This is a genomic window from Endozoicomonas sp. 2B-B (assembly GCF_053470045.1).
Genome location: NZ_JBLZMU010000001.1, coordinates 5873015 through 5930685 on the forward strand (window position 1 = coordinate 5873015; position 57671 = coordinate 5930685).

Genomic DNA, 57671 nt, shown 5'->3' on the forward strand with positions numbered 1-57671 from the left:
AGGGGTTCCTACATTTCTTGTTTGACGGAACGATAGTAATCGGATCAATGCTAAAGAACCAGCTAAAAACATTTGAGTTATCAAGACTCCGGATTCTCAAAAACGGATCAGGAATCCAGGGCTGGCAGCCAGCCGGAAACAATACCTGCCTGGGCAAGAATCACGGCCAGCCCGATCAAACACATGATGACCAGCAACGGATTGCCTCCGGCAACCTGATAGGGCTCTTCAAGATGCTCCTTTCGCACTTCCCAGACCAGCATGACGGGAAGAAAGACCGCCAGAATCACCAAAGCTACTGCAGCATAACCCAAAGTCGTCACAAAGCCTCCCGGAAAAAAAACCGCCACCAGCAACGGCAGCCCCAGAGTCAGGCAGACAGTTTGAATACGACCGATGATGGTATCAGGTCTCTTACTGACTTCAGCCAGATAATCAAAGAGACCAATGGCTACCCCCAGAAACGAAGTGCCCAGCGCACAGGCTGTAAAAGCACTGATAAGATGGTTAAAGCCGGAATAATGGCTGGCTTCTCCAATGCTGTTGATAAGCTGGTCGACAGCATCCGGACTGCCCTGAAGGTTGTTGATCAGATTGGATGACAAAGTGCCGTTGGTGGCAAACTGCCAGAGTGAATAGACCAGAAGGGGCACGATACTGCCCAACACCAGTGCCATACGAAAATCTCCAGGCTTGCCTTTTACATACCGCACGACTGTGGGTACTGCACAATGATATCCGAATGAGGTGTAAAGTACTGGCAAAGCAGCAAAGAGCATACCGGGTTGACCGACCCCAAGGGTGAGATTTTTGGCTTCAGCTTCTGGCAATAAAAGCACCATGATGAACATCATTAACATCATCATCAGAAAGAACATTGCTCGATTGGCGTAGTCCACCACGACCGTCCCGACAACCACCATTACAGCAATAATCACTGCCACTAACGTAGCTGACTGAGAAAAACTGAGAGCCAGCCCCATTTTTTGAGTGATGGCGACCGCTTGCCCTGCGCCGGCTGTGATATAGGCTGAACAGAGTGAGTAATACAGAAACAGCATGGCCAGAATAGCGACTGCCTGACCGGGTTTCCCCAGCAGCCGTCCCACCACACCATGAAGATTATCAGCCTCTGGCACGGCACGGCAGGCCTCGGCGATCAGCAAACCTCCATAGCAGGCAAGTGAGGCCATTAACATCATCAGCAGAATTCCTGACCAGATACCCGTAGCAGCAGAAACCAGAGGCAAGGCCAGCATACCTGCTCCAATTGATGTACCTGCTACCAGCAGAGTGCTTCCCAGTGTTTGACTGTTCATGTGTTAATTCATCGTTTCCTTTCCAAACACCAAGGATAGACAAGAATTAACAAGAATTTATAGAGTGATCTTTCTCTCTTTTTCTGTTAGGAGCCTTTGATAAGCTTCTTCGACTCATTTTCCCAAAAAAAACAATTTAACATGCCTCACTGCATTATCGAGTACTCTTGAAACGTTGAGCAGAAATATCCAAAACGGATAATTCAGAACCACCCGGCATGAACGTCAAACCTGCGGCTTAATCGGTTTTACAGCGCGCGACTACATCCATAAACGCCAGCGAACCACCAAAAATATCCAGGGCGCTACCTATGGTAATGTGTACCTGACCGTTACCGGCTTTTCTGACTGCTTCAATGTCTTCCAGAGTGGCAATGCCTCCCGCATAGGTCACAGGAACAGGTGAATATTGAGCCAGCAGGGAAACCAGTTCCAGGTCAGGCCCTGCCATCAAACCTTCAACCGATGCCGCATGAACAAGAAACTCATCACAATAATGAGCCAGCCTATTCAATGTCTCAGCATTGATCCGGGTATCGGTAAACCTCTGCCAGCGATCCGTCACAATAAAATAGTCATCATCTTTTTTCTTACAGGAAAGATCCAGCACCAGACGCTCACGGCCTATTGCAGCGAGTAATTTGTCCAGATTATCAAAATCTATCTGACCATCTTTGAAAACGTAGGAGGTCACGATGACATGTGAGGCCCCCATATCCAGATACCGAACAGCATTGTCTGCTGTAATACCGCCGCCAATCTGAAGACCTCCGGGCCATGCTGACAGGGCAGAAGCGGCGGCATCCTCATTGCCGGGCCCGAGTTTTATGACATGACCACCCGTTAATTGTTTCTGCCGATAAAGATCCGCAAAATCAGCCGCAGAGCGGTCACTTTCAAAATTCACCAGAGCCGAATTATCACCATCACGCAGAGAGCTTCCCACTATCTGTTTTACCTTGCCTTCGTGCAGGTCAATACAGGGACGAAACTGCATAATGGAACCTCCTTGATGTGCTTTAACAGTGAAATGAAAGCGCTAAACCTATCACATTTAAGGTCAATTAAGAGAGCGTTTCCTGCTTTGCTCTGTCATGTGAAAAGAAAGACTCTTCTGGTTGGCAAGCCTGTTTTCAGCCAGACCCGGACCAGAGGATCAGCAGCAGGATAGCTTTAATGTTGCTTTGCAACTCGTTCCCACGCAGGGACCCAGAGGACCTAAAAGCATGGGAACCAGAGTTTCGCGACAGGCTCCTAAGGAGCGAGCAGTGACTTCATAAAATCATATTTGCAGTCCCCTTCAGCAAAGTGAATTTGCTGAAGGGGATAGAGGGTTGCAAAAGAAAGGAGGGCGAGTTCAGGTTATTGTCTGGCTGAAATTCTGAACCTGACTTTCAGCCCGTGATCACTGACCTTTGAATTCCAGAGGTCTGGAGAAATCAATTATTTTGTTAGAAGTAGTGTGGGAAACCAGTTTTCCATTTTGTCTGACTTCTACAGAGACAGAATACGTACGGTTTGGCTGAATCAGTGAAGGCGCATAAGGAACATCAAATTTTAAGGGTCCATCAACACGCTGATTCAGCTTGATTTTTTTCTCACCAATCAGATTCGAATGCTTATCCTTATTGCTGATATCTTTCATCAAAATCAGAACATCTGCGCCAGCCGGGAAACTGCCTGTGGATGATTTGATGATCCCTCTCACTTTGGCACTCTCTGCAAAAAACGTCATCGTCTCATCATTGTGACGCCCCTTCAGAGTCATTACCAGGCCGTTGGACATCATGGTGTCAACCTGCTGAAGCCCTTTGAAATAAGCCATTTCCTGTTTCATGTAAGGTTCCGGGCAGGCCATCATAGTGGAACCTACTCTGCCAAACTGCAACTCATCCTGTTGCATCGTATAGCTGCCAAAGTAACCGTTACAAGGGCCACGACCACTGATTTGACCATCCTTGCCAGAAGCAGATTGAAACTCAAGAGTGACTCTTTTGCCATTAACCGGTGGCACGCCATTCAGGGAACGCAGCACCCAGGTCTTACCCTCAACGTCGGTGGGTGTTACCACCACACTCTTGTCCGGTGTACTACAGGCAACAAGAAAACCTCCTGCTGCCAGCACCAGAACATAACGGCCCATGCTTCTCATGATTCTACCTTATACCTCACGTGAGACGGTTCTTGATTTCTGCCCCGGCATAAAAGCCTGAACATAAACCCTGAAGCTGCTCATTGAAAACCGCCAGAAACCTTTATTACCAAGGCCTGACACAAAATACGGAGCTATATACGGAATACGGATCGATACAAAGATACAGCATCCTAATGAAACCCACGAATGAAGTGACATCATTAACCCGGATAGAAGCGCCACCTATACACGACAAAGAAGTAGCAAACAGTAGAACATCGACCGATACTCGTCTGGCTGACCACCTCAAGGTAAAACATCACTAAGTGTAGCAGCCAAATGATTCACGACATAAATCAATCACGCTAACTGACGACACCTGAATTCAGGTGTCTAGGAGCCTGACCGAGAATAGACTGCCCTACTGCGGCGACAGCAAATTGGTCTGAAAATCCGCTTTTGTTCGTCAAATAGCTCGCTATTCTCCTCACAAAACCGAATTTTCATCCTCAATTTTCTGCCGTCCTCGCTACGGGCGCTATTCTCGGTCTAATGGGATGGTCCGCCCCTCCTAAACGGCTTCAAATGAGCCAAAATGGAGTTAACCATTTAAACAGGATTAACCGGAGCGAACCACCCATGACTATTTCAGTACTTGGTATCGATATTGGCAAGAACAACTTTCACCTGTTTGGTGTTGATGAGCAGGGTAGCAAAGTCATCAGAAAGAAGTCGTCCAGGAAGAACCTTCTAGAGTACGTGGCAAATCTGGAGCCATGCATTATCGCTATGGAAGCTTGTGGTGGTGCTCACTATTTGGCTCGGTTATTCAAGAACTATGAGCATACTGTCAAGCTGATTTCACCTCAATTTGTCAAGCCTTATGTCAAGACCAACAAAAATGACTACAACGATGCTGAAGCGATTGCAGAAGCAGCTTCACGGCCCAGCATGCGTTTTGTACCTGTTAAAACGTCAGAGCAGCAGGCCTGGCAACTTCTGCACCGCTATCGTCAACAAGCGGTTGATCAGAGAACTGCCCTGGTTAACCAGATCCGGGGGTCACTATTGGAAGAAGGTATTGTAGTTGCCCAGGGTATTGGTAAAGTTCGTGCACAGCTTCCACGAATTCTGGAAGATGCTGAAAATGGACTCCATTCGCTGACTCGTGAGCTGCTACATGGTTTATCAGAAGAGTTGGCCAGTCTTGACAAGCGTATTCAACAGTATGACCAGAAAATTCAGGAGCTAGCAAAAAACGACGACGAATGTCGTCGAATGATGACTATGCCGGGTATCGGAGCCATCACTGCCACAGCATTGAAGGCAGCCATTGGTGATGCGACGTATTTTAAATCTGGTCGACACCTTGCCGCATGGATGGGATTAGTTCCAAGACAGCATTCCACAGGCGGTAAGTCAGTCCTGCTGGGCATCAGTAAACGGGGTGATAAATACCTGCGCACATTATTGATACACGGCGCACGTTCGGTACTCCACTGCCTCAAAAATAAGGATGACCGCTGTAAAAAATGGGTTAGCCAACTTAATGAGCGCAGCAATCACAACGTTGCCGCCGTTGGTCTGGCTAATAAAATGGCTCGGATTGTCTGGGTCATCATGACCCGAAATGAAGTTTACAAGGCTGCATAATGAAGTAAAGGCGGCAGCGGCAAAGTAAAGCATAAGCTTAATCAAAGGGGACCCCCCCGCAGATTGCGATGAGCATGTACAGTTGATGGCAAACAGGTAAAAACCGGCAACCTGAAACCTGATAGGAGCCTTGACCCTTGAGGCCGTCGGACTGATAAGGCCAGGTTGCGCGGATACCCATCAGGGCCAGAGGGTTAGACCTCATGAATAGGCCGTATATATGATTGCAGTTATCTTTGTTTGCTAATTAACAAAACAGGCTCTTGCAAAACGGGGCGGACCATATAAGGCTCCTAGCAGCCTGTCGGACTTAAGACTGTCCTACTCGGCAACTGCTCCTGCGTTTCTCTAGCTCCTGCATCCATGCAGTCGTGCGGTTGCAATAAATTGGTCTAAAAATCCCTGTTTCTTGCAATCCCCACTACGGACGCTTAAGTCCGACAGGCTGCTGGGTTTTCAGGGCTCCCATTGAATTCCTTGCCAAAGAGGTGATTGATCGTTCGGTGAGCCGTTGTAATTAATTGTTATCTCTTCATTGGGTCGAATTTTTTTAATGGCAATGAATTCAATCACCCGATCTTCCATATCATATCGGTAGAGTGCATTGGGTGTATAAGAGTGGTTGTAAATTGAACCCAGCCCCAAAGCAATAGCGGCTGAATCCATTGCCTCACCCCAGGAAAAGTAGTAGTTGTATATCGTCGTTTGATCAATGTGTTCAAGATCTTCAGGAGGCAATTCAAGAACAGGGCAACGCTCGATGACTGTATCTCGCTCAATCTTTTTACGTGTAAAGACTCCTCGCCCTTTCGAACCAGAAAATGCTACGTACAGCATAAGCGAGACCTCTTTAATTTTTGTTTCCTGACAGTCTACCTGCCCTTTAGTGGTCTGTTAATTGTCTTTTTGCAGTGCTCCACCCAAAAAAAAGCAGAAGTACCAGACTTCTGCTTTTTCATAATCAATGAAAGATGATTGACTTATGCTTCACGGCGAGGCCTGCGAGAACCCTGACGCCGGTCCCCACCACGATTGTCACGATCTCTTCTGAAACCTTCGCCATCACGACCACGGCCACGTCGGGGACGATTGTGATCACGACGACCGTCATCAGCCCAGATTTTCAGATCCAGAGCCTTGTTGCGGACCTTGACGTTTTTCAGAGCATCCAGAATGGAAGCATCCACACCTTCTGGCAGGTAGACGGAAGAGCAGGTGTCAAACAGGCGAATGTGACCGATATTCTTGCCTGAAATATTACTTTCGTTGGCAATCGCACCGACCAGGTCTCCGGGGGTAATGCCCTGATCGCGACCTACATCAACACGGTAACGAACCATACCTTCATTGTCTTCTTTACGATCACGACGTGGACGCGCACCGCGCTCACCACGATCGCCTCTGTCTCCACGATCACGTCGCTCACGCTGTGGACGCTCAGGCTCTTTACCATCCGGGAACGGACGATCTTTCTGGGCCATAAAGCAGAGAACAGCGGCCATATCTTCGTGGCTCAGAGCATGTTCGGTTTCCAGCTCAGCAATGATTTCACGAAATACATCCAGCTCTTCGCCCATTTCCAGAGATTTCACCACTTCTTCCTTGAAGGCACGAATGCGCATATCACGAACATCACGCATAGACGGCAGACGCATAGTTTCAATGCGCTGGCGAGTGGCGTGTTCAATAGCTCGCAACATACGACGCTCACGGTGCGTAGCAAAAAGAATAGCAACACCCTGACGACCTGCACGGCCAGTACGACCAATACGGTGAACATAAGCTTCTGTATCATAAGGAATGTCGTAGTTTACAACGTGAGACATTCGCTCAACGTCAAGACCACGGGCCGCAACATCTGTAGCGATCAGAATATCGAGAGAGCCTTTCTTCAGTCGATCTACTACTTTTTCACGCAGCCCCTGGCTCATGTCACCATTCAATGCAGCAGCAGCGAAGCCTCTGGCCTCGAGCTTTTCAGCCAGCTCTACGGTTGCAGTTTTGGTGCGCACGAAGATTATCATGGCATCAAAAGGTTCGACTTCAAGGATTCGTGTCAGTGCGTCCAGCTTGTGGAAGCCGCTGACCATGCAGACTTTCTGGGTGATGGTATCAACAGTGGCGGTTTTCGCCTTAATCTCAACAGTGGCAGGATTCTTCAGGTGCGTATCCGCTATCTTGCGAATCTGTCTGGGCATAGTGGCAGAGAACAGGGCCACCTGACGCTCTTCCGGTGTCTGTTCCATGATCCATTCAATGTCATCGACAAAGCCCATGCGCAGCATTTCATCGGCTTCATCCAGAACAACTGCTTTCAAAGCATCCAGCTTGAGGCTCTCTCTGCGAATATGGTCCATGACACGACCCGGCGTGCCTACAATAACATGAGCACCACGCTTGAGGCCTCTCAGCTGACCACGCATATCCTGCCCACCGTAAACCGGCAGCACGTGAAAGCCCTTCATGTGACGCGCGTAACGCTGAAAAGCTTCAGCCACCTGAATGGCCAGTTCGCGCGTAGGTGTCAGCACCAGAACCTGAGGATCATTGGCCTTCATATCCAGGCTGGAAAGCATAGGCAGGGCAAACGCGGCAGTTTTGCCAGTACCGGTCTGAGCCAGACCCAGCAGGTCTCTGCCCTCAAGAATCCGGGGAATACTCTGAGCCTGGATAGGAGAAGGTGTTTCATAACCGACATCCTGTACCGCCTTGATTACTGCCGGGGAAAGAGGCAGTTCAGCGAAGGTAATTATTGACTCAGCAGGGGTTGTGTCGTCAGACATCAAGTACTCCAAAAAATTAGGCATTGATACAATCAGTGTTCTCCCTTTAGATACTCTGACAGGCAGCCGACGGGGTAGTGCCGGTCTTAAGCCGTGAGAATCACCCATGGGCCAGTCGCGGGTAGAAAGTCGGTCACCATGTTCTGTGGAACAGGACAGATTTCAGAGAGTCAGACAAGTGATTGCTTAGCTTGAATAATTCAATGAAAACGTTGATCGTTCTTTTCGGACCTTGCGACCTGAGCCTGCAAACAGGCTCCCATGCACACTGATCCACCGCACGGTCCTTTTCGTAACGCGCAGTGATTATTAACCATGTTCCGGCCACCGGGTTCACAAACAGGCGGTGGCCTTCTCACTCATGGCAGTTGGGTGTCCATGACTTCGTTGAAGATCTCGAAAGAACTGACAGGATCGGCATCCGATGAGAGTTCAATATGCAAACCGATCACAGAGGTAAACGGAGTACCAGGACATCTGGGAGGCAGCCCGGGAACGCCTGCAGAGCATTCTCGGCCAGTCTCCCTGGAAGGTCTTGTTAACAGCCCTTCCACAAAAGGTCGATTATTCTATCGCTATTCGCTCAACATAGATAGCTGTATTTCAAGCAACCTCCCTGTATTTAGCCGATAGGACAGGAGGATTTACAACTACTCGTTACTATTTGCAGCCATTGACCTCAGCTACGCAAAACGCGCGAAGAACACTGCGGGCTCCTTTCAGAACCTGTGAGGCCTTTTGCCCGTCATCCCCTGGTAGAAGTGCTGAATTTTTTTCAGGTCACTCTCATAGTGATCCGAAGGGAAGAACATGGGGCCGAAACCTCCCACTCTGGTTTTAAAATCCAGAAATCCCAGAGCAATGGGGACACCGGCTCCAACCGCAACATGGTAAAAACCACTTTTCCATTGGCCCACCTTGCTGCGCGTTCCCTCGGGAGGAATGGTAACGATAAGATCCTCGGAAGCATTAAACCGGTTGACAACTTGCTGCACCAGTCCGGTATTACGGCTTCGCTCCACAGGTATGCCGCCCATCCAGCGCATTATGGGGCCCATGGGGCCTTTAAAAAGATTGCTCTTGCCCATCCAGGAAATCTTGAGACCGAATTTAAAGGCAATGGCAATCACCAGAATAAAGTCCCAGTTACTGGTATGGGGAGCAGCAATAAGGACGTACTTTCGAGCATCCGGCTTTTTACCCGACAACTTCCAGCCCGCAAGCTTCAAACCCAGAGTAGAGATTAAACGAAAGAGAGTATTAATAATGGGAGTATCAAAGATCGTATGAGTCATCAAGAAGGTTACCACAGGCAGTCGAGATCAAGACTGACTCAGTGTCCATAACAAATAAATGTCTTTAAAAATTATATTCGCCCGACCAGCCTTGGAACGTGATTATACCTGCCTTAAACAGAATGTACACGCCAGTAAACATTTTTATGTTTAGCCAATTTCGCGAAAAATATTGCCAAGCCGGGCCAGGCCCTGCAGGCATTGATGTAAGAGGACTGTTCATTCAGTGGATATTCGCAGGTGCAGCGTGCTGGATTGTTTGTTGCGCAACCTTCCGTAATCTACCATGACCGAGTACTCCGTGAAATTACCACACAATTAATATGCTTTATTTATACAAATCAGTAATATTTATCATGTTCATATCTTATGGTGCTTCTTATGGGTCTCAAGATAATACTTATAATGATGAACATGTAAATTCCAACCAAACTATTTCATATAAAGATTACGAAGGGAGTTTTTCGAGTAACCTGTTAAATTTATTAAGCACTCTCTCTTTATATTATGATGGGTTCAGGCTGCCTCTACGTGCGGCTGAAATAGCAGCTGTTGTTTTTTTTGATTTATATCTATTTAAAATGCGTAGAGTAACTCCTAAAACATGTCGTATGATTTTTTCATATAGCCTTGCATCAAGCCATCTTGCTAATGGTATATACGACACGAGAATGAATGTTAAAAATCATGGAATCTCATTATTATCCTTAGCCAAATTCATTGCACAAAGAATAGAGCACATAATGTCTTTAGCAATTGTCGAACATTTGTTAGTAATACTTTTCACAGAACCATGTCCTATTTGTTTAGAGTCCTTAAGATTTCCTGTCCAATTTGCAACTTGTGCAAGACATTTGTTTTGTGCGGCCTGCATTGGTCAATGGCGGGCGCATTCACCTTTTTGCCCTGTATGTCGTCAGTAACCCGCCAATGAACTAAAGAGAATACGGGTCAGCCTGTTCAATAAATGCCTATTTCGGAAACGGAACGACTTTTGGCTGGAGCATCTTTTGATCCAGCCATATTCAGCCGTTGCTCGCAGGTGCAGCGTGCTGGATTTTTGTAATATGACTTTTCGTAATCTACCATGACCAAGTGTTCCCTAAAATTCCCAGACAATAGATATGCTTTATTTATGTAAGTCAGTGATGTTTTTCTTACTGATATCTTATGGTGCTTCTTACGGGTCTCAAGATAATACTTATAATGATGAATATCTAAATCCCAACCAAACTATTTCATACGAAGACCATGAACAGAGTGCTTCGAGTAACCTGTTAAATTTCTTAAGCGGTCTCTTAATATATTATTATGATGGAGTCAGGCTACCGCTGCGTGCTGTTGAAATCGTATGTCTTTTATTTAGTATCCATCTATTTGAAATAGGTAGAGAGCCTCCTCGTAATATATATACTGAAATTTTATCATTTAGTTTTGGATCAAGTTTTTTGTTTCATGCTATATACGACATAAGCATGAATATTAAAAATCATGGAAGATCATTATTATTCTTACCTAGATTCATTGCACAAACAACGGAGCACATAACATTTGTAGTAATTGTTACAGGAGCATGTTCTTTTTGTTTAAAGCCCTTAATATTTTTAGTAAAAATTTACACAGAATCATGTCCTATTTGTTTAGAGCCCTTAAGATTACCTTTCCGATATGCACGTTGTAGAAGACATTTGTTTTGTGCAGACTGCCTTAATCAATGGCTGGCACATTCACCTTTTTGCCCTGTATGTCGGCAGTAACCCACTGATGATAAAGAATAATAGCGGTCATCCTGTTCAATGAATGCCCATTTCGGAAACGGAACGGCTTTTGGCTGGAGCATCTTTTGACCCAGCTATATTAAGCGGTTGCTAGCAGGTGCAGTGCGTTGATTTTTTGTGATATAGCTTTTCATAATCTAACATGACCGAGTGTCCCCTAAAACTCCTACACAATAAATATGTTATATTTTCGCAATTTAGTGATATTCATCTTAATGCTATCTTATGGTGTTTCTTATGGCTCTCAAGATAATATGTATGATGATAAATCTATAAATTCCAACTACACCACTTCATATGAAGATTACGAACAGAGCATTTCGACTGAACTATTAAATTTATTAACCTTTCTCTCGTCATATTATGATAATTTCAGGCTACCTTTACGTGCAACTGAGATAGCAACTCTGTGGTTGTCAAATTTCTATCTACTTAAGCCGGGCAATAGTTTTCATGATGAATATCTTGTTATTATTTCATTTGGTCTTTTATTAAGTTTTATCGCTAACACTTCATATGACATAAGAATTTATCATCGTAATGACGAACACCCATCATTATTATTATTTAGATTAACCGCGCAAAGAATAGAGCACATATCGTCTTTATTTGTTTCCGATTACTTGTCAACAAAACTTTTTTCAGGAATATGTCCTATTTGTCTGGATCTCACGAGATACCCTATCGTCTCTGCAGGCTGTAGAAGGCACTGGTTTTGCGATGCCTGCCTTAGTATATGGCAGGCACAATCACGTCTGTGCCCTGTATGCCGACAGTAACCTCCCGATGAAATAAATAGAATAAGTACCTAACCAGTTGGTTTCGCATATTCTGGACGGCGGCTTTTTCCATCCTTCTGCGTTCCAACTCTGGTTGCGTAGCTAAGGCTACGCGCCCGTCGTTGCGCCTTGAAGGATGAAAAAATCCACTCGCCAGAATATGCGAAACCAACTGGCCAGGTACTTAGCGATCAGCCCGTTCAATAAATGCCCTTTTCAGAAACTGAATGTTTTTTGGCTGAGGCATATTTTGGTCCAGCCATTTTCAGCGGGTGCTCGCAGGTGCTGCCTGCTCGATATTTGTGACATGACCTTTGGTAATCTATCTTGACTGCTTGTTCCCTAAAATTCATAAACATTAGATATGCTCTACTTAGGTAAATTAGTGATATTTATCTTACTAATATCATGTGGCACTTCTTACGGGTCTCAAGATAATACTTATGATGATGAATATAAAAATCCCAACCACACTATTTCATATGAAGATTACAAACAGAGCCTTTCGACTGGCCTATTAAATTTATTAACCTTTCTCTCGTGGCATTATGATGAATTCAGGCTACCTTTACGTTTAACTGAGATGACAGCTCATTGTTTGTTGAATTTCTGTCTACTTAAGCTGGGCAGTACTTTTCATCATGAGTATTTTTTTGTTTATTTATTAAGCGGCATCGCTAACTTTTCATATGACCTAAGAACTAATCAGCATAATTACGAAGATCTATCATTATTCATATTTACACTCATCGCACAAAGGATGGAGCACGCATTGTCTCTATTTATTGCTGATTATTTGTCAGTAAAACTTTTTTCAGGAATATGTCCTATTTGTCTGGAACAAATGAGTAACTTTATCAACTGTGCAGGCTGCAGAAGGCACTGGTATTGCAGTGCATGCCTTCGCACATGGGAGGCGCAATCACTTTTGTGCCCTGTATGCCGACAGTAACCTCCCGATAAAATAAATAGAATAGCGATCAACCCGTTCAATAAATATCCATTTCGAAAACTGAATGGATTTTGGCTGAAGCACCTTTTGCTCCAGCCATTTTCAGCGGGTGCTCGCAGGTAAAACCTGCTCGATATTTGTAACATGACCCTTCGTAATCTATCTTGACTGAGTGTTCCCTAAAATCCATACACAACAGATATGCTCTATTTATGCAAATTAGTGATATTTGTCTTGCTAATATCTTGTGGCACTTCTTACGGATCTGAAGATAATACTTATAATGATGAATATGTAAATTCCGACCTGACTATTTCACATAAAGATTACGAACAGAGCTTTCTCAGGGACCTGTTAAATTTATTAACTTCTCTCTCGTTATATTATGATGAAATCAGGCTACCTTTACGCTTAGTTGAATCAACAAGTGCTTCTTTTTTAATTTACCATCTACTTAAATCGGGTAATGTTTTTCGTCAAGAGTTAGCTTTTGCTTTTTCAATAAGCTTAATATCATGCTTTTATTTTAACTTCATCTACGACCTGATAGCATTTTTCAGTAGTGATGAAAGCTTACCACTAGCCTTTTGCAGTCTCGTTGCCCGAGTAACAGAGCACGCATTGTCAGCAAGAATTACTGACTATCTGGCAGTAAAACTCTTTGGCGGATTATGCTCTATTTGTATGGACCCCATAAGATACCCTATCGCCGCTGGGGAGTGTTTAAAGCACTTCTACTGTGCAGCATGCATTCACGCATGGACGACACAATCTCCTTTGTGCCCTGTGTGCCGACAATAACCCCCAGTCACCTAAAGCGAAGGCCGAGCTATATCAGCCACCAATCTGGGCAAGATTGCGAGTACCTCCGGTATACCCCTGTTCCAGAAAATGACCGTCTACTTTCAACCTCAGTGCTGATCGAATTTCCTGAATCAATTCATCCTGCTGGCTGTCGTCCTGTAAGAAATGTCGAAGGTCATGGCCTGATTCCGAGAACAGGCAAAGTTGCAGATGCCCCTGACTGCTAACCCTCAGACGATTGCAGTCTTTACAGAAATCTCTTGAGTAGGGGGTAATCAGTCCAATGCGCCCCTGATACTCAGGATGACAATATTCGTAAGCCGGACCCGCATCTTTATTTCTGGCCATTCTGACCCAGCCCTGCTCCAGAAGCTGATCCCTTATTTGTTTTCCGGGGACATGGTATTGATTGAAAAAGCGACTATTATCACCCGTCTGCATCAACTCAATGAAACGCATGGTAACAGGCTGGTGCTTAATCCATTCCAGAAACGCCTCCAGCTGGATGTCGTTGACCCCTTTCATCAAAACCGCATTGACCTTGATAGAAGGAAGACCTTTTGCGAAGGCCTTGTCAATACCCACCAGTATTTCCTGAAGGCGGTCGTGCCCGGTTATTGCTGCAAAGGCTCGGGGGTCCAGACTGTCGATACTGACATTAATCTGATCAACACCAGCAGCCAGCCAGGACTCAATTCTCTGGTCCATTTTGTAACCATTTGTGGTCATAGCCACTTTCTGAATCCCCGGAATGGACTTAAGAGTACTGACAATATCCCTGAAGTCAGAGCGCAGGGTAGGCTCACCGCCAGTGAGGCGAACCTTCTCAACACCCACCGCCGAAAAAGCGGTCACCAGACGTTTAATTTCGGCAACATCCAGCGACTGCTTGTGACGATGCTCATCACAGCCATCAGGCAGGCAATAGTTGCAAGTGAAGTTGCACAGATCAGTCAGAGACAGTCTGAGATAGGGAAACGTTCGTCCCTGTTGGTCTTGTAATGGTCGCATTTCACACCTTTCCAAACACGGGAGGCCCAGACATTTCTGTGTGAACCCTGGCAACCCTGCGTGTAACACGCATCAGGTCACGGCCAGACAACCGTACCTTCATGGTGAGGGTTAGGTTGCGAAGCTCGGCGCTTTATTAAAATTAATTAGGGGCTCATCCTAACCCTAACCCGACAAAATAGCCATGCCTTAAAGGACAATATCGAGTGATACAAATAACAAGAAACAGATTGCTGAATTCATTTATAGCTTTTACTTTAAGAGCAGTTTCAAAAACTGTATCGAGGAGACCTTTCAATGACTGACTGCTGTTCTGCCCCGGGGCTCATGCCCCTGCACGAAGGGCTTGAGAAACTGATGACAGAAACACCGGTCGTCACTGAAACTGAAACAGTGGCTCTGGCTGACTCCCTGGACAGGGTTATCTCTGAGGCAATTATTTCGCCGGTTAACGTTCCGTCCCATGATAATTCAGCCATGGACGGGTATGCAGTCCGTTTCAGTGACCTGGCACCACATTCAATACTGCCGCTGGCCGGAAAATCTCTGGCCGGGCACCCCTATCAGGGTTCTATGCCCCCTGGCCACTGTATAAGAATCATGACAGGTGCTTCCATTCCTGTAGGTGCCGATACGGTCATCATGCAGGAGCAGGCCGAGATAACCGAACAGGGTATTGCTTTCAGCAAGCTACCCTCTCAGTCAAGCAATAATGTTCGCCGTGCCGGTGAAGATATTCCTCAAGGTTGTCAGGTTTTTGAAAAGGGACACATCATCAAAGCCCAGGATATAGGTCTGCTGGCTTCATTGGGAATCCCTGAAGTTCCAGTCATTCGCAGAATAAAAGTAGCGCTCTTTTCCACGGGTGATGAACTGAAGCTGCCCGGCGAGACTCTCGGACAAGGTAATATATACGACAGCAATAGGTTTGCAGTATCAGCGATGCTCAAGCGACTGGGTGCAGAAGTGATTGACCTTGGAAAACTCCATGATGACCGCGACGAGATCCGGAAAGCTTTTCTGAAAGCTGATCAGCAGGCTGATGCAGTTGTCACCTCTGGTGGGGTATCCGTAGGTGACGTCGACTTTGTCAAAGATATTCTCAGTGAAATAGGCCATACTTCGTTCTGGAGGCTGGCCATTAAACCCGGCAAACCCTTTGCCTTTGGTAAACTTCCCAACAGTGTTTTCTTTGGGCTACCCGGCAATCCGGTTTCCGCTACGGTAACTTTCCAACAATTGGCAGCGCCCGCATTGCAACATATGATGGGAGCAGAACCAACTCCTGCTGCTGAACTACCAGCAACGTGCCTCACTCCCCTAAAGAAACAACCCGGTCGCCTGGAATTCCAGAGGGGCATTCTCTCAACCAACGAGAGAGGAGAAGCCGAGGTAGTCACATCGGGCAGTCAGGGGTCGGGGATTCTCCGATCCATGAGTATGGCTAATTGTTACATCATTTTGCCCGCTTCCCAGGGAAATATTGAGGCAGGAGAAACGGTTAGAGTGCAGTTGTTCGATAAACTTCTCAGGTAACTACTCCCTGTTCTGCAGGTTGTCGCATCACTCTGGCTCCCATGCTTTTGGGACCTCCGGGTTCCGGCATGGAAAAGGGTTGCCCCGAAAACGAGCACTGTCATATTTCTGCAGTCTTTGCCCTGGTCCTGGAGGGTTTTTAAATATTTCAAAAAAATGTCATAACTGTAATATTTCTGAAACAAAACACCTATATTTTCGCCATCATCTCTATCCACACAGCACCAAGGTGCAGAAAATGTCTGAAGCAACTAGTCAAGCCAGCACCAAAGCTGACTATAAATACACCAGCAGGCACTATGGCCGTATCTGGCTGAGAGTTATCCTCTGGATCTATGCTCTCCTGGTTGCCGTCAGTGTAGTGGGCTCTGGTTTTAAAATGGCCGTAGGTGGCGCAGAAGCAGCTGCAGAGCTGTTCAGCTTTGCCAACAACACTATGCTGGCACTGATAGCCGGTACCCTCGCCACGGCTCTGGTTCAGTCTTCCAGTACAGTAACCTCTGTTATCGTTGGCCTCGTGGCTGGCGGCCTGCCGGTAGAGATGGCGATCCCCATGATAATGGGAGCCAATATTGGTACCACCATCACAAATACTCTGGTCAGTCTGGGTCACATGGGTTGCGACAAATCCTTTAAGCGAGCTTTTGCTGCTTCGACAGTTCACGACTTCTTTAACTATCTGGCGGTTCTGATTCTGTTGCCTCTGGAATTGATGACCGGCTTCCTGAGCGATATTTCACAGCACGTAGCCGCACTGTTGGTAGGTGGCTCTGCTATTGATATGGGCAGCCTGAATTTCGTCAAACCCCTGACCAAGCCGGCCGTGAATATTGTCAAGGATTTTGCAGGCCTCCTGCCCGACAGCACACTGGCTGGCCTGACCATGATCGCCTTCGGTATCTTCCTTATCTTCAGCTCGGTCGTAAGACTGGGCAAGCTGCTGAAAAAAGTTATGGTGGGACGTGCCAGGGACATTCTGCACAAGTCTATTGGTCGTGGTCCGATTTCCGGTATTGCCTCCGGTACTGTTATGACCGTAATGGTGCAATCCTCTTCTACTACCACCAGTCTTATGGTTCCTCTGGTAGGCAGTGGCGTCTTCACCGTTCGTCAGATGTACCCTGTTACTCTGGGTGCCAACATCGGTACAACCATCACAGCGCTGCTTTCAGCAACGGCCATCGTCGGTGCAGACGCAGAGCACGCAATGACCATTGCTCTGGTACACTTGTTCTTCAACGTGTTTGCCGTAGCCCTTATCTATGGCATCAGGTGGCTCCGTGAGATTCCTCTCTACGCTGCAGAAAAATTGTCTGATCTGGCTATAAAAAACCGCGCTTATGCATTCCTGTATCTTTTGCTGGCCTTCTTTGTCATACCGGGCCTCGGGATTTTGGTAGCCCGGTAAAGCCTTCCTGATATTCTTAAGAAGCCCTGACCATGTCGGGGTTTCCTCTACAGACCTGTTTCTTTAATTCCTGTTTAAACTGCTATGCTCTTTGGGTTGCCAATCATGGAACAGGAAACCACCATCAGGCATCTGGTCATCCCCCTGACGTTGTCAGTTGTCTTTCACACCTTACTTTTGGGCTATAGCGGGAGTAGTTGGTTGACTGCTGCAAAATCACCCGGCATTCAAATCAAACTGGTGTCTCATCAACCCGACATAACACCTGCCATTGAAAAAAACCTGACCGCTACAGAAGCAATGACCGACTCGGAATTGACAAAGCCAGATTCTCAGATTGAAAACACTGAACACATTCAAAGCACTGAAAAAACAGAACAGGCTGAAAAAGCAGAGAACAAGAAAGTCATAACGACCAGAGCCGAAAAGAAAAAGATTCAGCAAGAGTCGGCCAATCAGGAAGAAAACAAACACAGGCACGCAAAACCGGGTGAGCCTCCGGTATCTGCTCTCAACCAGCAGACATCGGGAGAGCCCGTCGAAGAACTCATCACTTCAAAAGCCGGGCATTTGGAGCCTGATGAATTTCAGAAATGGGTGGCTCAACTTCAATACCGGATCAATCGCTACAAAGTGTATCCCTACCAGGCTAAAAGAAGGCGACTGGAAGGAGAAGTAAAAATCAAAATTGAAATCAACTCTGACGGAACACTGGAAAAGGCGACTGTACTGGCCGGTAAAAAGGCATTCGAAGCCAGTAGTCTGAAAGCCATTGAGCGCTCCCTGCCCTTACCGACACCTCACAAGAAATCGGTTACGGTGATTCTCTCCATTAAATATCAGCTGCTGTGACCGGCCAGCTCCTTAAGTTCATTACTCAATCTCACAATTTCGCTGTAGCTGCCGACGCATCAGAGGTTCCCGGAGATTTACCTGGCGTATCAGGGCCTCACTGCCATCACATCACCACCCGGCCATCACTAATTACACTATAGTTATCGCGTAATTCTGCCAATTCTATCCCGAGGCTTCACCTCTCTTCCCGACGTGCTTTGCCCGCGTGGTGAAGCAGGGGTTAACTGGCAGAACATGAGCAAAAATGCAAACCGAAAAGAAGTTGAAACACCTATGCAAACTTTTACCACAGTTTTTATTTCGGTTATATTGATCGTTTCATCTCCCTTTGTCTTTGCGATTAGAATAAGCGAAGAACACTTAAAGCAAGGACGACAGCTTATAGATGACATGGACAGGAGAGGAAGTGAGTTTCTGGAACTGGCTGAAAGAGTTCAAACTATCATAACAACCTTTGGGTCTCAGTCCATTTTCACCATCATTCCTCACTTAATATCTATGAACGAATCTTTAGAGAGAGTTTTTTCATCGTTATCAATGCGCAAAGCTTATTTAGCCACACTCACAAAAACAGTCACGAATGATTCTGAATTGCTAGCAAAAAAGGCTTTTGAGCGGATGAAAGTTTCAGCTGGCAATCCAGGGCAATCAGTAGCAATGGTTAGGCTGTTTAGTGTTGCTGGCGTCTCTGGGGACGCAAGTTTTTCAGGCACTTTTCAAGAGCACAAGTGTGGCACCCTAACGGAATTAGCTGATAAGGCGGATAAAGATAGTTCTGAATTTTCACAGAAAGCCTTGTCATACCAGATTTTAAACAACAAGCTAAAAGAATATCTTGACCAGAATGACACAATTGACGTATCCGAGACTTGGAGTTATCTGGAAGAAATAAATAAGCTATTAAATGAATTAACGACTCTTACAAAGTCTTTTCCAAACAGCTTTAAATTATTTTTAGAGCAGGCTTTGACTTATTTTGATTGTAACTGAATCGAATAAGCCGGTAGATAAACCTGGTGACACTCCCCGCCTTGTCAGGCGAGGCTTCTGACTTCACAGGCTACAGCCAGCCTATAGCGACTGGACTTACACAGAAGCCTCCATCGGCAGTAACCGGGTGCCCCTCGGTTATTTATTGGTCTTTTGTTTGATTTGCCGCAGCCTTAACGGGTCACTCAGGTATGGGCTCGTCTGGTTCTTCAAGGGCGGTTGGGCAGTTGTCTCTGCCTTAATTTTTTGTTAACAGTGCTTGGTTTTCGTCACCGTGAGTCTCTGCATAGAGACAGACCGATAGAAAATATAACCAACTACGTACAAATACTCAACCGGAACGCTCTGCGTTCCCGTCTTATATCCCCGCCCGATTGGGCGAGGGTTTACGACGATTTTGCTAAAACCGAGAGCTTTGTGATCGATGGCTCACTTGCCCAAGCAACCCAATCAAACCCTGACTATCAGACTTTCAGGTACTCCCTTCCCGTCTCTGGTGCTTTAGAAGCGACTTCAGTCAAAAATACACCTGCAATGAAAAATTATGGCTATCTTTATGGGGTTGTTTCATTTCAGGTGTTTTTATCAATGATGAAAAGAAGAAGTGCCCTGGTTGGCTTAACGCTTTGCTTGACTCTTTCGACTCCCGGATGGTCAGCAGAATCCCCAGGGAAATTAGCCCCTCATAAAAGCGTCAGGTATCTGGGAAGTCACCTGTTGCGCCCGGACGACCAGAAAAGGGTCACTCATATTACTGGTGCTCACTTCGCTCATGTCGGAAATGGTTCAACAGGGACACTCTACCTGCTTTCTGGAGATGCCGGAGCAGGCTTCACCGGTCGTCATGGCTGGGGGGTCTTTTCCAAGCCCCACTACTACGAGCTGGATATGAGCAAGGTGGTTTTGGATCGTCAGAATCCTAATCACGGCGGACCTTTACCCAGTGAAGTGTTCGAATACCCTATCACCGAAGGCAAGAATGCCAAAACCCATCCCCTCTGGCTGAACGATGGTCATATTGCCCCCAGCGCCATCACTCTGACCAAAGACGGTGAGCTGATGATTTCCTCCAGTCAGAGTGATAGAGGCGTTACCGGCGTTATTGACTACAGGGCAATCGACATCCCCGCCTATGCAGGCTACGGCTACAGGCACGCGAATCGTGACGAAACCAGTCTGGCCACCCGAAACAATGGTTTTCTGAAAGCCTGGTATGATGCCCATGAGTTCTTCCCTGTACCTGTGCTTGATCTGATTCCGGCAGCCTTCCTGCATACCTTCAGGGAAATTCCCCTGCAACTCTCCAAAGGTGTTCACCACGTCGATATCGGACTGTCATCAAAATTCCTGCTCACAGAAAATGATCACAGACCCGGTCAGGTAGATAGCGCATTCAAACTGCCTAAACATTTTGAAAACAACAACTGGATTCCTTTCCACATGGGATTGAAGGGTATTCAACAGGGATTAGGTGTGAAAAGTCTTGACCGTATTCCCAAGAGCAACCATTACGTTGCAGCAACCGCCGGAGCTCTGGTTCAGGATGCCAAACAATGGAATATCAATGAACATGTCCCACCTGTCAGGGTGGTGACCTTTACTACAGAACAACTGTCTAACAATGGCGAACCGCTGCCAGGAAAATACCTGAACAGCCAACAGCTTCCTGCCAAGGGTGAAGTAACAATTCTGTCAGAGAAGCTCTATAACTTTTCTCTTCTGGGTTTAAGCCCTTCTGCAATGAAACAGCTGAAGAGCAGCCCGATTCGTACAGTCAGCGATATTGCGGTTCTCAATAAGAAAGAGGCTCTGTTCCTTGAGAAAACAGTGCTCCCTTATCGAAGTTCTGAATCCAATTTTATTACCCGGGTTTATCTGGTCGACCTGAGCAGTGGCAAGAATGTCAAAGGCAGTGAAATGTTTGCTGACAACGAGCTGAACAAGGCATTCATGGATGCACCAGACTACTTTATGTCCAAGACCCTTATCTTTGACAGCCTTCAAGAGGACTCCCTGAAATTATTCGAAGATGGAATAGGCTTTGATATTCACGAAACCTCTTTTGAGGCGATTGCTCGGGGTCCCGAAACGGTACAAGGGGGCAAAACATTTATGCTGGTCAGTTACTATGACGGTGAAGATAGTAAACGGGGCACCCCAACCCGCCTCATGTATTTTACCTTGCCAGCCAGTAAATAAAATCCGACACCTGGCATCTGGAAAAGCATGTAAAAAATGTACAAGAGTGCCGCAAAAGCCATTATCCCCCTGGTAATGGCTTTGTTCATTGTCAGACTCCGACATTATAAAATTCAGCTTCCTTCTACCAGACCGTATACTCTGTGAACGCCACACCTTCTTCAACACTTTATGAAATATCCTGTTTATGCTCTCGTCTCAGTGCTGATATAGTAGAAATCAGAGAACAGACCCAAGAACAATAAACGGATAGACAAGGCATGGTCGATAAACCTTTGACAGGACTGGCTGCTCGACTGGTTGTCGACCAGCTGATCGATGAAAAGACACTCCGCTCCGCACTTTCACAGGCAGAAAAAACAAAGCAGCCCCTTGCCAGCTACCTGGTCCAGGAGAATTTACTCAGCGCCAAAGACATATCCCTGGCTACCGCAGAAGAATTTGGCATGCCAGTTATGGATCTTGATGCCTTTGACCCTGAAAACATCCCGAAAGAACTGATTCAGGAAAAGCTGATTCGCAAGCATAAACTGATCCCGTTAATAAAGAGGGGGACCAGACTGTTTGTCGGGGTAATTGATCCCAGTGATCATACAGCCATTGATGAAATCCGATTCAGCAGCGGTCTTATGGTGGATTCGGTACTGGTTGAAGAAGACAAGCTGGACAGATTCATTGATCAACTGCTGGATAGCAATGTTGATGCCCTGTCGAATTTCGATGATGAGGAATTTGATAACCTTGAAGAGCTGGAAGTGGGTGCCGTCGAAGACAACGATGAGGAAGTAGCAGGGGAAGATGACGATGCCCCTGTCGTAAAATTCGTGAATAAAATGCTGCTCATTGCCATCAAATCAGGCGCATCGGATCTTCACTTTGAACCTTATGAAAAAACCTATCGGGTTCGATTTCGCACCGACGGCGTTCTTCATGAAACCGCCAAACCACCTGCTGGCCTGGCACCCAGAATTGCATCCCGTCTGAAGATAATGTCTGCCATGGATATTTCAGAACGACGTAAGCCCCAGGATGGTCGTATTAAAATGCGCCTGTCCAAAAGCAAATCCATCGACTTCCGGGTCAATACCCTGCCTACCCTTTGGGGTGAAAAAATCGTACTTCGGATTCTCGACCCTTCCAGTGCCAAAATGGGCATTGATGCCCTGGGTTATGAAAAAACCCAAAAAGAAATGTACATGGAAGCCTTGCACCAACCCCAGGGTATGATTCTGGTCACAGGACCCACCGGTTCCGGTAAGACCGTCTCTCTCTATACGGGGCTGAATATTCTGAATACTCCGGAAAGAAACATTTCCACCGCCGAGGACCCTGTAGAAATCAACCTGGAAGGTATCAACCAGGTGAACGTTAATCCGAAGCAGGGGATGGATTTCTCTCAAGCTCTGAGAGCCTTCCTTCGTCAGGATCCTGACATCATTATGGTGGGGGAGATTCGAGATCTTGAAACGGCCAACATCGCCATCAAAGCGGCCCAGACAGGCCACATGGTCATGTCCACGCTACACACCAACAGCGCTCCGGAAACACTGACACGTCTGCAAAACATGGGGGTTCCTTCCTTCAACATTGCCACCTCTGTCAGCCTGATCATTGCCCAGCGTCTGGCCAGACGCTTATGCAACCACTGTAAGGAAATAAAAGACATCCCAAAAGAAACACTGCTGGAAGAAGGTTTTACCGAAGAGCAGATCAAGTATGCCAAAATTTATGGCCCCAAGGGATGTGATCAATGCAGCAAGGGCTACAAAGGCCGTGTGGGTATCTATGAAGTCGTAAAGATCACACCGGCTCTGCAGCAAATCATTATGGAAGAGGGCAACTCCCTCCAGATTGCCGAAATTGCACAGAAAGAAGGATTTAATAACCTTCGCCAGTCTGGACTGTTAAAGGTTTTGGAGGGTGTGACCAGTCTCGAAGAAGCTAACCGGGTAACGCTTGAGTAATTGATTTCCCAACCTCCTGTCAACTCGTTCCCACGCTCTGAGAGGATGTCGCAAAACTCTCTCCGGCGTGGGAACGCGTTGACTCCCATCATTGCCGGCTTCATTCTCGTCATTCCCGCGAAGGCGGGAATCCACACTGACTCTCCACCAGAACCATACTGCCCGGTGTCCCCCTGGCCTTGTCATCCCCGAGAAGGCAGAGATCCACCGTTGGCGCTGGATTCCCGCCTTCGCGGGAATGACGACTTCAGAGCGTGAGAACGAGCTGTTGGAGTTTTGCGACACCCTCGCTCTGCATGGGAACCAGAGTTAAAGAGCAGGCAATGACGATCAGTGACCAGCCCCAAGGGACAACAGTGTGGCGTTACCTCCGACAGCCGTCGTATTGATGGTGCGGGTACGTTCAGTAGCAAAGCGATACAGGTAGTGAGGCCCACCGGCTTTTGGACCGGTACCGGAGAGTCCCTGTCCACCAAATGGCTGAACACCGACCACCGCACCGATCTGATTACGGTTTATGTAGGCATTACCCACTTTAAGGCTTTGCTCAATGTAGGAGGAGGTCGCTTCGTTGCGGCTATGCACTCCCAGAGTCAGACCGTAACCTGTGCCGTTGATTTCCTGAATCACTTTATCCAGCTCAGAAGCCTTGTAGCGAATCAGGTGAAGAATCGGGCCAAAGTGTTCTTTTTCCAGTTGGCTGATGCTCTCAATCTCAAAGGCAACCGGCGCAATAAAGTAACCTTCATTGCATTCAGCCCCCAAATCCACTTCGGCAATCAGGCGAGCTTCCTGCTTCATGCGATCAATATGAGCCTGGAGTCCTTTAAGGGCGATTTCACTGATAACAGGGCCAAGGTCTGTTTCCTGCAGGGCTGGGTGACCCACCTTCAGTTCTGCCATCGCACCGACCAGCAAGTCTTCAATACGATCAGCAATATCTTCCTGAACATAGAGCACTCGCAACGCTGAACAACGTTGCCCGGCACTGGCGAAAGCAGACTGAACAACGTCATTAACGACCTGCTCAGGGAGAGCAGTAGAGTCTGCAATCATGGCATTCTGACCACCGGTCTCGGCAATCAGAGGGATAATAGCGCCCTCTCGCGCAGCCAGAGTCTGGTTTATTAATCTTGCAGTCTGGGTTGAACCTGTGAAAGCAACACCGGCAATACGAGGATCAGCGGTCAACTGATGACCAATATCCTTACCTTCACCCGGTACCAGTTGAATCACATCGGCAGGCACGCCGGCTTCCAGCATCATCTCAACAGCTCGTGCAGCAATCAGAGTGGTTTGCTCTGCGGGCTTGGCTACAACCGTGTTACCACAGGCCAGCGCGGCAACCACCTGACCCAGGAAAATAGCCAGAGGGAAGTTCCAGGGACTGATGCACAGAAAGACGCCTCGACCGGTCAGGTAAAGCTCATTGGATTCACCGGTAGGTCCTGGCATAACCTGAGGTGCTGAGAATTTTTCACGCGCCTGGTTGGCATAATAACGACAGAAATCTACCGCTTCACGCACTTCATCGATACTGTCGTGAATCGTTTTACCCGCTTCTTTATGACAGAGTGCCACCAGCTCTTCAAGGTTGGCCTCCAGCAGGTCGGCCAACTTCTCCAGACTCTGGGCACGGGTTTCTACTGGTATCTTGTGCCAACGGTCAAACGCTTTGTGAGCCACTGAAATAGCCTGGTCCACTTCCTTTTCTCCGGCGAAGTGCAGACGACCTGCGAGCTCGCTGAGCTGGTAAGGACACTGCAGATCAACCACTTTTTCAGTTTCAACCTTTTGGCCGGAAATCACGGGACCTTTGTGCCACGTTTGGCCCATAAACTTCTGTACAGATTCAGAAAACGGCTGCCACTGTGACTCAATATCGATATTGACACCTATGGAATTAACTCTGTCTTTTCCAAAAATAGCTACCGGTAAAGGAATTCTGTCATTGGCCAGAGAACTATGCTTCTCGAGCACAGTGACAGGATGATGAACCAGGTCCTTTACGGGTGTCCTGGCATCCACCAGACGATGAACAAAAGAGGAGTTAGCACCATTTTCCAAAAGTCGACGCACCAGATAGGGCAGCAAATCTTTGTGACTACCCACAGGTGCATAAATGCGAACGTCCGGTTTTTCCTGATCCAGTACCGTGTTATAGAGCGCATCACCCATTCCGTGCAGACGCTGGAATTCATAATGTTTATGTTCTGCGATGCTCAGAATGCTGGCAACAGTATGAGCATTGTGGGTAGCAAACTGAGGATAAATAGCCCCTTTAACAGGATCACTCAGCAGAAAACGGGCACACACCAGATAAGCAACGTCTGTTGCTTCTTTGCGCGTGTATACCGGGTAGCCGGAATAGCCGGATTGCTGACACAGTTTTATTTCACTGTCCCAGTAGGCACCTTTTACCAGACGCACAGGAATTTCATCACCCTGCTCTTTTGCCAGAGCTGCCAGCCAGGCAAGAACGGGGAGTGCTCTTTTACCGTAAGCCTGTACAACCAGTCCGAAAGCACCCCATCCCTGACAATCAGGATGACGGTAGAGTTTCTCGAACAGTTTCAGAGACAACTCAAGGCGGTCCTGCTCTTCGGCATCAATGGTGATTCCCACATTCAGGCTTCTGGCAGTGCGAATCAGTTCCAGCACGCTGTCGAACAGTTCTTTCAAGACACGGGTTTCATTGGCCACTTCATAACGGGGATGCAGGGCAGAAAGTTTGATCGAAACGCTGGGACGAGGGCCCTTGTAGCCACCCTTCTGCTCCTGACCAACGGACCTGACAGCAGTCAGGTAGGAAGCGAGATATTTCTGAGCATCGCTTTCGGTCAGTGCTGCTTCACCCAGCATATCGAAAGAATAGGTGTAACCTTTCTCTCTTGGCTTTCGACCATTCCTGAGTGCTTCTGCAATAGTGCGACCCAGTACAAAATGCTCACCCATAATTTTCATCGCCTGGTTCACAGCCTGACGAATCAAGGGTTCACCCATTTTTTTAACCAGTCGACCAATCACGCTAGCCGGGCGACCGTCTTCCGATTTGCCTAATGTCACCACTTTACCGGTCAACATCAGACCCCAGGTGGAGGCATTCACCAATAGCGAATCGCTCTGTTTGAGATGCCTTTCCCACTCAGCGACACTGAGTTTGTCACGAATCAGGGCATCGGCGGTTTCAGAGTCAGGAATTCTCATCAGGGCTTCTGCCAGACACATCAGCAGAATACCTTCACGGGTATCCAGGCTGTATTGCAACAACATAGAGTCAATCATATGAATGGAATCTTCCCGGGCTCGAACCTGCTCGACCAGATCGGTAGCTCGTCGGGTTACCACAGCCAGCTGCTGCGGACTGGGTCTGGCCAAATCGGCCAGCTGTGCCAGTAAGGCTGACTCATCCACACTGTATTGTGGAGAGATAGTCTTCCAGAGCCTGGTTGGGCTCTGCTGGATGAATTCAGGCTCAAATAAGGCCTTAGCCTCAAACATGCGGTGTCTCCCCCAATGACGGCAAACCTGATCCTGTGCCGTATGATCAATCTAATCGGGAAATGCCTATGACGATGACATCTCCAATTAAGGCAAATGAGCAGCCTCCAGTGGCTTTTGGCCAGCCCGCAATCATGCACAAAATCAAACAGAATTCCCAGATACAGAAGACAGATTTTTGTACAATCCCTGTACACTTCCCGCTGCTGATCTGATTTATTTGCCCATGGACTGTCGCATAACCGCTAACCCAATAAAAGGGCGGCAGTCAGATCATTATTTATTCACTATACCTTTTTGATGACTGAAGTCATCGTTCTTGTCCACCTCAGCAGGCTTACGTTTTCGGTGCATTCTTTTGTGCCTGGTCAGGGCTATAGCATTTTTGCAGAGCTTCCCACATCGCTGCTGCAGACCATTCTCCCCGAACTCGATCACATCACAGGTTTTTTGCCCGCTGTGGTTTCTTCTTTTGTGATCCGCCAGGCTTTTGGCACTGTTGCAAACCTCCCCACATGGCCGCTGCAGGCCATCCTTGCCCATCACGCTCAGGTTACAGGTTTTCTGCCCGCTGTGGTGTCTTTGTTTGTGCCCCTTCAAGGCTGTTTGACTCCTGCAGACAAACCCACATCGCCGCCGCTGGCCATCGTCTCCGACCAGGGTTACAGCACAGGTTTTCTGTTCAGTATGGGAGTTTCTTTTGTGATCTAACAGTGTTTTGGCATTCTTGCAGACCTTTCCGCATGGCCGAGGCAGGCCATCTTCCCCTGCCACTTTTACATCACAGGTTTGGTCAAGGATATGGTTTATTTTTATATGGTCGCTCAGGGCTTCAGTACCCCTGCAGACTTTCCCACATGGCCGCTTCTGACCAGTGTTACCGACTATTGTTACATCACAGGTTTTTTGCCCGGTGTGATATCGGCTTTTGTGAGATGAAAAGGCTTGAGCACTATTGCAGACCATCCCGCATGGCCGCCGCTGACCATCGTCTCCGACCAGGATCAGTTCACAGGTTTTTTGTCCACTGTGCTCTCTTCTTTTGTGATCCGAAAAGGCTTTAGCATTCTTGCAGACTTTCCCACATGATCGCTGCTGGCCATCCTCACCGACCACGGTTAGCTCACAGTTTATTTGCTCACTATGGTATTGGCTTCTGTGCTCCAACAAGGCTTTTATATTCCTGCAGACCATCCCGCATGAGCGCAGCTGGCCATCCTCCCCTGACACGGAATAACCACAGATTTGTTGTCCGCTGTGGTGTATTCTTTTGTGAACCGCCAGGCTCATGGAATTCTTGCAGATTTTTCCACATGGCCGCTTCTGACCTCCTTTATCGACCATGGTTAAGTCACAGGTTTTTTGCCCGGTGTGATATCGTCTTTTGTGAATTGAAAGGGCTTTAGTATTATCGCAGACCTTCCCACATGGCTGCGGCTGGCCATACTCATCCAACATTGTCAGTTTACAGGTTTTTTGCTTGCTTTTGTTTCTGGCCGGTATTGCGCCGGTTTGCGAAAGATGAGACTGTCTCTGACCCAACTTGGGTGATCCAGTGATTGTTTGCTGTGCTTCAGAATGATTTAGCGTTGAGGAAATTCCCATTTCTTCTAAAAGACTTACTGGATCGAGTGGCCCGTTAATAGCTTCAAAATCATTGACAGTACAAGGCAAACTCCCGGACATTGGCAAATCATCACCCATTGACCCGATAAAGTCAGTTGTCTCGGCGACCCCGTCTAAGGCGACCCCGTCTGAGGCGACCCCGCCTAAAAAGATGCAGCCATTGGCTGTATTGCCATCAATACTATTTCCCTGTGTCTGTAAAAGTGGATCAAGATCGAATCGGCTTTGAATCGGAGGAAGACCGATCGACGTGTCAAAAAGCGGGTTTTGTTGGCAATCTTCAGTGTTTAAAGGAGCAAAATCATATGAGCAAATAAAGCAATGTCCACTGACCAAATGGGGGCATAAGCCCTTTAGGGAGTCCAGCGTCCATTCAGAAGATCCACTGCTATCAAATAATGTTCGGAATCGACAAACGCCGTGACAGGGATAGACAAGACAATTTAAACCCAGACTATGCCGATGTTGTTGAGGATCTCTGTTATCACCGCCAGAGCCAGAATTCAGAAGGCTGGTTATAGACCCTGTACTTTGGAGGGTGGCTTGGGAGGCTCGCTGGCCTGATGATTTTGATGGTGAGTATTGTGGGGAATTTTCTCCAGAACCAAACATCGCAGTGATGATAGCAAACGGATGGCAATGATTCAGTTCCTGTTGTGCAATCGATTTAAATAGCGGTGAATCAAGGTTCCAATAGTTTTTTAAAAACCAACCGACAGCGACGACCCGATCCAAAGGTTGCCGTGAATAAAGGCTGGTGCCTGAAGAGAAATCTTTGCTGCTCAGGATCAGTTTATAAACAACCAGCAACTGTGTGGCATAAAACAACCGCCATGAAATCGACTCAATAAGGGTCGTTTTTAACCGATAACTGCCAAGCCTGTGTCGTTTTTTATCAGAAAATAAATCTGATCCTGCATAGCCGCTTATATCGGCAATGTCTGACGGATTGCCCGGCAAGGTATGCTGGTCAGATTTTATAGAAAAGTTCTTATTTGGAAGTCTGGAATTCTGTTCAAGCTCGACAATAAAACTTTGTGTGAACGCTTTAGTTTGAAAGGCAACAGACAACGACATTAGCAAGAGCAGTGCCGTAAAGACTGAGTGTTTAATAATTCTGTCCTTGCTCTCTGATTCAGTCATTACCCTGATCCACCTCAGCGAGCTTGCGTTTTTGGTGTTTTCTCTTATGCTGCGTCAGGCATTTAGTATTCTTATAGACCTTCCCGCATGGCCGTCGCTGGCCATCCTCCCCTGTCACCATCACATCACAGACTTGTTTCCCGGTATGATCTATGATTTTGTGATCCCTCAGGTCTCGATTATTCTTGCAGACTTTCTCGCATGGGCGCTGCTGGCCATGCTCACCGATAATGACCAAGTCACAGGTTCTTTGTCCGCTGTGGTAGCTGCCTTTGTGAGTTGATAGAGCTGAAGCATTTTTGCAGACCCTACCGCATGGGCGCTGCTGGCCATCTTCCCCGACCTGGGTAAGGTTACAAATTTGTTGCCCGCTGTGGTCTTTTCTTTTGTGATCCGCCAAGGCTTGAGCGTTATCGCAAACCTTCCCGCATGGTCGCTGTTGACCATCCTCACCGGCGACATCCTGTTCACAGGATCGTTGTCCACTGTGGTATTTGCTTTTGTGAAATAATAGCGCTAAAACATTTTTGCAGACCTTGCCGCATGGGCGCGGCTGACCATTTGCCCCGACCACTGTCATGTTACAGGTTTGTTGTCCGGTGTGGTCTCTTCTTTTGTGACTTAACAGGGCATTTTTATTCTTGAAGACTCTCCCGCATGGCCGCTGCTGACCTTCTTCCCCGGCAACCACCAGGTCACAGTTTTGTTGCCCTCTGTGGAATTTGCTTTTGTGAGATGACAGAGCCAGAACATTTCTGAAGGCAATGCTGCATGGTCGCCGCTGGCCATCTTCTCCAACCACGACCACTTTACAGACTTGTTGCCCGGTGTGGTCTCTTGCTCTGTGAACCGACAGGTCTTGAGCGTTCTTGCAGACCTTCTCGCATGGCCACTGTTGGCCATCTTCCCCGACGAGTAACACATCACAGATTCGTTGCCCGCTATGGAATCTGGATTTGTGCGATGACAGGGCTATAGCATTGTTGCAGACCTTGCCACATGGGCGCTGCTGACCATCCTCACCAACCAGGTTCAGACTACAGATTAATTGTCCGGAGTGGTCTCTTCTTCTGTGACGCCACAGAACATTTTCATTCTTGCAGGCCATCCCGCATGGCCGCTGCTGGCCATCTTCCCCGACCACGGTCAGGTTACAGATTTGTTGCCCGGAGTGGTCTCTTCTTTTGTGATGCCACAGAGTATTTTCACTGCTGCAGGCGACCCCGCATGGCTCTAGCTGACCATCTCGACCGACCACCATCGTGGCACACGATTGTGGCCCGAGGTGACACTTTTTTTTGTGATCCAACAGGCCTTGAGCACTCTTGAAAACTTTCCTGCATAGCCGCTGCTGGCCATTATGTCTGACCACTGTCAGGTGACAGCTTTCTTGTCCGCTGATATCTGTGACTTTTATTTCGCCTGACTGTGAAAGTTGAGGTTGGCTCTGACCCAATTGAGATGATTCAGTGGCTTTTTCTTGTCTTTCTGAAGAGGTAAGCATTGTGGAAATTCGAATTTCTTCGGAAAGAGTCTGTGGTGGTTGATCAAAATTGCACAATTGACAAACACCACGACAGGGAAAGACAAAACAGTTTAGATTCAAAGTATGCAAATGCTGTTGAGGGCCTCTGTTACCGTCACCATTGTCATTAGTATTCGGGGGGCTGCTGAAAGAGCCTGCAAAATTGGTGTTTGCTGCTGAGGGTAGCTGACCAAGCGACTCAGGTAACTGGCCTTTTGGAGGGTTATGCCCGGAACCCGGCATCACAGTGATGGTGGCAAACGTGAGGTTCTGAGTCACCTCATAATGTTCGATTGAGCTAAACGAAGGTAAAACAGGGTTCCAATAGCTTTTTAAAAGCCAACTGACAGCCACAATCACTTCTCCAGGTACCCATAAATAGAGATTGGAGCTTAAATGGGCATCTTTGGTGGTCAGAATCAGTTCGTTAACAACCAGCAGTTGAGTAGCGTAAAGTAACGGCCATGAAATCGAATCAACAAGGGTTGTTTTGATCCCGTAACTGTCATGTCTGTGTCGTTTTTTATCAGGGAGTAAACAGGATCCTGCACGGTCGTTTGTTTCAGAAATTTCTGACGAGCTACCCGTAAACATATGCGGGTCAGGCTTTATGGAGAAGCTCTGTTTTAGAGAGCCTGCATTCTGTTCAAGCTCAACAATAAAACGTCTTGTTAACAATTCGGCCTGGCAGACGACAGAAAACGACAGTAGCAATAGCAGTACCGCATTGAGTGAGTGTTTAATAATTTTATCCTTGCTTCCTGATATACAGAGAGGAAGAATAGTTCAAGAAAACAAGCGTGCTTTTATTTCAGAGAGCCTCTGTTAAACACCCTCTTTTAAAGACCAGAAGCCAGACCAGGCAGAACCTCATGAAAAGGCTTTCAGATCAGGGACGGAGGTTCTGACCCACATCATCAGGCTTGCGTTTGTGATGCCTTCTTTTGTGATCACAGAGGGTTCCGCTATTCTTGCAGATTTTTCCGCATGGTCGCCGCTGGCCATCCTCACCAACCAGAATCACGTCACAAATTTGTTGTCCGCTGTGGCGTTTGCTTTTATGGATCCCCAAGACTTTATAATTCTTGCAGACCGTCCCGCATGGTCGCTGCTGACCATCCTCCCCCATCACATATACGTCACAGGTTTGTTGCACGCTGTGGTCTTTCTTTTTGTGATTCACCAAGGCTTGATTGTTATCGCTGACCGTCCCACATTGTCGCGGCTGGCCATCCTTCCCGACTATGGTCAAAACACAGGTTTGTTGCCCGGAGTGAACTCTGCATTTGTGATTCGACAGGGTATGAGCATTCTTACAGATCTTCCCGCATGGCCGCCGCTGGCCATCCTTCTCAATCACGACCAGGTTACAGATTTGTTGTCCGGTGTGGACTGTTCTTTTGTGCTGCGACAAGGCTTGAGCATTCTTGCAGACCGTCCAGCACGGCTGCTGCTGGCCATATTTCCCGATCACTGACACTTTACAGACTCGTTTCCCGGTGTGGTATCTTCTTTCATGAGATAACAGAGATTTAGCATTATTGCAGACCTTCCCGCATGGTCGCTGCTGTCCACCCTCTTCAGAAACTGTCGCTTTACAGGTTATTTGCCCGGCTTTATCTTCTGAATGAGTTTGTTGGCAATGTCTGGCTCCGAATATGACATTCTCAGCTGCTACTAAAGCCTGTATCGTGCCTGTCTGGGAAAGATGGGATTGGCTCTGATCTAACCGGGATGATTCAGTGGTTGTTTGTTGTGTTCCTGAATGGGAAAGCGTAAAGAAAGCTTCGTCTACTTTGAAAGAATTCTGCAAACCGATTGGCTCATTAATGTCCACAAAATCACCAGCGATGAAAGACAAATGCCTGTGCATTGCTACATCATCACTGAGTGGCCAGGTAGCATTAGTTTTATTGACGATTGAGTCTATAGCGACCCCGTCTGAGGCGACCCCATCTGCAAAGAAACTATCAATAACACCAGATAGTTGTTCAGAATCAGAATAACTAACGCAACTATTGCAATGCCGATTAGCCAGATGGAGGCATGAGACGTCTAATGATTCCAGCAACCATTCAGCGGGTTCTCTGCTTTCGGATGATGATCGAAATCGACAAATGCCATAACAGGGATAGACGAAACAATTTAAACCCAAAGTATGCATGTCCTGTTGAGGGCCTTCGTCACCGCCACCAGGGCCAGAATTCAGAGGGCTGATTAAAGCGCCTGAACTTTGGCTGGTGGCTTGTGGCGTTTGCTGGCCCGATGATTGTGATGGCTGGTACATTTGCTGGTTATGTCCCGAGCCAAACACCGCAGTGATGGTCGCAAAGGGTAGTTTCTGCCCCCCCTGTTGTTTGATCAGGCTAAACAGCGGAGAATCGGGGTTCCAATAGCTGCCTAAAAGCCAGGCGACTGCAACAAACCAATCTTCGGGCAACCATAAATCAGGGTCGTAGCTCAAAGGAACGTCTCTGGTGGTCAGGGTCAGTTGGTTAGCAACCAGCAGGTGAGAGGCATAAAGCAACTGCCATGAAATCGACTCAATAAGGGGCCTTTTGAACCCGCAACCGGAAGATTTTTGTCGTTTATTATCAGAGGACGAATCTGATCCTGCATTCCCTTTCGTGTCGGTTATGAATAGCGGGTTGACCGGCGATGTATTCAGGTTAGGTTTCATAGAAAGGCTCTGGCTTGGAGAAACTGCATCCTGTCCAGATTGAACAACAAAACGCCTGTTCAACGCTACAGCCTGACAAGTAACGGACAACGATAATAGCAGCAACAGCGATGCCGCAGATAGTAAGCGTTTAATAATTCTATCCTTGCGTTCTGGAATACAGAGATGAAGAATAGATCAAGATAATAAGTGTGTTTTTTGTCAAAAAGCTGCTGTTAAAAATAAAGATTGTACAGGCAAAACCTCGTGAAATGAGGTTAGATCAGTTCGCTACTTCTTCACTTTAACTTCTTGGAGACTGATTCATCACCCTGACCCACATCAACAGGCTTGCGTTTTCGATAGACTCTTTGTTTGCTGTGGTATCTTTTTTTGTGACCCAACAGGGCAATGGCATTCTTGCAGACGGTCTCGCATGGTTGCTGCTGCCCATTCTGATCGACCACTGCCAATTCACAGTTTTTTTTTCCTGTATGGTATTTTCTTTTGTGATCCGACAAGGCTCTGATATTCTTGCAGACCTTTCCGCATGGTCGCTGCTGCCCATCCTGCCCGACCACGACAAAGTCACAGTTCTGTTTCCTTGAGTGGCGTCTGCTTTTGTGCCCCGAGAGGGATTGAAGATTTCTGAAGACTTCCCCACATGGCCGCTGCTGGCCATCTTCTCCTACCACGGTCACGACACAGGTTTTTTGCTCTGAGTGATAGTTGCTTTTGTGAAGTAAAAAAGCTCGAGCATTTTTGCAGACCTCCCCGCATGGCCGCTGCTGTCCATCCTTCCCTACTACTGCTCGCTCACAGATTTTTTGCCCTGTGTGGTATTTGCTTTTGTGATCCGCCAGGGATCGAATATTTTTGAAGACCTTTCCACATGGCTGCTGCTGGCCGCCCTGCCCAACCACACTGATGTCACAGGTTTGTTGCCCGCTATGGCATTTGTTTTTGTGATATGACAGGGCTTGAGCATTCTTGCAGACCACCCTGCATGGTTGCTGCTGACCATCCTGCCCGAGTGATGTCAGGTCACAATTTTTTTCCCCTGAGTGGTCCTTTTTTTTGTGATTCCTCAGGGCCATGATATTGTCAAAAACCTTCCCGCATGGCTGCTGCCCATCCTGCCCCAATACTGCCAGTTCACAGATTTTTTTCCCTGTGTAGTATTCACATATTAATTGCCCTCTGCTGTCTGTGGCTGGTGTTGCCTCTGCCCGGGATAGATAAGGTTGGCTCTGATCCAATCGGGATGATTCAGTGGTTCTTTGTGGTGTTTCTGAATGGGAAAGCGTTAGGCAAAAACCGTTTTCTTCGAGCAGATCATTTAAATTGATTGACCCATTAATGATCTCAAAACCATTAGCGATGTCCAAATCCCCGGGCATTTGGACATCGTCATTGAGAGGCCCGGCAGGATAGGTTGTATTGGCGCTTCCTGAACTCAATAAGTCCAGGATTAACTCTTCCTGAGTGGTCCCGTCTTCTGAGTTGTCATCAAAGAATAGGGCAGAATCGAATGAAAGTTGAATGGCAGAAGGATCATTCACTGTTTTGTAAAAAAAGTCTTTCCGGGAATCAGAGGCGTTTTCAGGATCAAAACGACCTATGCAACCCAGACAGTGTCCATTAGCCAAATGAGGGCAAAAGATTTCTTCGAAATTCAGCGGCCAATCAACGGGCTCTCTTTTCTCGATCAATGGTCGGAATTGACAAACACCGTGACAGGGATAGACGAAACAATTTAAACCCCACGTATGTTGGTGTTGTTGGGAACCTCCGTTACCGTCGCCAGAGCCAGAATCCAGTGGACTGGTTAAACTGCCTTTATGTTGGATACCGGTTTGTGAAGCCTGCTGGCCAGATGATTCCGGGGCCGGGTATTGTGATAAGTCATCTCCAGAACCAAACATTGCAGTGAAGGTTGCAAATGGGAAATACTTCTGTATCAACATAGATGCCGACTGTTGTTTAATCGGATTAAACAGAAGTGAATCGCGTTTCCAGTAGTTTTTTAAAAGTACGCCGACAGCGACAACCGCTTCTACAGATAGCCATGAATAGGGGGCTGGGCCCGGAGGTGCGTCTCTGGTGGTCAGGATCAGTTGGTAAACAGCCAGCAGCTGATAGGCATAAAGCAACTGCCATGAAATCGACTCAATAAGAGGCATTTTTAATCCGTAACTGACAGCTCTTTGTCGTTTTTCATCAGGCGGTAAACCAGATACTGCATAGTCGTTAGTTTCAGGAATAACTGTTGGGTCGACCGGAAATGAATGCCGGGCTGGTTTTATCGAAAAGCTCTGTTTTTGAGAACCAGCACCCTGTTCAAACTCGACAATAAAACATCTTGTCAGCGCTTTGGTCTGACTGATAAAAGAAAACGACACTAGCAGCGACAGCGATGCAGCAAAGAGTGATTGTCTAATCATTCTATCCCTGCTTTCTCGTTTACAGGGAGGGAGGGTAGATTAGCTTATAAACAAGCGTGTCGTAAAAACCTGATCCCCATACAACCAGATTGTTACTTATTCATTTACCTTCTTGAGGGCTGAGGTCATTGTCCTGGTCCAGGGCAGCAGACTTGCGTTTTCGATGACTTCTTTTGTGATTATAAAGAACGCCTGTATTCATACAGACCTTCCCACATGGCCGCTGCTGGCCAAAATCACCGACCACGATCACGTCACAGCTTTTTTCATTGGTATGGGATCTGATTTTGTGTTGTGACAGATTTTGAGTATTCTTACAGACTCGCCCGCATAGCCGTTGCCGACCATCTTTCCCAACCATGACTGCGTCACAGATTTTTTGCCCGGTGTGGTCCTTTCTTTTATGTTCAGACAGGCTTCGGGCATTACTGCAGACTTTCCCGCATGGCTGCAACTGACCATCATTTCCGAGCACGGGCAAGCCGCAGGTCTTTTGTCCGGTATGGTAGTTGCTTTTGTGAATCGTCAGGGCCAAAGCACCGTTGCAGACCCTACCACATGGATACTGTTGGCCATCCTTTGTTATCACCATTCTGTCACAGGTTTGTTGGCCTGTGTGGGCATTTCTTTTGTGACTTTTCAGAGCGACAATACTCTGACAGACTTTTCCGCATGGTCCCCACTGACCACCCTCCCGGATCACACTTACGTTACAGGTTTGTTGTCCGCTATGGTTGTTTCTTTTGTGCTCCATCAGGGCTTGGAGATTCTTGGAGACCTTCCCGCATGGTCGCTGCAAGCCATCGTCTGTGACCACCGTTTCGTCACAGCTTTGTTGCCCGGTGTGTTTTCTTCTTTTGTGATCCGATAGGGCACGAGGATTCTTGCAGACCGTCCCGCATGGCAGCGGCCGGCCATCCACCCCAATCATGATTTCGTCACAGGCTTGATGCTTTCCGTGGTTTCTTCCTTTGTGATCCGACAGGGCTTTTACATTCTTGCAGACCACTCCACATGGCCGCAGTTGACCATTCTCCCCGAACACGTTTACTTCACAGGTTTGTTGCTCACTGTGGCTTCTTCTTTTGTGATTGAACATGGCTTTGGAATTCTTGTAAACTTTTCCACATACCTGTCGCTGGCCATTCACTCCGACCAACATTTCATTACAGATTTTTTGCCCGCAGTGGGCTTTTTTTTTGTGATCCAACAGGGCCTGCTGACAATGTGTGGCTGTGAATATAACATTATCAGGTGCTGCCGGGACTTGTACTGTATTTGTCTGGGTAAGGGGAAAAGAAATCTCGCCTTCTTCGGGAGGACTGTTTAGATCGAGCGCCCCATTAATGCCCTCAAAATCACCAGTGGTGAAAGTAAAAGTGTCGAACATTGGTACATCATCATTGAGTGGCGCGTTAGCATCAGTTTTATTGGCGGTCACTGCACTCATAATGTTCAGGGTGGCTCCGTCTAAGTCAAACTCGTCTAAGTCAAAATCATCTGAGGCGACCCCGTCTAGGGCGACCCCGTCTAGGGCGACCCCGTCTAAAGAGCTGCCACCAATATCATCTGTCCGTGGCTGAAAGAACTGGCCAGAATCGAAAAGGCTTTGAGTCCCGGAAAGATCATTCAATGTTTTTAAAAGCGAGCCTTCTCGGGAGTATGCAGGACATACAGGCTCAAATCGATCTTTGCAACTTATGCAGTGTCCATTGGTCAAATGGGTGCATGAGTCTTCTGAGAAGTTCAGTGGCCAGTCAGCAGGTGCTTCGCTATTGCTTGAGGGCCTGAATCGACAAACGCCATGACAGGGATAGAGGAAACAATTCAGGCTCAAAGTATGCTGGCGTCGATGAGGGCCCCGGTTACCTTCGCCAGAGCCAGAATTCAGAAAGCTGTACAGAGAGCCTGAACCTTGGTTGGTGACTTGTGAAGTTTGCTGCCCATATGATTTAGATAGCGGGTATTTTGGTGGGTTATGTCCGGAGTCAAACATCACAGTGATGGTCGCAAACGGTAGTTCCTGGCTCGCCTGTTGTTCAATCGGTTTAGACAGAGGTAAGTCTGGATACCAATAGCGGTTTAAAAGCCAACCGACTGCAACAACCCATCCTAAACGTACCCATGAGTGGGAATCGTAGCTCAGGGGAGCGTCTCTGGTGGTCAGAATCATTTCGTAAGCAACCGCAAGTCCAGAGGCGTGAAGCAACTGCCATGAAAACAATGCAATGATGTTGGTATTTACTCGGTAACCATCAGATTTGTGTCTTTTGTCATCAGGCAAAGAATCGGATTCTGCATAGGCTTTGGTAGCGGCAATGCCAGACCAGTTGCCGGGCAATGTATGCATATCGCGATTTTTCGAAACGTTCTGTTTTGGTGAATCTGCATCCTCTTCAGGCTCGACAATAAAAGATCTTGTCAAGGCTTCGGTCTGGCAGACACCAGAAAACAACAATAGCAGCAACAGCCATGCTGCAGAGAGTGAGTGTTTAATAATTCTATCCTTGCATCCTGAATTACAGAGAAGAAGGATAGATCAAGAAAACCTTGCGAAAGAACGGGTGCCAGATCAAGGACGGGGATCAGCGTCCTGCTCGACATCAACAGGCTTGCGCATTCGATGCATTTTTTTGTGATAGATCAGAGCTTGAGCATTGTTGCAGACCTTTCCGCATGGCTGCACCTGACTATCCTTTCCGACCACTATCACTGCACAGGTTCTTTGCCCGGAGTGGTATTTGCTTTTGTGAACTGACATAGCGCGAGCATTCTTGCAGACTGACCTGCATGGCCTCTGCAAGCCGTGCTCCCCGAAAAAGGCTAAGTCACAGGTTTGTGGCCCGCTGTGTAATCTTTTTATGTGATCCGACAGGGTTTCATAATTCTTGATGATCTTTCCGCATGGCTGTTGCTGACCATCCGTCCCGATGACAGTCTCACTACAGATCTGTACCCCAGTGCGGTATTTGCTTATGTGATTTGATAGAACCAGAGCACTCTTGCAGGCCTTCCCAGGCAGACGCTGCTGGCTATCTTCCCCTGCCACAGTCGCGTAGCATATTGTTTGACTACTGTTGTTTGTCGCTTGTATTGCCTCCGTCCGTTAACGATGATGTTGGCCCTGATCCAATTGGCTTTATGCAGCAGTTGTTTGTAGTGTTTCCGGATGGGTAAACGGCATAGAAAAACCTGTTTCTTCATGAGGAATCTGCAGATCAACGGACCGATCAAAAAGCACGGAGTCATGAGCGGCCGAAAATGCATTCCCAAGCACTGGATCTTCATGATTGAATAATCCGGCAGTTTCAGTTTTATAAGTGACTCCGTCCATAGAGTTAACGTCAATGCCATGGGCCCAGGGCTCAAATAGTTGGTCTGCAATGAATTGGGTTTTAATGTCAGGCAAACCATTCATTGTTTCGAGAGGCACATTTCCCAGGAAATATTTAACGTTTTCAGAGTCAAAATAACCTATGCAACCCATGCAGTGCCCATAAGCCAGATGCGGGCATGAGCTTTCTCCGAATTTCAGTGGCCATTCAGCAAGTCCCGTGTTATTGGATAAGAGCTGGAATTGACAAACACCATGACAAGGATGGATGAAACAATTTAAACCCAACGTATGCAGGTGTTGTTGATGACCTCCGTTACCGCCGCCAGAATCAGAATTCACCAGCCTGATTGGAGCGCCTGTCGGTTGGGTGGTGGTTTGTGGAGCTTGCTGGCCGGGTGTTTCTGATGGCGTGTGTTGCGGTGCGTTATGTTCAGAACCAAACATCGCAGTGATGGCTGAAAACGGGCAAGACCCCTTTAGCAGCATAGAAGTCGACGGTTGTTCAAGCGAGTTAAACAACGTCGAATCAGGATTCCAATAACTTTTTAAGAGCCAACCAACAGCGACGGCAGTTTCCATAGATAGCCATGAATATAGGGTTAAACCCTGAGATGTGTCTCTGGTGGTCTGGATGAGCTCGTAAAGAACCAGCAAATGAGTAGCGTGGAGCAAATGCCATGAAATCGACTCAACAAGGGGTATTTTGACCCTGTAACTATATAATCTTTGCCGTTTATTATCAGGCAAATCGGGTGCTGCATCATAGCCTCTGGCGACGACAATGCCTGATGGGATGCCCGACAATTTACGCCGGTCACGCTTCACAGAAAAGTTCTGCTTTAGAGAATTTGCATCCTGTTCAAGCTCGACAATAAAACTTCGTATCAACGCTTCGGCCTGACAGATGTCAGATAGCGACATCAGCAACAACAGCGATGCAGCAAAGAATGTGTGTTTAATAATTCCATCCTTGCATTCTGTTCGACAGAAAGGAAGGATAGATCACCACATGAAAAGACGGGTATGAGATCAAGAACCCGGACCACCGTCCTGACCCACATCAACAAGCTTGCGTTTTCGATGTATTCTATTGTGATGCAACAGTGCTCTACCATTCTTGAAGACCCTCCCACATGGCCGTTGCTGGCCACACTCTGTGAACAGGGTCGCGCTGCAAACTTGCTGTCCGCTGTGACTTGATTTTTTGTGATGCGACAGTACTTGAACATTCTTGAAGACCTTCCCGCACGATCGCGGTTGACCACCCTCCCCGATCACAGCCACTTTGCAAGTTTGTTGCCTGCCATGGAAGTTGCTTTTATGATTCGACAGAGCTTTAGCATTCTTGCAGATCTTCCCGCATGGCTGCGGTTGAGCATCCTCCCCAACCACAGCCAGATTACAGATTGACTGGCCTCTGTGGTATCCGCTTTTATGAGCCGACAGGGCCAGAACATTCCTGCAGACCATCCCGCATGGCCGCAGCTGACCATCCTCGCCAATCACGGTAAGCTTACAGGTTTGTTGCCCGCTGTGGCTTCTTCTTCTGTGTTCCGACAGGGTTATAGGATTGTTGCAGACTGTCCCGCATTTCCTCAGCTGGCCATCGTCGCCAACCACCGCTGCGCTACAAGTTTGTTTGCCAGAGTGATCTCTTATTCTGTGATAAGAGAGAGCTTGACGATTCTTGCAGACCATTCCGCATGGCCGCGACTGGCTATCCTCGCCGATCACACTCACCTCACAAATTCGTTGCCTAGTGTCGTCTTTTGTTTTTTGATGCGACTGGGCTTGAGCATTCTTGCGGGCCTTACCACATAGCTGCGGCTGGCCATCTTCCCTGACCATGGTCACACCAGAGGTTTCCTGTTCGCTCTGGTCTTTCGTTTGTACTCTAACTGCCTTGGAAAGACGGTGTGGGCCCTGAACCAGTTGCGATGATTCTGTTTTTGTTTGTAGTGTTTCCGGAGCTTCCATTCGAGGTCTGAAATGGTTCAGAGTAGAGGGCATCCCGTTTTTTTCGTGAAGACTTTGACGCCCCAGATTAAGTAAACCACTAATTATGATCAGGTCATCAGCGGTGGCAGGCCAACGTCGGGGCATTGTCAGATCATCATTAAGTGGCCCGTTATAATCTGTATTTGCTACTCCGGTCTGGCCTGTCGAAGGTTCAATGGCATTCAGCAACCATTCAGCAGGCCTTCTGCTATCGGATAATGATCGGAGTCTGCAAAAACCCTGGCAGGGATGTACGAAACAATTTAAACCAAAAGTATGCTGGTGTTGTTGAGGGTCTCTGTCACCGTCATCAAACTCGGAATACAGGAAGCTGGTGAATGAGCTTGCAGGGCAGGTGACTGTTCCCGGACTTTGCTGGCCGGATGATGCTGATGGCGAATATTGTTGCTGGTTATGTCCGGAGCCAAACGCCGCAGTGACGGTTACAAACGGGAGATCCCCCTGTGTCAGCATGGATGTCGCCTCATGCTGTTCAATCGGGTTAAAAAGTGATGATTCAGGGTTCCAATAGCTTTTTACAAGCCAACCGGCAGCGACAACCACTTTTACAGGCAGCCATGAATATCGTTTGCAGCATACAGGAGCGTGATTGGTGGTCAGGATCAGTTCGTAAGCAACCAGTAGTTGAGTGGCGTAAAGTAACTGCCATGAAATCGACTCAATAAGATTCATTTTGAGCTCGTAACTGCTCAATTTGTGTCGTTTTTCATCGGGCAGTGAATCTGACCCTGTACAGCCGTTTGTATCAGCAATGTCTGACGGGTTGCCCGACTTTGAGAGCAGATCAGACTTTATAGAAAAGCTTTGTTTTGGAAAGCTTGCATTCTGTTTAAACTCAACAACAAAACGTCTTGTCTGCACTTCGGCCTGACAGATGACAGAAAACGTCAGAAGCAGCAATAGCGATAACGCAAAGAGTGAGTGTTTAATAATTCTATCCTTGAGTTCTGGCATACAGAAAGGAAGGATAGATCAGGAAAACAAGTATGCTTTTCTTTTAAAAACCTTCTATTAAAAAAGCCAAAGGTTGCCCCGGGCAAAACCATATGAAAGATCTGCTGCCAGACCCGATCATTAGTTATTTACTTACGTGAGGTTCGGGGCCATCATCCTGGTGCACTTCAACAGGCTTGCGTTTTCGATGTAATCCTTTGTGTACCGAAAGGGTATGAGCATTCTTGAAGACTCTTCCGCATCGCCACTGCTGGCCATCCTCTCCGACGATCGGTACGTCGCAGGTTTTTGGCTCGCTGTGGACGCTACTTTTATGTTGCGACAAGGCAAGAGCATTCTTGCAGACTTTCCCGCATGGCCGTTGCTGACCGTCCTCACCGGCCACTGTCACGACACAGCTTTTTTGCACACCGTGGTCTTTTTTTTTGTGCGTCGACAGGGCCTGAGCATGCTGGCAGACTTTCCCACACGGCTTCTGCTGACCATCCCTTGCAAACACGGGCACGTCACAGGTTTTTTGCCCGGTGTGATAATTGCTTTTATGAATCGACAGGGCCGCAGTATTCTTGCAAGCCTTCCCGCATGGCCGTTGCTGGCGATCTTTTGCGACCACTTTCACTTTACAGATTTGTTGAACACTGTGCTCTCTTTTTTTGTGAACCGACAGGGCTTGAGCATGCTTGCAAATCTTCCTGCAAGGCCGTCGCTGACCATCCTCTGCAACCAGAATCTCTTTACAGGTCTTTTGGCCAGAGTGAAAGCTGCTTTTGTGACTCGACAGGGCGCTGGCATTCTTGCAGACCTTATCGCACCGCCTCTGTCTGCCATCCTCTCCGACCAGGATAACTTCACAAGTCCGATGACTACTGCGATCTGCAGTTTTTAACCTGCGTGCCCTGGAAATACGGGGTGGATATTGACCTGATTGGGATGATCCTCTTGCTGTTTGTTGTGTTTCTGAAGTTTCCATTGGAGGTGTGAAATAACTTTGCGTAGATGAAATCCGGCGTTCTTCCTGAAGACAATGACCACCCAGATTGAGTAAAACACTGGCTATAAACCAGTCATTACTGTTGACAGGAAAATAACTCGGCATCGGCACATCATCACTGAGTTGCCCTGTGCTGCCTGTCGAATGTTCTACCGAGTTCAGCGGCGATTCAACGAACTCCCTGCTATCGGGTGACAGTTGGTATCTACAAACGCCATAACACTGGTGGACGAAACAATTTAAACCTAAAGTATGTGCATATTGTCGAGGGCCACCGTTACCGCCGCCAGAGTCAGAATACAGGAAGTTGGTGAGATAGCCTGTATGATGGACGGCTGCCCGAATCGCTGGCTGGCTGGATGATTCTGATGGTGGGTATTTTTCCGGGTTTTGTCCGGAGCCGAACATCATGGTGATGGCCCTGAGTGGATAATCCGGACGCATTTTTTGTTGTTCAATTGAGTTTAAGAGCAATGAATCGGGGTTCCAATAACTTTTTATAAGCCAACTGATAACGACGACCGCTTCTAAAGGTAGCCATGAATAAAGAGGGACATCTTTGCCAGTCAGTTTCAATTCATAAGCGACCAGCAAGTCAGTGGCACAGAGCAACTGCCACGAAATCAATTCGATGAGGGTGGTTTTTACACTGTAACTGTAAGATCTATGTCGTTTGTCATCGGGCGGCGAATCAGATTCTGCATTGCCGTTGGTAACAGCAATATCTGATGGGTTGACCGGCAATTCAGGCCGATCATGTTTGATCGAAAAGCCCTGTTTTAGTGAAGCTGTATCCTGTCCAAGATCGACAATAAAACGCCCTGTCACCGCTTCGACCTGACAGACGACAGACAACGAGAATAGCAGCAACAGCATTACGGCACAGATTGAGTGTTTAATAATTCTGTCCTTGCATTCTCTTTTACAGAGAGGAAGGATAGATCAAGACCCCCTAAAAGGTTTGATTGCGGACCTGATTATTAGTTATTCACTTTATCTCCCGAGAACGATTGTCCTTGTCCTGGTCGAGATCTTCAGGCTTGCGCTTTCGATGCATTCTTTTGTGCCCGGTCAAGGCTTTAGCGTTCTTGCAAACTACCTTGCATGGGCACTGCTGATTCAGACCGGCTATTGTCAGGTCACAGGCTTGTTGCCCGCTGTGCTCTTTTTGTTTGTGATCCCTCAGTTCGCGAGCAGTCATGCAGGTCACCCCGCATATCCGTCGCTGACCATCCTCCCTGACCACAGCCACCAAACAAGTTCTGTGTCGGATGTGGAAATTGTTTTTGTGAAGATAAAGAGCGTAAAGATTCTTGAAGACCTTGCCGCATGACCGCTGCTGGCCATCCTCTCCAACCACTGTCAGGTCGCAGGTTTTTTGTCCGCTGTGTCTTGCGCTTTTGTGAGAAGACATGACTCGGGCATTCTTGCAGATTTTCCCGCATGGTCGCTGCTGACCATCTTCCCCGATCACGATCACCTCACAGATTCGTTGCCCGATGTGAACTCTGCTTCTAAGATTCGACAGTCCTTTGGCATTCTTGCAAACTGTTCTCAATGTCTGCGGCTGGTGACCTTCCGCGAGCACTGCCAGGTTAGGTTTTTTTTGTCCTGTATGGTCTGTGGCTTCTACTGTGTCTGCCCGGAAAAGGGGTGGTTGGCCCTGACCTGATCGGGATGGCTCGGTGATTATTTGTTGTCTTTCTGAATCGGCAGGAGTAAAGAAAATCGGTTCATCTACGAGAAGACTCTCTCGACCGGGCAACTCATTATTAGCTGCCAAATCATTAGCAGTGTAAAACCAGTCTCCTGGCATTGTTAAATCATCATTGAATAACCCGCTATCGCCAGCTGTAAAGGTTGTACCTGTGCTCATCGAACCTGAAGCGCCCCCATCGATAGGGTTGCAATCAAACTCATGGGCCTGAGGTCCAAATACGACATCAGAATTCAATAGGACCGGAATGTCAGGAACATCATCTGTCTGGTCTGTCGAACGCTCTTCGCAATACTGCGACCAAACTGCAGGCTCTCTGATATTGGATGATGGTCTGAATTGACAAACGCCATTACAGGGATGGAGGAAACAATTTAAACCTAAAGTGTGCGGGTGTTGTTCAGGCTCACCGTTACCATCACCAAAGTCAGAATAAGAGACCTCAGTAACATAGCCAGCAAGGGGGGGGGTGGCTGCCGATACTTGCTGAGTGGATGATGCTGATGGCGAGTATTGTGTCTGTCCGTGTCCGGAGCCAGTCGTCCCGGTAATGGCCGTAAACGGGTAATCCCGGCTCGCCTGCTGTTGAGCCCAATCAAACCACTTTGAATTAGTGTTCAGATAGCTTTTTAAAAGCCAGCCGACAAGAAGAATTGCTTCCAGAGGTAGCTGTGGATAAAAGCTTGCACCACGAGCGGTGAGGCTGGAGGGCAGGATCAGTTCGTAAACAACCTGCAGGTGAGCGGTGTAAAGCAACTGCCATGGAATCGACTCAACAAAGGTCATTTGTAACCCATAACTGTCAGATCTGTGTCGTTTTTCATGAGGTGCTAAAGCGGGTCCTGCATAGGCGTTTGTGTCGGCAATATCTGATGGCTTGCGTGACAACGCAGGCGGCTCACGTTCTATGATAGAGTTCTGTTTCGGAGAACCTGCATCTTGTCCAAGCTCGATAATATAATGTCTTGTCAGTGCTTCGGTCTGGCAGGCGATCAACAACGCCATTAGCATCAACAAGGGTACTGCAAAGAGTGAGTGTTTAATAATTCTATCCCTGATTTCTGGTTTACAGGAAGGAAGGAAGGATAGATCACCTGATGAAAGAAGGTTCTATAACAGCTTCCTTGCAGTTAATGTATTTTATTCAACGAAATAGATTGAGATGACATGGACATTTTTCTGGTCGGCGGTGCCGTTCGAGACAGGTTATTAGGCCTTCCACTCAAAGATCACGACTGGGTAGTGGTTGGTAGCAGTCCTGAGCAAATGACTGAACAGGGCTTTCAGCCTGTTGGCCAGGACTTCCCTGTCTTCCTTCATCCGGATACCAAAGAAGAATATGCGCTGGCTCGTACCGAAAGAAAGTCCGGTCATGGTTACACTGGCTTTGTTTTTCATACCGCCCCCGATGTCACTCTGGAAGAAGACCTGATCCGCAGAGACCTGACCATTAATGCCATGGCCCAGGATGATCTTGGCAATATCTATGATCCCTACGGTGGTCAGAAAGACCTCGAACAAAAACTGCTTCGCCATGTTTCCCCGGCATTCCAGGAAGACCCCCTGCGCATTCTTCGTGTAGCTCGATTTGCCGCCCGCTTCCATCACCTGGGGTTCAGGGTGGCTCCCGAGACTCTCGAATTGATGTCCTCTATGATCGACAGAGGTGAAGCCTCCTATCTGGTTCCCGAGCGAATCTGGCAAGAAACCACACGCGCCCTGTCTGAACCTGACCCTGAGATATTTTTTGAAGTATTATCTGAGTGTCACGCCATAAACGCCGTTATGCCGGAATGGGCTCCTTTCCTGAGAGAGAATTCGACAGGCATAAAAGCACTTCGCACGGCAGCCATTCAACAGGCGTCTTGTGACGTTCGATTTGCAGTCACCTTCGCTTCTGAAAAAGAACTCTCCAGAGACTTACTGACTGCGCTGAGTAAACGACTGAAAACACCTTCCCAGTTTTCAGAGCTGGCCAGCCTGACTTTTCAGCACAGTGCTTATTTAATCGAGCACGCCGAAGCCCTGGAAGCAGAACAGCTAATGATTCTGTTTGAAAACACCGATGCATTCAGGCGGTCAGAACGTTTTGACGCCTTTCTGAAAGCCGGCCACTGCATTGCCGTAGCTCAGAAAAAAACACTTTCTGAAAGCCATCAGAGCCAGATAAAATCCTTGCTTTCTCTTTGCCTTTCGACCAATGCCAAAGAGATTGTTGCCCGGGGCTTTAAGGGCAAGGCGATAGGTGAAGAACTGAGAAAAACGAGAGTATTACGAATGCAGGAACAACTGGATCACTAGAATTATTCAGCCCATGAACGGGCTGCTGATCAGATGGCTTCGAACTCCAGCTCAGGCAGAAGACGAGGTTGACTACCCAGCTTAACGCCTGGTTCAAATACCAGATTAATAGCGCCGGTAAAAACACTGACTGGCCTGCCCATCTGAAAATTCCATAACTGCTTTACCAGGGGTCGATAGTAAACTTCTTCGATGCTGCTGATCCTCACATCGCGAACATCATCAACCACCTGTAAAATATCGAGATCAGCCCGGCATTCAAGACTGCCTCTGACTCTTCCTAGCCGGTCTTCTACCTGCTTGCACCAGCCATTAATCGATGCGGATGACACTTCGCTCTCAAAGCAGGCGACAGCATTATAGTAATCAGCCGCTCTCTCCTTAGCCACAGCACCACCCTCGGCAGACGTTTGAATCAGACTGCTGACCAATAAGGTACCAAACTGCTGACGGAGAGTCTGTATCATTTGCCAACAGTTTTGCTCGGCCTCATCATTGGACCCTACGCCAATGTAAAAAAGTGTCATGGCTGACGCATCTCTTCCCTGGTTCGTTCGCACCACACGGAGGCTAAAGCACCTTTCAATGCCTGTGGTTTTCGGATCAGTACTCCGACCCTGTCAACATTGAAATTCGCCTGAATTAACTGAATGATGCCACCTGCCAGGGCTTCGAGCAAAGCATATCGGGATGCTTCGCAAAAAGCACGAACGGTCTGGCTGATAGCATCGTAATCCAGGGCATCGTTCAGGTCGTCAGATCGAAATGCCCGGGAAAAATCAGTTTCCAGCTCTAAATCAATGATCAAAGGCTGGGCCGCTTCGTGCTCAAATTCGTAAACACCAATCACAGCCTGGGTTTCCAGCTGTTCAATTCGAACCTTATCCATTCACCCTGCCCTCTGGTTTCAGGTTAACGGCTTCCAGTGTCTCCATGTTCCAGCGTGGCATCGGGGCCACTTCAAGGGGCTCCGTCTGACCGGCAAGCAAACGCTGGCAACCGGCATAGGCGATCATTGCACCATTATCTGTACAAAACTCAGGTCTGGCATAACGAAGGCTGCCACCTTCTTTTGCCGCCATGGCTTCAAGCTGATTTCTCAACCGGCGATTGGCACTGACACCTCCGGCAATCACCAACTGTTTCAAACCGGTCTGCCTGAGAGCCCGACGACACTTGAATGCAAGAGTATCAACCACGGCATCTTCAAAAGCCCAGGCAATATCCGCTCGATCCTGCTCGCTCAGCCCACCTTCTTCTTTACAGGCTGCTACGGTATTGAGTGTAAAGGTTTTCAAACCACTGAAGCTGAAATCCAGACCGGGACGATCGCACATAGGCCGTGGGAAGCGGAAACGCCCTTCAGTCCCCTTCTGTGCAAGATTGGAAACCCTTGGACCACCGGGATACCCTAATTCCAACATAGCGGCTACTTTGTCAAAAGCCTCACCAGCAGCATCATCAATAGACTCGCCCAACAGCTGATATTGCCCAATACCATCAACCCGCACCAATTGGGTATGACCACCCGACACCAGTAAGGCAAGGAAAGGAAAATCAGGTGGATTTTCTTCCAGCATAGGAGCCAGCAAATGACCTTCCATATGATGGACACCCACACAAGGAACACCCAGCGCCCAGGCCATGGAACGACCTATACTGGCTCCCACCATCAGGGCACCAATCAGACCCGGGCCTCTGGTGTAGGCCAGGGCATCAATCTGTTTGCGTGTGATGTCGGCTTTTTCCAACACCTGGCTGATCAGTGGGAGAACCCTTTGGATATGGTCTCTGGAGGCCAGTTCAGGCACGACACCGCCATACTCGGTATGCATTTCAATCTGACTGTACAGAGCATCCGCCAGCAACCCTCTCTCGCTGTCATAAAGTGCAATGCCTGACTCATCACAGGATGTTTCAATCCCGAGGACTATCATCTGTTAGACCCACTACTGTTTTCAAAAAAAAGCTGTTTTCATTAAGGCAATGCCACGATCCGTTAGCATTGGCCTGTCAGATACAGCTGACACTTCCCGCTGGTTTCTGAAAGAAACTGTGGATTACCGTCATTCAGACAGCTTTTCAGCTCATCAACCTCAGCACAAATAACAGGCACCCTGATAATAAGAATCTACGTATAGGGCTATTATTCGCTACCTGCTGCAGGATCTCGGGATGATACTGCAAAGCGGCCTTTACAGGAAATGCCAGACACCGCAACCCCGGGGACTCTTAAAGGAATGAAAGCAAGTCAGGTTTTTGCATTTATTGAAAATAGTCTATAAAATTCCCACCCTTAAAAATACGCGGCTAGTCTGAACATTTGTTCAGGCTTATTTTGCGGGTCGGAATTAGCTTCTTCCCACGGCTTTCAGGACATCAGATTGACTGTACTCCGGAAAAAAGTGTGAATGCTCAACCGCCTGCTCTCGTTTGGCGTGATTCATTGATATGAAAATCGTCAGGTCGAAAATAAATCCTTGCCAAGCCATCCCTGGCTTGTGAACAACAGGGCAGAATTTTCTGAAAGAGAGTAGATGGTACTAATAGCAGATGTTGTGATGCCGGGCTGCAAACCTTTATTAATGTACTCACTATTTTTATAGGAAGGTGATCTCTGCATGCCTGCTGTTAAAGTTAAAGAAAATGAACCGTTTGATGTAGCACTGCGCCGCTTTAAGCGCTCTTGCGAAAAGGCTGGGGTACTGGCTGAAGTACGTCGTCGTGAACACTACGAAAAGCCTACCTCCGTTCGCAAGCGCAAGGCCGCTGCTGCTGTCAAGCGTCATTTGAAAAAACTGCAGCGCGAACAGCGTCGTCGCGAGCGTCTGTATTAAGAACGGATTTCCGGCTTTAATAACTTCGATTCCCAAATTTCTGCTCGAAACTTTCTTTCGGGAAAGAATCGTATTGAGGTAAGAACATGAGCGAATGCCAGGTCAGGGAACAACTGACTGCTGCAATGAAGGATGCCATGCGCAGCCGCGACAAGGTTCGATTGGGAACGATTCGCCTGGCTCTTTCCGAGCTTAAGCGAATAGAAGTAGACGAAAAGTCGATTGACGACACCCGCGCCCTTGCAGCACTTGACAAGATGGCCAAGCAACGCCGCGATGCCATCAACCAGTTCGAGTCTGCAGGGCGCACTGATCTGGCTGATCAGGAGAAACTGGAACTGACCATTCTTCAGGGCTTCCTGCCCTCGCAGCTCAGCACCGAAGAAATCAGCCAACTTGTCTCGGAAGCCATTCGCGAAACCGAGGCACAAAGCATGCGCGACATGGGAAAGGTCATGGGCATTATCAAGCCTAAAGTTCAAGGCCGGGCGGACATGAGTCAGGTCAGCCAGACCATCAGACAACTGCTTAACTGAGTCAGCTCTGCGCAAGTCTGCCATCAACATTGGCAACAATCACTGACAACCGTCCATTAGCGATGATAACATCAGCACTCTGTTAAGATTTCTGGTAGCGGCCTTTTCACTTCAATGGCTGGCACTCACATTTATGGGCATTTATGGCCGGACGCATCCCCCAGACATTTATTGATGACCTGCTGAACCGGCTGGACATCGTGGACGTTGTCGATAGCCGGATAAAGCTTAAGAAGACCGGTCGAAATTACTCCGCTTGCTGCCCTTTCCATCAGGAAAAAACCCCATCATTCACTGTCAGCCCGGACAAGCAGTTTTACTATTGCTTTGGCTGCGGTGCCAGCGGCAACGCCCTGGGCTTTGTCATGGATTTTGACCACCTGGACTTCCCGACAGCAGTTGATTCTCTGGCCAGCCAGGTTGGACTGGAAGTTCCCAGAGAACAGCACAGTCAAAAACGCGGCCCGGATCACAGCCCGCTTTATGAGCTGATGACCAAAGCCAACGTTTTTTTCAACGAACAATTGATTAAAGCTTCTGATGCACCCAAAGCCATTGAATACCTTAAGCAGAGAGGACTGGATGGCCAGACCTGCAAACGTTTCGGTATCGGCTTTGCCCCGCCTGGCTGGGACAACCTGAAGAATCATCTGGCAGAGAACCAGGAAAAAGAAGACCAGTTAGTTACAACCGGCATGCTGGTGGAAAAAGAAGAAACCAAAAGCCGCTATGACCGCTTCCGCGACCGAATCATGTTTCCCATTCATGATACCCGAGGTCGAATCATCGCTTTTGGTGGCCGGGTACTGGGCGACGCCAAACCCAAATACCTCAACTCACCGGAATCCCCCATTTTCCAGAAGGGACGGGAGTTATATGGACTGTATGAAGCCAAAAAGCATAATCGTCACCTTGAACGCATTCTTGTCGTCGAAGGCTACATGGATGTTGTTGCCCTGGCTCAGCAGGGCATCAACAATGCTGTCGCCACCCTGGGTACAGCAACAACCCCGGACCACATACAGAGACTTTTTAAAACCGTATCAGAAGTTGTGTTCTGCTTTGACGGCGATAATGCTGGCGGACGCGCAGCCTGGCGAGCCCTTGAATCCACTCTTCCCCATATGAAAGATGGCAATCAGGCACGTTTTCTGTTTTTACCCCAGAGCGAAGATCCGGACAGCATGGTCAGACAAGAAGGTGCCGATGCCTTTCTGGAAAGAATAAAAACCACCGCCCTCAGCCTCGACACTTTCCTGTTTCAGGAACTCAGTAACGGTATCGACCTGAATACCATGGACGGACGTTCACGACTGGCCACCGATGCACAACCTCACCTCCACAAGATTCCCGACGGTCTGTTCAAACAGATGTTGATGCAGAAACTGTCAGAGATCACTGGTTTGAATACCGATACTCTTGAAAATTATTTAAACAAAAAGAGTGAGCCTGAACCTGCCGCTGATAACGCATACGACGATTACCCTATACCTGCTGAAACCGACTATTATCCGCAAGCGCACTATGAGCCTGAGTCTGCCCAGCACTTCCAACCTCAGACGTATAGTTTTGAGCGCAAACCCTTTAAAAAGGGTTTTAAGGAAAAGAACGAACCGCCCATTCCTGCGCCATTAAAAGTGGGTCGATCTCTATATGCCATCCGGCACCTGCTTTGTAATCCTGAATTAGCGGCCAGCGTAAAAGCAATCAATGAACTGGAAGGTGACGGGCATCCTGATACACAACTGTTAATTGCTCTGATAAAAACGCTTCAGGAACAACCTAAACTGGCTACTATTGCCCTGATCGCACAATGGCATGGTACTCACCACGGCATTCGACTTCAGGAAATCGCATCGTTGGAACTTGGGCATCAGCCCAACGACCAGGAATTCCATGAAGCTATAGAACGAATCAGGGATACGGTCCGGGAGCTTGAGCACAAACAGACGGCCAACTCTCTTAAACAAACTTTATCACAGAAAAAACCCGGTCAGATAGACTCGGCACAACGCAGTGTTCTGGAAGCCCTGCTTGAAAAGAAAAAGAAAAAACTCGGTATCGAGTCCACGAACACCAGTACCAAGAAATAACGTTCTGAAAACCCGGAAAAATCCCGGACTGAACGACAAACGCCTTATTTTTTAGCAATAACTGTAAGTAAAATGTAAATTGTTTTTTATCACTTTATTTATGGCGACGCACATATTTTTAGGTATATACTTGAACTTCACTGTGCTATGTGGGAAGCCGTTATTAACCACACACCTGATTCTGAAACCGGTCTGAAACAGCCATGAGCGAAGAAGGCATCTTACTGACTCACCTGTTGTGAGAGGGTGCTTTTACGGTAAAAAGCCAAGGAAGGGGGCCCTCACCATGCGTAGTTTTTCATGGACCGTTTTTCCGGTGCCCCATCCACTGAACATCGTGCAGATCCGCGAGAGTGTACTCTTTTACACTTTATTGTGGAAAACCTCATGTTTTTTGAGCTATAATTGCCTGCTTACGTTTTTTTTCGTCCGGCACTCCACTTTCGCTGTTAAAGGGTTGATATGTCAGCTAACTCGCAACAACAATCCCGACTGAAAGAGCTTATCTCTCGCGGTAAGGAACAGGGATACCTGACTTACGCTGAGGTAAATGACCATCTTCCTGAAGACATCTCCGACCCTGACCAGGTTGAAGATATCATTCGCATGATCAATGACATGGGTATCACCGTCTACGAAACAGCGCCGGACGCCGATACCTTGTTGTTGTCAGAAGCGGACACTGATGAAGCTGCTGCCGAAGAGGCAGCAGCAGCTCTTGCAGCTGTTGAACAGGAAGCAGGCCGAACCACTGACCCTGTGCGCATGTACATGCGTGAAATGGGCACGGTCGAACTGCTGACTCGCGAAGGCGAAATCCAGATCGCCAAACGCATTGAAGAAGGGCTGCGTGAAGTCATGTCAGCCCTGGCCAGATTTCCTGGCTCGGTTCAGATTGTTCTGGACGAATATGACCGGATTATAGAAGAAGAAGGCCGCCTGACTGATCTGATCAGCGGCTATATCGATCCTGATTCCGATGAGCCTGTCGCCCCCCCCTCTCCTGCTGTCGAGAACATCGAAGAAGACTTTGACGACGATGACTCTGATGACGATGACGATGACGACGCTGGCGGTCTTGATCCGGAAGAAGCCAAAGAGCGCTTTGATCTCCTTCGCGCTGGTCATGAGAAGGTACTGAGCACTTTGGCAAAGCATGACTTTGGTTCCAAAGAAGCCAAAGCTGCAATGGATGAACTGACCACAGCTTTCATGCCTCTGAAACTGGTTCCCCGTGTTTTTGACATGCTGGTTTTCCGCATCAGGAATACTCTGGACACCATTCGGGGCAATGAGCGCGCGATCATGCAATTCTGCGTACGCCGCGCGAAAATGCCTCGCAAGATCTTCCTCAGTACTTTCCCGGGCAACGAGACCAGCCTGAAATGGATTGATGACATCACTTCTGGCAGCGCCGGCTATGCTGAAGCCATCAACCACTACCGGGATGAAATCATACGTGCCCAGAAGAAGCTGATCACTATTGAGAAAGAGTTCGGCTGTACGCTGGTCCAGATCAAGGACATCAATCGCAGAATGTCTCTGGGCGAGGCCCGCGCCCGTCGTGCCAAGAAAGAAATGGTCGAAGCCAACCTGCGTCTGGTTATTTCTATCGCCAAAAAATACACCAACCGTGGTCTGCAGTTCCTGGATCTGATTCAGGAAGGCAACATCGGTCTGATGAAAGCGGTAGACAAATTCGAATACCGTCGCGGATACAAGTTTTCGACCTACGCTACCTGGTGGATCCGTCAGGCTATCACCCGCTCCATTGCGGACCAGGCCAGAACGATTCGTATCCCGGTTCACATGATTGAAACGATCAACAAACTGAACCGTATTTCCAGACAGATGCTCCAGGAGATGGGGCGTGAACCGACTCCTGAAGAACTGGCTGTTCGCATGGAAATGCCAGAAGACAAGATCCGCAAGGTACTGAAAATCTCCAAAGAGCCTATCTCCATGGAGACACCCATCGGCGACGATGAAGACTCCCATTTGGGTGATTTTATCGAAGACGCGACCATTCAGTCACCTATCGATCGGGCTACCGGCACTGGTCTGAAAGAATCTACCCGCAACGTACTTTCTGGCCTGACGGCTCGGGAAGCGAAGGTACTACGCATGCGTTTCGGTATCGACATGAACACTGACCACACTCTGGAAGAGGTGGGCAAGCAGTTCGACGTTACCCGTGAACGTATCCGTCAGATCGAAGCCAAGGCTCTGAGAAAGCTGCGTCACCCGACGCGCTCGGATCACCTGAGGAGCTTCCTGGACGAGTAATATCTTCCAGCTCTAATGTACCAATAAAACCGTGCTTTTCACTTTTGAAAGCACGGTTTTTTTGTATCTGGCTGCCACCAACTGGTCAAGACAGGTGACCCATCGTGGGTCGCTTCAATAACAGGTGTGTCCATTTTACTGACCTATCTATGAACTTTTTGGAGCTTTTTTGCCTCTAATAATTAGACGGGTTGTATCGCAACCTCTGATCTCTCCAGAGGGAGTTGCGTAACACCAATAATGTTCTTTAAAAGGGGGATAACATTATGGATCGATTACGCGCTTTATTACTGACCATTCTGATCTATTTTCCTGTCCAGGTTTTTGCTGGAGAATTTTCACCCGGCTACTCGACGGCGTACCGCCACTTCCCAGAGCTGGTAAACGCAATTGATAAAAACTTTGATGGCCTGCTCTCCTACGATGAACTCATTGATGGCTACCATGCTCGGTATCTGAACAAAGACCTTTACCAAACCATCAGGCTTTACCTCGTTAATTTCGAGTCATGGCAAAACCCTGTCACCGTCTCATTAAGCAGGGAGAGTATTGAGCTGGCCGAACTGTCGGGGCAAGTGGCAAAGTATCACCACGAGCAAGACAACACTTTTTGGGATGCCTGGCTTGCAAAGCCGGAACGGCAACCGTTTGCCGACGCCTATAGACGACTTTTTCCCCATGGTCTGACCAGTATTACTCCGGATAATCTTCTGCAAAAGCACTTTCCAGATTGTGTTCTGATTGCCTCGCTGGCCTCAATAGCCAGCTCCGAAACCGGAAAAAGGCTAATTTTCAATTACTTTTATATCGTCGATGAACAAAGATTTGCGATTGTTTTCCCTGGGCTTCCCAGAGGTAAAGTGGTTCAATTCAGCGAAGTTGAACGCTACTCACACTTCGCCAAAACACGCGATGAAGGTATGTGGCTGGCTATGGTGGAAGCGGCTTACGCCTACCTGTCGAAATTATTCCTTAATAAAAATCGACAAAATGAACGAGCACGATTCCAGTATCATCAATATTCAGAACTATTCGGGGTACCTGAGGGACATGCTTTGGGTATACTAACGTCATCGTATATTGATTATATCTACCCGCAACTTAAGAGTAACGAGCAGATCAGGGAGCTACTCAACTCTTTGGTTAATGATGAAAAAGCAGCGACTGTCTCAGTGACTGTTACTAGTAAACCGGAAATTCTAAACCACCTGGGATTAAGGCCATTCTCCAGAATCGAATCCAAACACGCTTATAGCCTGATCGGCTATGACAAAGAAAAAGATGTTGTTTATGTCCGTGACCCTCATGGCCGGTCTGCTGCGGTTACAAACCTCTATACCATTAATCGTCATATTCAGCCTCATTCCTCAGGCAACAGCGAAGTATTTGAAGTCATAAAGAGCCTTCCCTGGGACCCTGAGTATAAACTCGCTTATGGACTGACGGAGCCTCGACTATTCCACTTCCTTAACCAAACCGTACCACAGTGGATGGACATCATAGCCGAAGGCATAATTCCTTCCGATATTTCATTATCCATATCTACTTCTGAGAGAAGCCCCATCAGGACCGGCATCATTGAAATGACCGTAGAACAGTTCGTTGATACGTTTAAGACGATGTTCATTACCCAGTGCGGCCCCTATCAATGCCCAACCAACAATAACTAAGCGCCTGACCAGTCGGATATGAACTACTCTTTGGACTTGCTGTTATCTAATGGTTAATTAGCTTGTCGAAAATCACGATCAGACCAGAAGGTGTCACGTGTAACAAGCTGCTTTTTACAGGGGTTAAGTCACGCCGACGCTTTTGCACCTCTTTGGCATTGATGCGCCGCACGAATGGGGTGGGAAATCGCTGATCGAAATCAATGAGTAAAAAAAGGAGGGGTCATGACCCGTTTAAAGTTATTTGGCCGCAAAGAAAGCATGTCGTCCGCGCCTCAAGCCCCTGGGCCAACTGGGCTTAATATGCTCAAGGTGATGAGGGAGGGGCAGCGCGATATCGTCAACACGCTGATGAGCTTGAGCAATCAGTACGGTGACATTGTGCGTTTCCGCTATGGGCTTTGGCCAGCCTGTTTGGTGACGCACCCAGACCATGTTCGTCATGTGCTTCAAACTAACAATCGTAACTATGACAAAGGCAATCCCCTCTGGGATATGTCACGCTGGTTTTTTCGTGAGGGCTTGCTGACGAGCGAAGGGGATTTTTGGCGACGGCAGCGTCGTTTGGCGCA

At 47.8% G+C, this 57671-nt stretch carries 41 protein-coding genes and 1 riboswitch (1 of these 42 cut by a window edge); of the genes, 20 read left to right on the forward strand and 21 right to left on the reverse strand.

Going from position 1 to position 57671, the window contains the following annotated elements:
• Nucleotides 1–107: 107 nt before the first annotated feature.
• From ACOMHB_RS21750 to ACOMHB_RS21760, 3 genes are all read right to left on the reverse strand, one after another.
• Nucleotides 108–1319 carry an aromatic amino acid transport family protein gene (locus ACOMHB_RS21750; RefSeq protein WP_448218183.1) on the reverse strand — a complete coding sequence of 404 codons (1212 nt, stop codon included), beginning with the start codon at nucleotides 1317–1319 and terminating at the stop codon, nucleotides 108–110.
• A gap of 238 nt (nucleotides 1320–1557) precedes the next feature.
• Complete coding sequence (hisA, locus tag ACOMHB_RS21755) at nucleotides 1558–2316, reverse strand: phosphoribosylformimino-5-aminoimidazole carboxamide ribotide isomerase (protein WP_422135200.1); 759 nt, start codon at nucleotides 2314–2316, stop codon at nucleotides 1558–1560.
• 408 nt (nucleotides 2317–2724) lie between these two features.
• Nucleotides 2725–3471 carry an META domain-containing protein gene (locus ACOMHB_RS21760; protein ID WP_448218184.1) on the reverse strand — a complete coding sequence of 249 codons (747 nt, stop codon included), beginning with the start codon at nucleotides 3469–3471 and terminating at the stop codon, nucleotides 2725–2727.
• Nucleotides 3472–3647: 176 nt separating this feature from the next.
• On the opposite strand from ACOMHB_RS21760, the gene ACOMHB_RS21765 reads away from it, so the two are divergent.
• Entirely contained in the window at nucleotides 3648–3779 is a 132-nt protein-coding gene (locus ACOMHB_RS21765) for a hypothetical protein (protein ID WP_422135202.1), read from the forward strand.
• A 313-nt stretch (nucleotides 3780–4092) separates the two neighbouring features.
• On the forward strand, nucleotides 4093–5106 hold the full coding sequence (locus ACOMHB_RS21770; RefSeq protein ID WP_448215063.1) for an IS110 family RNA-guided transposase: 1014 nt from the start codon (nucleotides 4093–4095) through the stop codon (nucleotides 5104–5106).
• A gap of 456 nt (nucleotides 5107–5562) precedes the next feature.
• On the opposite strand, the gene ACOMHB_RS21775 is transcribed toward ACOMHB_RS21770, so the two are convergent.
• The 3 genes from ACOMHB_RS21775 to ACOMHB_RS21785 all read right to left on the reverse strand — a co-directional run bounded on the left by ACOMHB_RS21775 (nucleotide 5563) and on the right by ACOMHB_RS21785 (nucleotide 9184).
• Nucleotides 5563–5943, reverse strand: coding sequence for an SET domain-containing protein (locus tag ACOMHB_RS21775; RefSeq protein WP_422135203.1), 381 nt, complete (start codon nucleotides 5941–5943; stop codon nucleotides 5563–5565).
• A 143-nt stretch (nucleotides 5944–6086) separates the two neighbouring features.
• On the reverse strand, nucleotides 6087–7889 hold the full coding sequence (locus tag ACOMHB_RS21780; RefSeq protein ID WP_448218185.1) for a DEAD/DEAH box helicase: 1803 nt from the start codon (nucleotides 7887–7889) through the stop codon (nucleotides 6087–6089).
• A 719-nt stretch (nucleotides 7890–8608) separates the two neighbouring features.
• On the reverse strand, nucleotides 8609–9184 hold the full coding sequence (locus tag ACOMHB_RS21785) for a lysophospholipid acyltransferase family protein (RefSeq protein ID WP_422135205.1): 576 nt from the start codon (nucleotides 9182–9184) through the stop codon (nucleotides 8609–8611).
• 356 nt (nucleotides 9185–9540) lie between these two features.
• Between ACOMHB_RS21785 and ACOMHB_RS21790 the strand changes: the two genes are divergently transcribed.
• The 5 genes from ACOMHB_RS21790 to ACOMHB_RS21805 all read left to right on the forward strand — a co-directional run bounded on the left by ACOMHB_RS21790 (nucleotide 9541) and on the right by ACOMHB_RS21805 (nucleotide 13494).
• Nucleotides 9541–10107 (forward strand): RING finger domain-containing protein, encoded by a 567-nt coding sequence (locus ACOMHB_RS21790; RefSeq protein ID WP_448218186.1) that lies wholly within the window; start codon nucleotides 9541–9543, stop codon nucleotides 10105–10107.
• Between the two features lie 552 nt (nucleotides 10108–10659).
• Nucleotides 10660–10941, forward strand: a complete 282-nt coding sequence (locus tag ACOMHB_RS21795) for an RING finger domain-containing protein (protein WP_448218664.1) — start codon at nucleotides 10660–10662, stop codon at nucleotides 10939–10941.
• Between the two features lie 275 nt (nucleotides 10942–11216).
• Nucleotides 11217–11741 carry an RING finger domain-containing protein gene (locus ACOMHB_RS21800; RefSeq protein ID WP_448218665.1) on the forward strand — a complete coding sequence of 175 codons (525 nt, stop codon included), beginning with the start codon at nucleotides 11217–11219 and terminating at the stop codon, nucleotides 11739–11741.
• 760 nt (nucleotides 11742–12501) lie between these two features.
• Nucleotides 12502–12693 (forward strand): RING finger domain-containing protein, encoded by a 192-nt coding sequence (locus ACOMHB_RS25760; protein WP_487247191.1) that lies wholly within the window; start codon nucleotides 12502–12504, stop codon nucleotides 12691–12693.
• 201 nt (nucleotides 12694–12894) lie between these two features.
• Nucleotides 12895–13494 carry an RING finger domain-containing protein gene (locus ACOMHB_RS21805; protein WP_448218187.1) on the forward strand — a complete coding sequence of 200 codons (600 nt, stop codon included), beginning with the start codon at nucleotides 12895–12897 and terminating at the stop codon, nucleotides 13492–13494.
• Nucleotides 13495–13527: 33 nt separating this feature from the next.
• Here ACOMHB_RS21805 and moaA read toward each other — a convergent pair whose 3' ends face one another.
• Nucleotides 13528–14508, reverse strand: coding sequence for a GTP 3',8-cyclase MoaA (gene moaA, locus ACOMHB_RS21810; RefSeq protein ID WP_448218188.1), 981 nt, complete (start codon nucleotides 14506–14508; stop codon nucleotides 13528–13530).
• A riboswitch (molybdenum cofactor riboswitch) is annotated at nucleotides 14497–14651 on the reverse strand. Its footprint overlaps the gene before it by 12 nt.
• A 154-nt stretch (nucleotides 14652–14805) precedes the next feature.
• On the opposite strand from moaA, the gene moeA reads away from it, so the two are divergent.
• The 6 genes from moeA (at nucleotide 14806) to pilB (ending at nucleotide 23460) form a co-directional block, all read left to right on the forward strand.
• A complete protein-coding gene (gene moeA, locus ACOMHB_RS21815; RefSeq protein WP_448218189.1) occupies nucleotides 14806–16044 on the forward strand; it encodes a molybdopterin molybdotransferase MoeA in 1239 nt (412 codons plus the stop codon).
• Nucleotides 16045–16282: 238 nt separating this feature from the next.
• Nucleotides 16283–17452, forward strand: coding sequence for a Na/Pi symporter (locus tag ACOMHB_RS21820; RefSeq protein WP_422135214.1), 1170 nt, complete (start codon nucleotides 16283–16285; stop codon nucleotides 17450–17452).
• 105 nt (nucleotides 17453–17557) lie between these two features.
• The gene (locus ACOMHB_RS21825; RefSeq protein WP_448218190.1) at nucleotides 17558–18304 is read left to right on the forward strand and encodes a TonB family protein; all 747 of its coding nucleotides are present in this window, start codon (nucleotides 17558–17560) and stop codon (nucleotides 18302–18304) included.
• 237 nt (nucleotides 18305–18541) lie between these two features.
• Nucleotides 18542–19297: a hypothetical protein gene (locus ACOMHB_RS21830; protein WP_448218191.1), complete on the forward strand. Its 756-nt coding sequence runs from the start codon at nucleotides 18542–18544 to the stop codon at nucleotides 19295–19297.
• 588 nt (nucleotides 19298–19885) lie between these two features.
• On the forward strand, nucleotides 19886–21496 hold the full coding sequence (locus ACOMHB_RS21835) for an esterase-like activity of phytase family protein (protein WP_422410251.1): 1611 nt from the start codon (nucleotides 19886–19888) through the stop codon (nucleotides 21494–21496).
• Nucleotides 21497–21756: 260 nt separating this feature from the next.
• Nucleotides 21757–23460: a type IV-A pilus assembly ATPase PilB gene (gene pilB, locus ACOMHB_RS21840; protein ID WP_422135218.1), complete on the forward strand. Its 1704-nt coding sequence runs from the start codon at nucleotides 21757–21759 to the stop codon at nucleotides 23458–23460.
• 330 nt (nucleotides 23461–23790) lie between these two features.
• Here pilB and putA read toward each other — a convergent pair whose 3' ends face one another.
• From putA to ACOMHB_RS21895, 11 genes are all read right to left on the reverse strand, one after another.
• Nucleotides 23791–26961: a bifunctional proline dehydrogenase/L-glutamate gamma-semialdehyde dehydrogenase PutA gene (gene putA / locus ACOMHB_RS21845; protein WP_448218192.1), complete on the reverse strand. Its 3171-nt coding sequence runs from the start codon at nucleotides 26959–26961 to the stop codon at nucleotides 23791–23793.
• 276 nt (nucleotides 26962–27237) lie between these two features.
• Nucleotides 27238–29730 (reverse strand): hypothetical protein, encoded by a 2493-nt coding sequence (locus tag ACOMHB_RS21850; RefSeq protein WP_448218193.1) that lies wholly within the window; start codon nucleotides 29728–29730, stop codon nucleotides 27238–27240.
• On the reverse strand, nucleotides 29723–31969 hold the full coding sequence (locus ACOMHB_RS21855) for a hypothetical protein (RefSeq protein ID WP_448218194.1): 2247 nt from the start codon (nucleotides 31967–31969) through the stop codon (nucleotides 29723–29725). The genes ACOMHB_RS21850 and ACOMHB_RS21855 overlap by 8 nt, the downstream gene beginning before the upstream one ends.
• A gap of 175 nt (nucleotides 31970–32144) precedes the next feature.
• Nucleotides 32145–33935, reverse strand: coding sequence for a hypothetical protein (locus ACOMHB_RS21860; RefSeq protein ID WP_448218195.1), 1791 nt, complete (start codon nucleotides 33933–33935; stop codon nucleotides 32145–32147).
• A 278-nt stretch (nucleotides 33936–34213) separates the two neighbouring features.
• Nucleotides 34214–36358, reverse strand: coding sequence for a hypothetical protein (locus ACOMHB_RS21865; RefSeq protein WP_448218196.1), 2145 nt, complete (start codon nucleotides 36356–36358; stop codon nucleotides 34214–34216).
• Between the two features lie 100 nt (nucleotides 36359–36458).
• Entirely contained in the window at nucleotides 36459–38783 is a 2325-nt protein-coding gene (locus ACOMHB_RS21870; protein WP_448218197.1) for a hypothetical protein, read from the reverse strand.
• A 147-nt stretch (nucleotides 38784–38930) separates the two neighbouring features.
• On the reverse strand, nucleotides 38931–39407 hold the full coding sequence (locus ACOMHB_RS21875; RefSeq protein WP_448218198.1) for a hypothetical protein: 477 nt from the start codon (nucleotides 39405–39407) through the stop codon (nucleotides 38931–38933).
• A 90-nt stretch (nucleotides 39408–39497) separates the two neighbouring features.
• Nucleotides 39498–40616: a hypothetical protein gene (locus ACOMHB_RS21880; RefSeq protein ID WP_448218199.1), complete on the reverse strand. Its 1119-nt coding sequence runs from the start codon at nucleotides 40614–40616 to the stop codon at nucleotides 39498–39500.
• 108 nt (nucleotides 40617–40724) lie between these two features.
• Nucleotides 40725–42668: a hypothetical protein gene (locus ACOMHB_RS21885; protein ID WP_448218200.1), complete on the reverse strand. Its 1944-nt coding sequence runs from the start codon at nucleotides 42666–42668 to the stop codon at nucleotides 40725–40727.
• A 124-nt stretch (nucleotides 42669–42792) separates the two neighbouring features.
• Nucleotides 42793–44535: a hypothetical protein gene (locus tag ACOMHB_RS21890; RefSeq protein ID WP_448218201.1), complete on the reverse strand. Its 1743-nt coding sequence runs from the start codon at nucleotides 44533–44535 to the stop codon at nucleotides 42793–42795.
• 112 nt (nucleotides 44536–44647) lie between these two features.
• A complete protein-coding gene (locus tag ACOMHB_RS21895) occupies nucleotides 44648–46381 on the reverse strand; it encodes a hypothetical protein (RefSeq protein WP_448218202.1) in 1734 nt (577 codons plus the stop codon).
• 162 nt (nucleotides 46382–46543) lie between these two features.
• Between ACOMHB_RS21895 and ACOMHB_RS21900 the strand changes: the two genes are divergently transcribed.
• On the forward strand, nucleotides 46544–47677 hold the full coding sequence (locus tag ACOMHB_RS21900; RefSeq protein WP_448218203.1) for a tRNA nucleotidyltransferase/poly(A) polymerase-related protein: 1134 nt from the start codon (nucleotides 46544–46546) through the stop codon (nucleotides 47675–47677).
• A 29-nt stretch (nucleotides 47678–47706) separates the two neighbouring features.
• Here the strand turns inward: ACOMHB_RS21900 and ACOMHB_RS21905 are convergent, their stop codons facing one another.
• Genes ACOMHB_RS21905 through tsaD form a run of 3 tightly spaced genes read right to left on the reverse strand, consistent with a single transcriptional unit; the run spans nucleotide 47707 to nucleotide 49614 of the window.
• Complete coding sequence (locus ACOMHB_RS21905; protein ID WP_422135231.1) at nucleotides 47707–48204, reverse strand: 2-amino-4-hydroxy-6-hydroxymethyldihydropteridine diphosphokinase; 498 nt, start codon at nucleotides 48202–48204, stop codon at nucleotides 47707–47709.
• Complete coding sequence (folB, locus tag ACOMHB_RS21910; RefSeq protein WP_422135232.1) at nucleotides 48201–48566, reverse strand: dihydroneopterin aldolase; 366 nt, start codon at nucleotides 48564–48566, stop codon at nucleotides 48201–48203. The genes ACOMHB_RS21905 and folB overlap by 4 nt, the downstream gene beginning before the upstream one ends.
• Nucleotides 48559–49614 (reverse strand): tRNA (adenosine(37)-N6)-threonylcarbamoyltransferase complex transferase subunit TsaD, encoded by a 1056-nt coding sequence (gene tsaD / locus ACOMHB_RS21915; protein ID WP_448218204.1) that lies wholly within the window; start codon nucleotides 49612–49614, stop codon nucleotides 48559–48561. The genes folB and tsaD overlap by 8 nt, the downstream gene beginning before the upstream one ends.
• Before the next feature lie 684 nt (nucleotides 49615–50298).
• Here tsaD and rpsU point away from each other — a divergent pair.
• The 6 genes from rpsU to ACOMHB_RS21945 form a co-directional block, all read left to right on the forward strand.
• On the forward strand, nucleotides 50299–50514 hold the full coding sequence (gene rpsU, locus ACOMHB_RS21920; protein WP_034839300.1) for a 30S ribosomal protein S21: 216 nt from the start codon (nucleotides 50299–50301) through the stop codon (nucleotides 50512–50514).
• An 86-nt stretch (nucleotides 50515–50600) separates the two neighbouring features.
• Nucleotides 50601–51050, forward strand: a complete 450-nt coding sequence (locus ACOMHB_RS21925) for a GatB/YqeY domain-containing protein (RefSeq protein WP_422135234.1) — start codon at nucleotides 50601–50603, stop codon at nucleotides 51048–51050.
• Nucleotides 51051–51193: 143 nt separating this feature from the next.
• Complete coding sequence (gene dnaG / locus ACOMHB_RS21930; RefSeq protein WP_448218205.1) at nucleotides 51194–53143, forward strand: DNA primase; 1950 nt, start codon at nucleotides 51194–51196, stop codon at nucleotides 53141–53143.
• Between the two features lie 462 nt (nucleotides 53144–53605).
• On the forward strand, nucleotides 53606–55429 hold the full coding sequence (gene rpoD / locus ACOMHB_RS21935) for an RNA polymerase sigma factor RpoD (protein WP_422135236.1): 1824 nt from the start codon (nucleotides 53606–53608) through the stop codon (nucleotides 55427–55429).
• A 266-nt stretch (nucleotides 55430–55695) separates the two neighbouring features.
• Nucleotides 55696–57099 (forward strand): hypothetical protein, encoded by a 1404-nt coding sequence (locus tag ACOMHB_RS21940; RefSeq protein ID WP_448218206.1) that lies wholly within the window; start codon nucleotides 55696–55698, stop codon nucleotides 57097–57099.
• Nucleotides 57100–57324: 225 nt separating this feature from the next.
• Nucleotides 57325–57671, forward strand: partial view of a cytochrome P450 gene (locus ACOMHB_RS21945; protein WP_448218207.1) — the beginning only. It continues 1042 nt past the right edge of the window; 347 of the gene's 1389 nt are visible here — the first part of the coding sequence; the start codon lies at nucleotides 57325–57327; its stop codon lies beyond the right edge, outside the window.

What these genes read in the sequence shown, in the direction of transcription:
- ACOMHB_RS21780 (WP_448218185.1), bottom strand. Translation starts at nt 7,889, where the DNA reads ATGTCTGACGACACAACCCCTGCTGAGTCAATAATTACCTTCGCTGAA.
- moaA (WP_448218188.1), bottom strand. Translation starts at nt 14,508, where the DNA reads ATGCGACCATTACAAGACCAACAGGGACGAACGTTTCCCTATCTCAGA.
- ACOMHB_RS21885 (WP_448218200.1), bottom strand. Translation starts at nt 42,668, where the DNA reads ATGCCAGAACTCAAGGATAGAATTATTAAACACTCACTCTTTGCGTTA.
- ACOMHB_RS21775 (WP_422135203.1), bottom strand. Translation starts at nt 5,943, where the DNA reads ATGCTGTACGTAGCATTTTCTGGTTCGAAAGGGCGAGGAGTCTTTACA.
- putA (WP_448218192.1), bottom strand. Translation starts at nt 26,961, where the DNA reads ATGTTTGAGGCTAAGGCCTTATTTGAGCCTGAATTCATCCAGCAGAGC.
- ACOMHB_RS21900 (WP_448218203.1), top strand. Translation starts at nt 46,544, where the DNA reads ATGGACATTTTTCTGGTCGGCGGTGCCGTTCGAGACAGGTTATTAGGC.
- ACOMHB_RS21865 (WP_448218196.1), bottom strand. Translation starts at nt 36,358, where the DNA reads ATGATTAGACAATCACTCTTTGCTGCATCGCTGTCGCTGCTAGTGTCG.
- ACOMHB_RS21820 (WP_422135214.1), top strand. Translation starts at nt 16,283, where the DNA reads ATGTCTGAAGCAACTAGTCAAGCCAGCACCAAAGCTGACTATAAATAC.
- ACOMHB_RS21760 (WP_448218184.1), bottom strand. Translation starts at nt 3,471, where the DNA reads ATGAGAAGCATGGGCCGTTATGTTCTGGTGCTGGCAGCAGGAGGTTTT.
- tsaD (WP_448218204.1), bottom strand. Translation starts at nt 49,614, where the DNA reads ATGATAGTCCTCGGGATTGAAACATCCTGTGATGAGTCAGGCATTGCA.
- dnaG (WP_448218205.1), top strand. Translation starts at nt 51,194, where the DNA reads ATGGCCGGACGCATCCCCCAGACATTTATTGATGACCTGCTGAACCGG.
- ACOMHB_RS21860 (WP_448218195.1), bottom strand. Translation starts at nt 33,935, where the DNA reads ATGAAACCTAACCTGAATACATCGCCGGTCAACCCGCTATTCATAACC.
- ACOMHB_RS21805 (WP_448218187.1), top strand. Translation starts at nt 12,895, where the DNA reads ATGCTCTATTTATGCAAATTAGTGATATTTGTCTTGCTAATATCTTGT.
- ACOMHB_RS21785 (WP_422135205.1), bottom strand. Translation starts at nt 9,184, where the DNA reads ATGACTCATACGATCTTTGATACTCCCATTATTAATACTCTCTTTCGT.
- ACOMHB_RS21895 (WP_448218202.1), bottom strand. Translation starts at nt 46,381, where the DNA reads ATGGCGTTGTTGATCGCCTGCCAGACCGAAGCACTGACAAGACATTAT.
- ACOMHB_RS21795 (WP_448218664.1), top strand. Translation starts at nt 10,660, where the DNA reads ATGAATATTAAAAATCATGGAAGATCATTATTATTCTTACCTAGATTC.
- rpsU (WP_034839300.1), top strand. Translation starts at nt 50,299, where the DNA reads ATGCCTGCTGTTAAAGTTAAAGAAAATGAACCGTTTGATGTAGCACTG.
- rpoD (WP_422135236.1), top strand. Translation starts at nt 53,606, where the DNA reads ATGTCAGCTAACTCGCAACAACAATCCCGACTGAAAGAGCTTATCTCT.
- ACOMHB_RS21770 (WP_448215063.1), top strand. Translation starts at nt 4,093, where the DNA reads ATGACTATTTCAGTACTTGGTATCGATATTGGCAAGAACAACTTTCAC.
- ACOMHB_RS21750 (WP_448218183.1), bottom strand. Translation starts at nt 1,319, where the DNA reads ATGAACAGTCAAACACTGGGAAGCACTCTGCTGGTAGCAGGTACATCA.
- ACOMHB_RS21880 (WP_448218199.1), bottom strand. Translation starts at nt 40,616, where the DNA reads ATGTCGCTATCTGACATCTGTCAGGCCGAAGCGTTGATACGAAGTTTT.
- moeA (WP_448218189.1), top strand. Translation starts at nt 14,806, where the DNA reads ATGACTGACTGCTGTTCTGCCCCGGGGCTCATGCCCCTGCACGAAGGG.
- ACOMHB_RS21790 (WP_448218186.1), top strand. Translation starts at nt 9,541, where the DNA reads ATGTTCATATCTTATGGTGCTTCTTATGGGTCTCAAGATAATACTTAT.
- hisA (WP_422135200.1), bottom strand. Translation starts at nt 2,316, where the DNA reads ATGCAGTTTCGTCCCTGTATTGACCTGCACGAAGGCAAGGTAAAACAG.
- ACOMHB_RS21765 (WP_422135202.1), top strand. Translation starts at nt 3,648, where the DNA reads ATGAAACCCACGAATGAAGTGACATCATTAACCCGGATAGAAGCGCCA.
- ACOMHB_RS21905 (WP_422135231.1), bottom strand. Translation starts at nt 48,204, where the DNA reads ATGACACTTTTTTACATTGGCGTAGGGTCCAATGATGAGGCCGAGCAA.
- ACOMHB_RS21850 (WP_448218193.1), bottom strand. Translation starts at nt 29,730, where the DNA reads ATGACTGAATCAGAGAGCAAGGACAGAATTATTAAACACTCAGTCTTT.
- ACOMHB_RS21800 (WP_448218665.1), top strand. Translation starts at nt 11,217, where the DNA reads ATGTATGATGATAAATCTATAAATTCCAACTACACCACTTCATATGAA.
- ACOMHB_RS21940 (WP_448218206.1), top strand. Translation starts at nt 55,696, where the DNA reads ATGGATCGATTACGCGCTTTATTACTGACCATTCTGATCTATTTTCCT.
- ACOMHB_RS21830 (WP_448218191.1), top strand. Translation starts at nt 18,542, where the DNA reads ATGAGCAAAAATGCAAACCGAAAAGAAGTTGAAACACCTATGCAAACT.
- folB (WP_422135232.1), bottom strand. Translation starts at nt 48,566, where the DNA reads ATGGATAAGGTTCGAATTGAACAGCTGGAAACCCAGGCTGTGATTGGT.
- pilB (WP_422135218.1), top strand. Translation starts at nt 21,757, where the DNA reads ATGGTCGATAAACCTTTGACAGGACTGGCTGCTCGACTGGTTGTCGAC.
- ACOMHB_RS21890 (WP_448218201.1), bottom strand. Translation starts at nt 44,535, where the DNA reads ATGCTGTTGCTGCTATTCTCGTTGTCTGTCGTCTGTCAGGTCGAAGCG.
- ACOMHB_RS21835 (WP_422410251.1), top strand. Translation starts at nt 19,886, where the DNA reads ATGATGAAAAGAAGAAGTGCCCTGGTTGGCTTAACGCTTTGCTTGACT.
- ACOMHB_RS21925 (WP_422135234.1), top strand. Translation starts at nt 50,601, where the DNA reads ATGAGCGAATGCCAGGTCAGGGAACAACTGACTGCTGCAATGAAGGAT.
- ACOMHB_RS21825 (WP_448218190.1), top strand. Translation starts at nt 17,558, where the DNA reads ATGGAACAGGAAACCACCATCAGGCATCTGGTCATCCCCCTGACGTTG.
- ACOMHB_RS25760 (WP_487247191.1), top strand. Translation starts at nt 12,502, where the DNA reads ATGGAGCACGCATTGTCTCTATTTATTGCTGATTATTTGTCAGTAAAA.